This window comes from Halorussus vallis (assembly GCF_024138165.1).
Taxonomy (GTDB): domain Archaea; phylum Halobacteriota; class Halobacteria; order Halobacteriales; family Haladaptataceae; genus Halorussus; species Halorussus vallis.
The window spans coordinates 115,343-173,013 of sequence record NZ_CP100002.1; the positions used below are offsets into that span (position 1 = coordinate 115,343).

46 protein-coding genes (1 of these 46 cut by a window edge) are annotated in these 57,671 nt (G+C 66.4%); 29 read left to right on the top strand and 17 right to left on the bottom strand.

Going from position 1 to position 57,671, the window contains the following annotated elements; all coding sequences use genetic code 11:
• The 7 genes from NGM07_RS23130 to NGM07_RS23160 all read left to right on the top strand — a co-directional run.
• Window positions 1–6, top strand: the 3' portion of a protein-coding gene (locus NGM07_RS23130; RefSeq protein WP_253521600.1) for a TetR/AcrR family transcriptional regulator. 633 nt of this gene lie to the left of the window's left edge; only the last 6 of its 639 coding nucleotides appear in the window; its start codon lies beyond the left edge, outside the window; its stop codon occupies window positions 4–6.
• Between the two features lie 465 nt (window positions 7–471).
• Window positions 472–1,356, top strand: coding sequence for a fumarylacetoacetate hydrolase family protein (locus NGM07_RS23135; RefSeq protein ID WP_253521603.1), 885 nt, complete (start codon window positions 472–474; stop codon window positions 1,354–1,356).
• A gap of 95 nt (window positions 1,357–1,451) precedes the next feature.
• Complete coding sequence (locus NGM07_RS23140) at window positions 1,452–2,399, top strand: VOC family protein (protein WP_253521606.1); 948 nt, start codon at window positions 1,452–1,454, stop codon at window positions 2,397–2,399.
• 187 nt (window positions 2,400–2,586) lie between these two features.
• On the top strand, window positions 2,587–3,585 hold the full coding sequence (locus NGM07_RS23145; RefSeq protein ID WP_253521608.1) for a TatD family hydrolase: 999 nt from the start codon (window positions 2,587–2,589) through the stop codon (window positions 3,583–3,585).
• Window positions 3,586–3,679: 94 nt separating this feature from the next.
• Complete coding sequence (locus NGM07_RS23150) at window positions 3,680–4,435, top strand: DNA-directed RNA polymerase subunit epsilon (RefSeq protein WP_253521611.1); 756 nt, start codon at window positions 3,680–3,682, stop codon at window positions 4,433–4,435.
• 306 nt (window positions 4,436–4,741) lie between these two features.
• Window positions 4,742–6,472, top strand: a complete 1,731-nt coding sequence (locus tag NGM07_RS23155; RefSeq protein WP_253521216.1) for a thiamine pyrophosphate-binding protein — start codon at window positions 4,742–4,744, stop codon at window positions 6,470–6,472.
• A gap of 47 nt (window positions 6,473–6,519) precedes the next feature.
• Window positions 6,520–7,059: a nitroreductase/quinone reductase family protein gene (locus tag NGM07_RS23160; RefSeq protein WP_253521219.1), complete on the top strand. Its 540-nt coding sequence runs from the start codon at window positions 6,520–6,522 to the stop codon at window positions 7,057–7,059.
• 147 nt (window positions 7,060–7,206) lie between these two features.
• On the opposite strand, the gene NGM07_RS23165 is transcribed toward NGM07_RS23160, so the two are convergent.
• The 3 genes from NGM07_RS23165 to NGM07_RS23175 all read right to left on the bottom strand — a co-directional run bounded on the left by NGM07_RS23165 (window position 7,207) and on the right by NGM07_RS23175 (window position 10,514).
• Complete coding sequence (locus tag NGM07_RS23165; RefSeq protein ID WP_253521222.1) at window positions 7,207–8,637, bottom strand: FAD-binding oxidoreductase; 1,431 nt, start codon at window positions 8,635–8,637, stop codon at window positions 7,207–7,209.
• A gap of 74 nt (window positions 8,638–8,711) precedes the next feature.
• Window positions 8,712–9,041, bottom strand: a complete 330-nt coding sequence (locus NGM07_RS23170; protein ID WP_253521620.1) for a cupin domain-containing protein — start codon at window positions 9,039–9,041, stop codon at window positions 8,712–8,714.
• A 72-nt stretch (window positions 9,042–9,113) separates the two neighbouring features.
• Window positions 9,114–10,514, bottom strand: a complete 1,401-nt coding sequence (locus tag NGM07_RS23175) for a cytochrome P450 (protein WP_253521224.1) — start codon at window positions 10,512–10,514, stop codon at window positions 9,114–9,116.
• Between the two features lie 137 nt (window positions 10,515–10,651).
• On the opposite strand from NGM07_RS23175, the gene NGM07_RS23180 reads away from it, so the two are divergent.
• The 3 genes from NGM07_RS23180 (at window position 10,652) to NGM07_RS23190 (ending at window position 14,602) form a co-directional block, all read left to right on the top strand.
• Window positions 10,652–11,872: an RNA-guided endonuclease InsQ/TnpB family protein gene (locus tag NGM07_RS23180; RefSeq protein ID WP_253521226.1), complete on the top strand. Its 1,221-nt coding sequence runs from the start codon at window positions 10,652–10,654 to the stop codon at window positions 11,870–11,872.
• Between the two features lie 527 nt (window positions 11,873–12,399).
• Window positions 12,400–14,130, top strand: a complete 1,731-nt coding sequence (locus tag NGM07_RS23185) for an asparagine synthase-related protein (protein WP_253521227.1) — start codon at window positions 12,400–12,402, stop codon at window positions 14,128–14,130.
• 133 nt (window positions 14,131–14,263) lie between these two features.
• Complete coding sequence (locus NGM07_RS23190; RefSeq protein WP_253521229.1) at window positions 14,264–14,602, top strand: hypothetical protein; 339 nt, start codon at window positions 14,264–14,266, stop codon at window positions 14,600–14,602.
• An 87-nt stretch (window positions 14,603–14,689) separates the two neighbouring features.
• On the opposite strand, the gene NGM07_RS23195 is transcribed toward NGM07_RS23190, so the two are convergent.
• The 4 genes from NGM07_RS23195 to NGM07_RS23210 all read right to left on the bottom strand — a co-directional run bounded on the left by NGM07_RS23195 (window position 14,690) and on the right by NGM07_RS23210 (window position 20,121).
• Window positions 14,690–16,681, bottom strand: a complete 1,992-nt coding sequence (locus NGM07_RS23195) for a putative glycosyltransferase family protein (RefSeq protein ID WP_253521231.1) — start codon at window positions 16,679–16,681, stop codon at window positions 14,690–14,692.
• Window positions 16,671–17,816: a glycosyltransferase gene (locus tag NGM07_RS23200; RefSeq protein WP_368410336.1), complete on the bottom strand. Its 1,146-nt coding sequence runs from the start codon at window positions 17,814–17,816 to the stop codon at window positions 16,671–16,673. Before NGM07_RS23200 ends, NGM07_RS23195 begins: the two co-directional genes overlap by 11 nt.
• Complete coding sequence (locus NGM07_RS23205; RefSeq protein WP_253521622.1) at window positions 17,813–18,883, bottom strand: DUF354 domain-containing protein; 1,071 nt, start codon at window positions 18,881–18,883, stop codon at window positions 17,813–17,815. The genes NGM07_RS23200 and NGM07_RS23205 overlap by 4 nt, the downstream gene beginning before the upstream one ends.
• Window positions 18,884–18,948: 65 nt before the next feature.
• Complete coding sequence (locus NGM07_RS23210) at window positions 18,949–20,121, bottom strand: glycosyltransferase family 2 protein (RefSeq protein ID WP_253521232.1); 1,173 nt, start codon at window positions 20,119–20,121, stop codon at window positions 18,949–18,951.
• 793 nt (window positions 20,122–20,914) lie between these two features.
• Between NGM07_RS23210 and NGM07_RS23215 the strand changes: the two genes are divergently transcribed.
• The 5 genes from NGM07_RS23215 (at window position 20,915) to NGM07_RS23235 (ending at window position 28,915) form a co-directional block, all read left to right on the top strand.
• Window positions 20,915–21,082, top strand: a complete 168-nt coding sequence (locus NGM07_RS23215; protein ID WP_253521234.1) for a hypothetical protein — start codon at window positions 20,915–20,917, stop codon at window positions 21,080–21,082.
• On the top strand, window positions 21,079–22,404 hold the full coding sequence (locus NGM07_RS23220) for a nucleotide sugar dehydrogenase (protein WP_253521236.1): 1,326 nt from the start codon (window positions 21,079–21,081) through the stop codon (window positions 22,402–22,404). Before NGM07_RS23215 ends, NGM07_RS23220 begins: the two co-directional genes overlap by 4 nt.
• Before the next feature lie 799 nt (window positions 22,405–23,203).
• A complete protein-coding gene (locus NGM07_RS23225; RefSeq protein WP_382194764.1) occupies window positions 23,204–23,803 on the top strand; it encodes a DUF7344 domain-containing protein in 600 nt (199 codons plus the stop codon).
• Window positions 23,804–24,559: 756 nt separating this feature from the next.
• Window positions 24,560–26,398: a glutamine--fructose-6-phosphate transaminase (isomerizing) gene (glmS, locus tag NGM07_RS23230; protein WP_253521240.1), complete on the top strand. Its 1,839-nt coding sequence runs from the start codon at window positions 24,560–24,562 to the stop codon at window positions 26,396–26,398.
• A 1,326-nt stretch (window positions 26,399–27,724) separates the two neighbouring features.
• On the top strand, window positions 27,725–28,915 hold the full coding sequence (locus NGM07_RS23235; protein ID WP_253521244.1) for a Cdc6/Cdc18 family protein: 1,191 nt from the start codon (window positions 27,725–27,727) through the stop codon (window positions 28,913–28,915).
• Window positions 28,916–29,157: 242 nt separating this feature from the next.
• Here NGM07_RS23235 and NGM07_RS23240 read toward each other — a convergent pair whose 3' ends face one another.
• From NGM07_RS23240 to glmU, 3 genes are all read right to left on the bottom strand, one after another.
• The gene (locus NGM07_RS23240; protein WP_253521246.1) at window positions 29,158–30,219 is read right to left on the bottom strand and encodes a hypothetical protein; all 1,062 of its coding nucleotides are present in this window, start codon (window positions 30,217–30,219) and stop codon (window positions 29,158–29,160) included.
• Window positions 30,220–30,437: 218 nt separating this feature from the next.
• Window positions 30,438–30,959: a hypothetical protein gene (locus NGM07_RS23245; protein ID WP_253521248.1), complete on the bottom strand. Its 522-nt coding sequence runs from the start codon at window positions 30,957–30,959 to the stop codon at window positions 30,438–30,440.
• 6 nt (window positions 30,960–30,965) lie between these two features.
• Window positions 30,966–32,147 carry a bifunctional sugar-1-phosphate nucleotidylyltransferase/acetyltransferase gene (glmU, locus tag NGM07_RS23250; RefSeq protein WP_253521251.1) on the bottom strand — a complete coding sequence of 394 codons (1,182 nt, stop codon included), beginning with the start codon at window positions 32,145–32,147 and terminating at the stop codon, window positions 30,966–30,968.
• Window positions 32,148–32,298: 151 nt separating this feature from the next.
• Between glmU and NGM07_RS23255 the strand changes: the two genes are divergently transcribed.
• Window positions 32,299–32,487, top strand: coding sequence for a DUF7563 family protein (locus NGM07_RS23255; protein ID WP_253521254.1), 189 nt, complete (start codon window positions 32,299–32,301; stop codon window positions 32,485–32,487).
• Between the two features lie 179 nt (window positions 32,488–32,666).
• On the opposite strand, the gene glmM is transcribed toward NGM07_RS23255, so the two are convergent.
• The gene (glmM, locus tag NGM07_RS23260; RefSeq protein ID WP_253521257.1) at window positions 32,667–34,004 is read right to left on the bottom strand and encodes a phosphoglucosamine mutase; all 1,338 of its coding nucleotides are present in this window, start codon (window positions 34,002–34,004) and stop codon (window positions 32,667–32,669) included.
• Between the two features lie 703 nt (window positions 34,005–34,707).
• On the opposite strand from glmM, the gene NGM07_RS23265 reads away from it, so the two are divergent.
• Window positions 34,708–34,992 (top strand): PadR family transcriptional regulator, encoded by a 285-nt coding sequence (locus tag NGM07_RS23265; RefSeq protein ID WP_253521259.1) that lies wholly within the window; start codon window positions 34,708–34,710, stop codon window positions 34,990–34,992.
• A gap of 155 nt (window positions 34,993–35,147) precedes the next feature.
• Here NGM07_RS23265 and NGM07_RS23270 read toward each other — a convergent pair whose 3' ends face one another.
• The 3 genes from NGM07_RS23270 to NGM07_RS23280 form a co-directional block, all read right to left on the bottom strand.
• Complete coding sequence (locus NGM07_RS23270; RefSeq protein ID WP_253521262.1) at window positions 35,148–35,549, bottom strand: VOC family protein; 402 nt, start codon at window positions 35,547–35,549, stop codon at window positions 35,148–35,150.
• Window positions 35,550–35,707: 158 nt separating this feature from the next.
• Window positions 35,708–37,387, bottom strand: a complete 1,680-nt coding sequence (locus NGM07_RS23275) for an alkaline phosphatase family protein (RefSeq protein WP_253521265.1) — start codon at window positions 37,385–37,387, stop codon at window positions 35,708–35,710.
• Window positions 37,388–37,682: 295 nt separating this feature from the next.
• Window positions 37,683–37,955, bottom strand: coding sequence for a hypothetical protein (locus tag NGM07_RS23280; RefSeq protein ID WP_253521267.1), 273 nt, complete (start codon window positions 37,953–37,955; stop codon window positions 37,683–37,685).
• A 300-nt stretch (window positions 37,956–38,255) separates the two neighbouring features.
• Between NGM07_RS23280 and NGM07_RS23285 the strand changes: the two genes are divergently transcribed.
• The 5 genes from NGM07_RS23285 (at window position 38,256) to NGM07_RS23305 (ending at window position 44,768) form a co-directional block, all read left to right on the top strand.
• Window positions 38,256–38,459, top strand: coding sequence for a hypothetical protein (locus NGM07_RS23285; RefSeq protein ID WP_253521270.1), 204 nt, complete (start codon window positions 38,256–38,258; stop codon window positions 38,457–38,459).
• Window positions 38,460–39,093: 634 nt separating this feature from the next.
• A complete protein-coding gene (locus tag NGM07_RS23290; RefSeq protein WP_253521273.1) occupies window positions 39,094–39,360 on the top strand; it encodes a hypothetical protein in 267 nt (88 codons plus the stop codon).
• Window positions 39,361–39,494: 134 nt separating this feature from the next.
• Window positions 39,495–41,474: an asparagine synthase-related protein gene (locus NGM07_RS23295; protein ID WP_253521276.1), complete on the top strand. Its 1,980-nt coding sequence runs from the start codon at window positions 39,495–39,497 to the stop codon at window positions 41,472–41,474.
• Window positions 41,471–43,492, top strand: coding sequence for an asparagine synthase-related protein (locus tag NGM07_RS23300; RefSeq protein WP_253521278.1), 2,022 nt, complete (start codon window positions 41,471–41,473; stop codon window positions 43,490–43,492). Before NGM07_RS23295 ends, NGM07_RS23300 begins: the two co-directional genes overlap by 4 nt.
• A gap of 127 nt (window positions 43,493–43,619) precedes the next feature.
• Window positions 43,620–44,768, top strand: a complete 1,149-nt coding sequence (locus NGM07_RS23305; protein WP_253521281.1) for a sensor histidine kinase — start codon at window positions 43,620–43,622, stop codon at window positions 44,766–44,768.
• A gap of 237 nt (window positions 44,769–45,005) precedes the next feature.
• Here the strand turns inward: NGM07_RS23305 and NGM07_RS23310 are convergent, their stop codons facing one another.
• Window positions 45,006–46,484 (bottom strand): ATPase domain-containing protein, encoded by a 1,479-nt coding sequence (locus NGM07_RS23310; RefSeq protein ID WP_253521283.1) that lies wholly within the window; start codon window positions 46,482–46,484, stop codon window positions 45,006–45,008.
• A 217-nt stretch (window positions 46,485–46,701) separates the two neighbouring features.
• On the opposite strand from NGM07_RS23310, the gene NGM07_RS23315 reads away from it, so the two are divergent.
• From NGM07_RS23315 to NGM07_RS23340, 6 genes are all read left to right on the top strand, one after another.
• On the top strand, window positions 46,702–47,403 hold the full coding sequence (locus NGM07_RS23315) for a helix-turn-helix domain-containing protein (RefSeq protein WP_253521285.1): 702 nt from the start codon (window positions 46,702–46,704) through the stop codon (window positions 47,401–47,403).
• Between the two features lie 324 nt (window positions 47,404–47,727).
• Window positions 47,728–48,849 (top strand): helix-turn-helix transcriptional regulator, encoded by a 1,122-nt coding sequence (locus NGM07_RS23320; RefSeq protein ID WP_253521287.1) that lies wholly within the window; start codon window positions 47,728–47,730, stop codon window positions 48,847–48,849.
• A gap of 48 nt (window positions 48,850–48,897) precedes the next feature.
• Window positions 48,898–49,503 (top strand): response regulator, encoded by a 606-nt coding sequence (locus NGM07_RS23325; protein ID WP_253521288.1) that lies wholly within the window; start codon window positions 48,898–48,900, stop codon window positions 49,501–49,503.
• Between the two features lie 60 nt (window positions 49,504–49,563).
• Window positions 49,564–51,030: a DUF7125 family protein gene (locus NGM07_RS23330; RefSeq protein WP_253521290.1), complete on the top strand. Its 1,467-nt coding sequence runs from the start codon at window positions 49,564–49,566 to the stop codon at window positions 51,028–51,030.
• A complete protein-coding gene (locus NGM07_RS23335) occupies window positions 51,027–52,451 on the top strand; it encodes a two-component system sensor histidine kinase NtrB (RefSeq protein ID WP_253521292.1) in 1,425 nt (474 codons plus the stop codon). The genes NGM07_RS23330 and NGM07_RS23335 overlap by 4 nt, the downstream gene beginning before the upstream one ends.
• Before the next feature lie 257 nt (window positions 52,452–52,708).
• Window positions 52,709–53,308, top strand: a complete 600-nt coding sequence (locus tag NGM07_RS23340; RefSeq protein WP_253521294.1) for a DUF7344 domain-containing protein — start codon at window positions 52,709–52,711, stop codon at window positions 53,306–53,308.
• Between the two features lie 322 nt (window positions 53,309–53,630).
• Here the strand turns inward: NGM07_RS23340 and NGM07_RS23345 are convergent, their stop codons facing one another.
• On the bottom strand, window positions 53,631–54,026 hold the full coding sequence (locus NGM07_RS23345) for a hypothetical protein (RefSeq protein ID WP_253521297.1): 396 nt from the start codon (window positions 54,024–54,026) through the stop codon (window positions 53,631–53,633).
• A 153-nt stretch (window positions 54,027–54,179) separates the two neighbouring features.
• Window positions 54,180–55,016, bottom strand: a complete 837-nt coding sequence (locus NGM07_RS23350; RefSeq protein ID WP_253521299.1) for a hypothetical protein — start codon at window positions 55,014–55,016, stop codon at window positions 54,180–54,182.
• A gap of 657 nt (window positions 55,017–55,673) precedes the next feature.
• On the opposite strand from NGM07_RS23350, the gene NGM07_RS23355 reads away from it, so the two are divergent.
• Complete coding sequence (locus NGM07_RS23355; RefSeq protein ID WP_253521301.1) at window positions 55,674–57,596, top strand: transposase; 1,923 nt, start codon at window positions 55,674–55,676, stop codon at window positions 57,594–57,596.
• The last annotated feature ends 75 nt before the right edge of the window (window positions 57,597–57,671 follow it).

Here is a 57,671-nt window from a genome sequence, read left to right on the forward strand (position 1 = left end):
GCGTGAAGTCGCTCTCGGTCTGGTAGAATCACAGCGTCGCCACCGCCTTTCCCCCGCCGAACGGAATCGCGGTCGCCGGTCAGTCCGGTCGAGCGCGCTACTCGAACTTCTACGATTCGGTCGGCGTTCTTCGAGTTTCCCGGATGCTAGTGTCAGTTAGCGTTCTCCCCCCTTTTCCGCCCGAAGGCGCGCAGTATCGCCGTCGGAGGGACGGTCGAAGCCGACTCGACCGCCCGGACGAGCCGTTGACCAGGTGGTAAACACTATATACCGACCCGCGCATGTAACGTACGATGCTAACAGCTACCGGGCGAACGACTTGCACAGGGTGGGAAGGCCAATACGAGAGGGGGTCGGAGTGACGCCGGTCGCGCAGTCGCGCGGCCGCGCCGACGAACGACCGCATCGAACGCGGAAGCGACCGTATCGCACGCGGAAACGACCGAACGCGAAAACGCTACCGACGGACACATGAGACTCGGACAGTTCGAGACGGAAGAGGCGGGCGAACCGTGGGCCGGCGTCGTCCTGGAAGACGACGTCGTGCATCTAGAGCAAGCCGGAAGCGCGGCGGGAATCGAGTTACCGCGAGAACTCCGGGCGGTACTCGCGGAGTGGCGCTGGGAGGAGAAGGTCGAACTCGCCGCGTCGTACGGCCGGGAGACGGGCGTCGGGAGGTACGCCGCCGACGAAGTCGAGCGGGTCGCGCCGATCACGGACCCGCAGAAGGTCGTCGCGGTCGGACTGAACTACAGCGAGCACGCGGACGAGGGGGAGTTCGACGTTCCGGACTCGCCGGTCCTGTTCGCGAAGTTCCCCCAGTCGTTGGTCGGTCCGGACGCGACCGTCGAGTGGGACCCCGAACTGACCAGTGCGGTCGACTACGAGGGCGAACTCGTGGCCGTCGTCGGGAAGCGAGCGCGGAACGTCAGCGAGGAGGACGCGCTCGACCACGTGGCCGGGTACACGGTCGGCAACGACGTCTCGGCCCGCGACCTCCAGAACGCCGACGAGCAGTGGGTTCGGGGCAAGAGTCTCGACACGTTCGGTCCCATCGGCCCGGACCTCGTGACCCCCGACGAGATCGACGACCCCCACGACCTGGACATCTGGACCGAAGTGAACGGCGAGCGGTTGCAGGACTCCAACACCGAACACCTGATCTTCGGCATCGACGAGATACTCTCGTTCTGTAGCCGCTCGTTCACGCTGAACCCCGGCGACGTTATCTACACCGGGACGCCCGACGGCGTCGGCTTCTTCCGCGACCCCCAGGTCCTGCTCGAAGACGGCGACACCGTCACGGTGAACGTCGAAGGCGTCGGCGAACTCACGAACCACTGTCGGCAGGTGTGAGTCGCCGGTCCGGCGACCCCCACGGGTGTTGTAAGTAATCCTACGTAACGATAGATATATGTGGTTTTACCGCTTGGTCAGGAACGGAGGCTACCATGGGACAGATTAACGGTCTACATCACGTGACGGCGTTCGCGAGCGACGCACAGGCGAACCTCGACTTCTTCCGGAAGGTCCTCGGTCTGCGGTTCGTCAAGCGGACGGTGCGCTTCGACATTCCCGAGAAGATATACCACCTATACTACGGCGACGAAGCGGGGTCCGCGGGGTCGATAGTGACGTTCTTCCCCATCGAGGACATGCCGGAGGGGAACATCGGCAAGGGCGGACTCAGCGGGTGCGGACTGGTCATCCCGGAGGACTCCGTCGACTACTGGACGGACCGATTCGGCGAACACGACGTCGAGTACGAGGTCACCGAGCGGTTCGACGAGACGGCCATCGAGTTCTCCGACCCGGACGGCACGCCGTTCGAACTCGTCACGGGCGAGTCCGACATCGAGCCGTGGGACGGCGGCGACGTCCCCGCCGAACACGGCATCCGGGGACTCCACAGCGTGACGGTGCACTCGAACGACCCCGCGGGGTCGTTCCGAGCCCTGGAGACGATGGGCTGGGAGCGCGTGGGTCGGCAGGACTACCCCCAGGCGGGTGACCGCGTCCGGTTCCAGGCGCCCGGCGACGGCACGGGCGCGGAGTTCGTCGACGTTCTCATCCGACCGAACGCCCCGCAGGCGGTGATGGGAACCGGCACCTTCCTGCACATCGCGTTCGACGCGGGCGAGAAGTGGGAGCAGAAGGAGTGGAGCAACCGATTCCGCGACGAGGGCCTCATCACGACGTCCCGGAAGGACCGCGACTACTTCTGGTCGATGTACTTCACCGAACCTGGCGGATCGGTGTTCGAGTTCGCGACCACGGGGCCGGGCGTCACGCTCGACGAGGACGTCGACGAACTCGGCGAGACCCTCAAGGTCCCCGACTGGCTCGACGTCGACATCGAGTACATCGAGGAGCAACTCCCGGACATCACCGTCGACTGACCGCGACCGACGACCCGCGGTTTTCCCGTCGAGTCGAGCGCCGTGCGAGCGGCGGCCGCCGCTCGCACGGTGCTCGGACGACGGACCCGAACGTGCCGACGACGGACCCTGACGCTCGGACCGCGCGCTCGGCTTCGAGTCCGGGACAGCCGAAGAACGTTACACGACGATTCCCGAACGACACACGATGGACTCACGCTACCCGACGAAGCGACCGATAGACGCAGACCACCTCGACGAGGACGCGACTTCCGAGTTCCCGCCCGAGTTGACCAACGTCCCGTGGATAGACGTCCACAACCACGCCCACACGCTGTCGTGGAACGACCGGGAGAAGTTCGCGCTGAGCGGCTGTCAGGGCATGGTGATGATGGCGGCGGGGTACTACTGGACGCCGTACAAGCCGGTCGCGCCCGACGACGTCCGGTACCTCTGGGACGACGCGCTCAACCGACTCGACCAGATTCGACAGTCCCACGTCTTCGACGCGAAACTCGGCGTCGGCATTCACACCGGCGCGCGGGTCGACGACTACGAGGAACTGCTCTCGGTGATGCCGGAGTACTGCGCGCTGGAGGAGGTCGCCGCGGTCGGCGAAATCGGAATCACGGACTCACAGCACGTCTCGCGCTGGGACCTCGACGACCAGAAGGAGGTGACGCGACGTCAGATGGAGATCGCGGCCGACCACGACCTGCCCGCGGTCGTCCACACCCCGCCGAACCTGGAGGACGTCGACATCCCGTTCCGCGAGCGCGGCCCGATTCCGGGCTACGAACTCGACATGAGCCTCCAGCAGGACCCCGTCCTCGAAGCCGAGGACGTCAAGCGGGCGGCGACGGAACTCGACGTCGAGATGAAGGACGAAGCGGGACTGGCCGACGACAAACTAGTGCTCTCGCACGCCGACCGGAGCGTCGCGCCCTACGTCATGGAGAACACCGACTGCTACCTGAGTTTCACCGTGAGCTATCCGTGGCTGCTCGGGGTGACGCCGCGGGACGTCGCCGCGGTCATCGAGGAGTACGGTCCCGACCGCGTGCTGGTCGAAACCGACAGCGCGGGCGTGCTCCGCAGCGACATCTTCTCGTTCAAGCGGACGATTTTCGAACTCTACCGGATGGGAATCGACGTCGAAACCATCAGACAGGTCGTCTACGAGAATCCGCGGCGCCTCCTGGACTGACGTTCGACGGCCGACGCCGAGACGTATCCGCGAGTCGTTATTACCGTCGCGTCGAACACATCTTTCAACTACCTGGCCCGAATAGGGGCGAGCGATGACCCACGGCGGAACCGACCCGCAAGCGGCCTCGTGGCAACACGGGGCGATAGGCGGCGAGCCGAGCGACCGGCCACTCAGCCAACGCCCCGGCGACGGGTCGGTCGCGCGTTCGGACCTCCAGCGCGACCAGACGGTACGCCGGTGGGGACCGGTGACGCCCAGCGCGACCCAGATCGGCCGGGCGGAGTCGCCCGACGCCGACCTGAGCGAACGCATCCGGCGGATGCACGAGGAACGCCACGCCGCGATGGCGGGCCACAGCAAGCGCGTCCACCGCCTCGACAAACTCCGCATCACCCACGCCCTCTGCAACGACCTCTCGCTGACGCCCTGGCAGCGCGACCGCGTCATCGGCGTCATGCAGGACCTCGACCTCACCGCCTTCGGGAGCCAGCGAGCCATCCCGAAGGTCGCGCTGGTCGTCGTGCGCCACGTCGTCGACCGCGAGCGCGAGCACTACCTCGGCCTCCACGACACCGAGTGGATTCGGGAGTTGCCGCCCGAGCGACTCGAAGAACTCTACGACCAGTTCCGCTCCATCACCGACGAGACGCGATTCACCGACCTCGTGGAGAAACACGGCCTGGACGTGACGAGCCTCAATCGACTTCGGCGCGTCCTGCGTGAGCAGATCGAAGACCAGGGTCTCGAAAGCGCGGTCTACGGCCGGAACCCCCACCGCGACCCCAACCTCCCGACGATGACCGCCCGCCGCGACGAAGACGAAGGCGAGGACGAAATCCGGGACTGAACCGAGACGAGCGCCCGAGTCCGATAGCAGAGACGCGGCGAAAATGCGATAGCAGAAGCTGACAGCGCAAGTCGATGTGAAAAATTCTGGTGCGCCCGACGGGCCGGGCGCACTCCGTCTATATCTCTCCGTTGTCGCCAGAATCACTTAAAGGACGGTCGGCCCGTCGGCGGGACACTGCCGACGGGCCGACCACCCTCGTCGCGTCCCTCCGCGCGATTCGCCGGCGGTCACCGCCGGTGAATCGGCAATGCGGTGTGGTAACGAACATCGTTATGGCGGTCCGTTCCGAACGGGCCACACGTCATGCCAGCAGACGGTCACACCGGGGCGGACCTGTTCGTCGAAGCGCTGGAGGAGTACGGGGTCACGCACGTCTTCGGCAACCCGGGGACGACGGAGTTGCCGGTGATGCACGCGCTGGCCGACGCCGACCTGGAGTACCGACTCGGCCTCCACGAGGACGTCGCGGTCGGGATGGCCGCCGGCTACGCCAGCACCCGGCGGTACCACGCCGACCGCGAGTCACGGGGGGAGGACGGCGGCGATTCGGGAGACGGCGGATCGGTAATGCCCGTCGGCGTGGTGAACCTCCACGTCGCGCCCGGCCTCGCCCACGGACTGGGCAACCTCTACGGCGCGCGCGTGGCGGGCGCGCCGCTGGTCGTCACCGCCGGCAACCACAGCACCGACTTCCGCCACGAGGAGCCGATTCTGTCGGGCGACCTGGTCGACATGGCCGAGGAGTTCACCAAGTGGAGCGCCGAGGTTTCGGACGTCTCTGCCCTGCCAACGATGCTCCGGCGGGCGTTCCGGGTCGCGCTCACGCCGCCGACCGGCCCGGTCTTCCTCGCGCTCCCGCTCGACGTGATGACCGCCGAAACCGACGCCGAACCGGAGCGCCTCGGCCCGATTCCCGACGCCGGCCGGGGCGACCCGACGCAGGTCGAACGGGCCGCGGAGTTGGTCGGCGAGGCCGACGACGTGACCCTGGTCGTCGGCGACGGCGTGGCCCGCTCGGGCGTTGACGCGGTCGAGGCCGCGGTCGCGTTCGCCGAGGCGGCGGGCGCGCGGGTCCACGGCGAAATCCTGGCCTGCGAGGTCGACTTCCCGACCGACCACGACCAGTGGGTCTCCTACATCCCGCCGGACGAGAACCTCGCCGCGACCCTGATGGGGGCCGACACGCTCGTCTTCGTCGGCTGTTCGACCAACACCACGCTGGTCCGCCACGAGAACGACCTCGTGCCCGACGACGCAACCTGCGTTCATGTCGGCGACGACGCCTGGCAGGTCGGCAAGAACCATCCCGCTGACGCCGCGGTTGTCGGCGACCCCGGCCGCGTGCTCGCCGAACTGGCCGACCGCGTGCGCGAACGCGTCGACGATGAGACTCGCGAGTCTCGACTCGAGAACGTCGCCGCGGTCAAGGAGATGGTCGAGGCCCAGATGGCCCGGATGGGTGAAGGCGACGCGCCCGACGACCCGCGGGCGTCGAAGGCCGAACTCGTCGACGCGATTCGGACGGCCGCCCCGGACGCCTACGTCGTTGACGAGGGCGTGACCGCCAAGTACGCGATGCTCACCCGGTGGGACCTCGAACCCGAGCAGTACGTCTCGAACAAGGGCGGCGGCCTCGGCTACGGTCTGCCCGCCGCGGTCGGTGCCGCCATCGCCGAGGAGCAGACCGACAACCCGCGAGACGTCCTCGGGTTCATCGGAGACGGGTCGTACCTCTACTACCCCCAGTCGCTCTACTCGGCGGCGCGCTACGACGTCGACCTGACCGTGGTGGTGCCGGACAACCGCAACTACCGAATCCTAAAGGACAACATGCTCAACATGCTCGGCGGCGAGGAGGCCGACTACGACTTCGTGGGGATGGACTTCGACCCGCCGGTCGACGTCCCGGCCAACGCCGAGAGCCACGGCGCGCGCGGACGACTGGTCGAGGACCCCGACGAAATCGCGGACGCGGTGGCCGACGCGATGGACCGCGAGGGGCCGGACGTGCTCGACGTGCTGGTCCACGACTGAGGCGTCGGACTAACGATTAAGTCGCTCGTCGCTGTCTACGACGAACCATGGGGATGGAGGGCGTCCAACAGACACGACACCGAGGCGTACAGGACCGCGTTCGCGGGTTCAACAAGCAGATTCTCAACCCGTTCATGCTGCGCTTCGCGGGGCGACCGCTCGCGCCGTACGGGGTCGTCCGCCACGTCGGGCGACGGACGGGGACGGAGTACGACACGCCCGTGCTGGTCGGGCGGTCGGGCGACCGGTTCGTCGTTCCCCTGCCGTACGGGACCGACGCCGACTGGTACCGGAACGTCCGGGCGGCCGACGGCGCGACCGTCGTCTGGCAGGGGTCGGCCTACCAGGCGACCGAACCGCGACTGACCGACCCGTCGACGGTTCCGAAGGCGTTTCCGGAGTGGATGAATCGACTCGTCGACGCGGGCGAGGCCCAGCAGTACCTCCGACTCGAACGCGGCGAGGAGGTGCCCGAGGTGTACAGGGACGTGACCGAGACGTATCCCGCGAAACCTGCGGTCGTCGGCGTGGCGGGTGCGGCGCTGCTGGCCGGGGTGCTCTGGCGGGCCGCGAGACGACTCGGGTGAGTCGGTTCGACGCGGCGGGTCCCGGCGGCCGCCGGGACCCGCCGCGCCGACCGTCCTCACCGGTCGCGTCGACCATTCTCGCCAGGCGTGTCGACCGCCATTATCGACGATGTCGACACGCCGCTGGCAACGGCGTTGCGAGTTCACTCACTCGGTTTGGACCGAGTCGTTCGCCCGCACCCGCCCTCCCTCCGCAGTTTCGGGGAACATCTTGCCCGGGTTCAGGGTGTCGCGGGGGTCGAGCGCCCGCTTTACCGCTCGCATCGCCTCGACGGTCGCCGGACCGTGCTCGGCCTCCAGGAACTTCCGCTTGCCGAGTCCGATGCCGTGCTCGCCGGTGGCGGTACCGCCCATCTCGATGGCGCGCTCAACCACGGCGGCGTACACCTCCTCGGCGGCCGCGACCGCCTCGGGGTCGTCCTCGTCGACCAGCACCGTGTAGTGGAGGTTGCCGTCGCCCGCGTGGCCGAAGCAGGGCACCAGCAGGTCGTGCTCGTCGGCGAGGTCCTTGACGTAGCCGACGACGTCGGGGTACCGGCTGATGGGGACGGTCACGTCGCCCGGGTGGAGCGGCGAGAGGTCGGGGTCGTAGCTCTGGAGCGCGAACGCGAGTTCCCGGCGGGCGCGCCAGAGGTCGTCCATCTCGTCGCCCTCGGCCACCTCGAACCGCCGGACGCCGTGGTCCTCGAACACCGACCGGCAGAAGTCTATCTCCTCCTCGACGCCGTGGTTGGCGTGGAACTCGACGAAGACCATCGGCACGTCGGGCAGGTCGGTGCCGGTGTAGGCGTTGGCCATCAGGGCGCTGTCGCCGTCGACGAGTTCGATGGTCGCGACGTCGACGCCTGAGCGGACTGCGTCGAACACCGCGTTCGCGGCGTCGTCGAGCGTCGGGAACAGCGCGCGGCCGCCCCGAATCTGGGCGGGCCGGCCCGCGAGTTCCAGCGTCGCGCGGGTCACCACTGCGAGAGTGCCCTCGCTCCCGACGAGCAGTTCCTTGAGGTTGTACCCGCTGGAGGTCTTGGCCGCCTTGCTCCCGGCGGTGATCACCGACCCGTCGGCCAGGACGGCTTCGAGTTCGAGCACCCAGTCGCCGACCTCGCCGTACTTGACCGTCTTCATCCCCGAGGCGTCGGTGGCTATCATCCCCCCGACCGTCGAGATGTCGCCCGAAGACGGCAGCGGCGGGAAGAACAGGCCCTCCGAGGCGACCGCCTCGTCGACCCGCGAACCGAGGACGCCCGGTTCGACGTCGACCTGGAAGTCGTCGGGGCGCACGTCGAGGACGGCGTCCATCCGCGACAGGTCGAGGCTGATACCGCGGTGGGCGGGAACCGCGTTTCCCTCCAGGCCCGTGCCGGCAGCGTAGGGCGTCACCGGCACGCCGCGGTCGTTCGCGGCCGCGAGCACCGCCGACGTATCGGCGGTGCTCGCGGGCCAGACCACCGCATCAGGCGTTACCCCAAGGTCGAGTTGGTCGGCGCCGAAGTCGGTCGCGTGGGTGTCGCGGGCCGACTCGCCGAACGAGACGTCGCCCTCCAGGTTGAGGTCCGAGAGGAACGAGCAGTCGTGTGCCATACGATACCATTGTACGCTCGGCGCTTAAACGTTGGAGCCTACGAATCCCGTCGGTATCGAGCACCGGGCCGCCGTCAGTATTCCGGCGGTACGTAGAGGTTCAGCGTCTCCAGGGGTTCGTCGCCCGCGTTGGCGATCTCGTGAGTTTCGCCGCGTTCTATCAGCAGAAGGTCGCCCGCGTCGAGCGTCGCGGTTTCGCCGTCGACGGTCACTTCGCCCGCGCCCGCCACCACGTAGAGCCACTGGTCGCTGTCCGCGTGACGGTTCTCGGGGCCGCCGGTCGACTCGCCGGGCGGCAGCGTCATCGCGGCGGCCTGAGCGCGGTCGTTCTCCAGTAGCACGTCGAACCGCCCGTCACCGTCGGCGTCGGCGTCGGCGTCGGCGGTACCGAGGCCGGTGTCGATGCGTTTCACGCGCCGAGAGACGCCCCCGCCGGGCAGAAGCGTTGTGGCGGAGTTCGATGGTTGCGGCGAGACTCAGTCCTGGGCGGCCTCGCTCACCCGGCCCGAAATCGGCTCGGAGGCGGCGTCGCGCTCTCTGACGCGCATCCAGACGGGGTCGCGGGGTCGGGCGGTGATGCTCGGCCGGAGGTCGAGTTTCGGTTCCGAAACCAGTTCGAGGTGGTACCGCTGGAGCACCGTCGCCAGCACGAGGCGGGCCTCCAGCAGGGCGAAGCGGTCGCCGACGCACCGCCGCGGGCCGGCCGCGAACGGGAAGTACGCCAGCCGCGGCAGCGAATCGCGGAACTCGTCGGTCCAGCGCTCGGGCCGGAACGCCATCGGGTCGTCGTACCACCGCGGGTCGCGGTGGACGACGTGCTGGCCCATCGAAACGGTCACGCCCGCGGGAATCCGGTAGTCGCCCACCCGGTCGTCTTCGACCGGTTCGCGGACGATGCCGGGCACCGGCGGGTAGAGCCGCATCGACTCGGTGACGACCCGGTCGAGGTACGTCAGGTCGTCCAGGTCGGCCACGGTCGGCGGTTCGTCGCCGAGTTCCGCTTCGAGTTCGGCCAGCAGTTTCGCCTCGACCTCCGAGTGCTGGGCGAGCAGGAAGAAGGTGAACGTCAGCGCCAGCGCGGTCGTCTCGTGGCCGGCCAGCAGCAGCGTCATCACCTCGTCGTGGACCTGGCGCTCGCTCATGCCGACGCCCTCCTCGTCGCGGGCCGCCAGCAGTTTCGAAATCACGTCCTCGTCGGTGGGGTTCTCGCGGCGCTCGCGCACGATGGCCGCGACCACCTCGTCGAGCGTCTCGACCGCGCGGTCGAACCGGCGGTTCTCGGGCGTCGGCACCCACCGCGGAATCAGGTCGGTCAGCGAGAACTCCGAGGCGGCCATCACGACGTCGAGGGCGTCACCGACCCGGTCGGATTCGTCGCCTAAATCGAGGCCGAACAGGGTCCGACCGACGATTTCGAGCGTGAGTCCCGCCATGTCTTCGTGGACGTTCCGGCGCTGGCCGTCGCGCCACCGCCCGACGCGGCGGTCGGTCGTCTCGACCATCATCTCGCCGTAGGTGCCGATGCGGTCGGGCGAGAACGCCGGTTGGATGAGGTGGCGCTGGCGTCGCCAGAACTCGCCCTCGCTGTTGAGCAGGCCGTTGCCGGTGACCGGTCCGAGCGTCTCCTGGAACGCCTCGCCCTTGACGTAGTTCTGGTTGTTGTGGACCAGCACGCGCTCGATGTGGTCGGGGTGCGCGAGGTGGTAGACCCACCCGCCGGGGACCTTCCAGCGGACCACGTCGCCGTACTCGCGGTGCATCCGTCGCTCGAACTCGAAGGGGTCGCGGGCGTAGCCGGGGAGGTTGCCGACGACCGGGAGTCCGGACGGGCCGGGCGGCAGCGCGCCGGGGCCGCGACTCGCTTGCTCGCGGTTCATCGTTCTACAAGCGGGAAACTCCGCCGTTTACGGCGGGGAGGACCGCGACATGGTGCGAATTTACGCCACTCTCGGTTGCTGACATACTCCCCACTACGAACGGAAACGTTATAAATCTAACCAGACGCATATGAAGTATGGCGGAAGTTCGTCGCACGGTCGTCGTCAAACTCGATATGGACGACAGCGACGCAACTCTCCTCCACGAAACCGTCGAGGAGTACCTGTGGGCCTGCAACTACGTCGTCCAAGACGCATGGAAAGACGACTACAAGCCCACCTCGAAAACGAAACTCCACGACCGGACGTACTCCGACGTGCGCGAACAGACGCGCCTACAGGCAAACCTCGTTCAATCCGCACGCAACCGGGCCGCCGAAGCCATCAAGGGCGTCGTCGCCCAGTGGCAGAACGGCAAGAAGGCGTCGCAACCGCACTTCACGACGCCATCCGTCAGGTACGACAAACGGAGTGCGACATTCCACGACGACCGCGTATCTCTCTCCACGGTGAACGGACGTATCGAAGCCGAATACGTCCTCCCACCGGAGGGGGACAACCCGCACACCAAGTACCTCCGCGACGACGATTACGAGGTGACGGGTGCGACGCTTCAGTACCGCGACGCGACGGACACCTTTTTCCTCCACATCGGAACGAAGGCCGATGTGGAGTCTGAGATGCCGGACAAATCAGAAGGCGACGCCGAGAACAGTACAGTCCTCGGCGTGGACCTCGGTATCGAACAAATTGCCGTCACGTCAACCGGGATGTTCTGGAGCGGCGACTACCTCAACCACCGTCGCCGGGAGTACGAGCGCGTGCGTGGCGACCTTCAACGGACAGGCACGGAGTCAGCCCATCGAACCATCGAACGGATGGGCAACCGGGAGACGCGGTGGGTCGAAGATTACCTACACCGAATCTCGAAAGCAATCGTCCAAGAAGCCGTCGCGCACGGGTGCGACCAGATAGCGTTCGAGGAGTTGACGGACATCCGCGACCGTATGCCAGGTGCGAAAAAGTTCCATGCGTGGGCGTTCCGCCGCTTGTACGATTACACGGCGTACAAGGCTGAAGCGGAGGGTATCGAAGCCACTCAGGTAGATCCGGCGTACACGTCCAAGCGTTGCTCGAAGTGCGGGACGACGCTGGACGAGAATCGTCCGTCTCAAGCGAAGTTCTGTTGTCAGAAGTGTGATTACGAGGTCAACGCGGATTACAACGCGGCGAAGAACATCGGCTTTCGGCTACTCCGTGCAGGGCAAAAGTCTCCGCATGGAGGGGCGACACGTCACCTCGCCCTAAAGTCGGGAACGCTGAACGTGAATGGCGGCTACTCGCCTGCCAACCAATAGGGTTGGCCAGAACGGGAGTTCACCGACAAGCTCCGCCCTAAAGGGCGGAGAAGGTGACCCTCTGTCCGTTCGTGTCGGAGAGCCAAGAAGGCGATGCTAGCGAGTCGAAGATAGGAGAAGTTTAACGATTCCGGTAGCGAGAAATGCGACGCGCCCGGCACGCCGGGCGCGTCCTGCCTCGTATCTACCCGTTGTCGCCAAAACTACTTAAAGCGAGGCTCGAGGTTCGGTCGCTCCGAGTAATACTGTACGAAGTGCGAATGCGAAAGCGCGAGTGCAAGGTCCGAGAAACGAGATTCGAAGCCGCGCGACCGCTCGCGGTCGCGCGGCTCGAACGCCGGAAGAAGTCCCGGCGTCACCGCCTCGTATCTACCCGTTATCGCCAGAACCACTTAAACGAGGGTGCGCGGTCGTCGACCGACGACCGCGTCGAAGCGACCCCGACTGTCGCCCGTCACGATTCGTCCGCTTCTGCGACGACGGTCGGCAAGTTGGTTTATCACCTCCGACCGATTCAGTTTGGATAGATGCGCGGAATACTGGTCGGCGGCGCCGGCGCGGTCGAGCGGCGCCACCTCACCGAGTTCGCCCCCGAACCGTGGTACGAGACGACGACGCTCTCGTCGGCGGCGTTCGCCGCCGCGCACGTCCACCACGGCGAACGCGCGCCCGAAACCCATCGAGTTATCGAGACGGGGACAACCCGGTACCTCCGCCACGGCGTCGTCCGCCGGTCGCCCTACGAAGACGAGTCGGAACTCGCGGCGGCCTTGCTCGACGACCCGGGCACCGTCCTTCCCGAACTCGACGGAACCTTCCTCCTCTGTGCGTTCGACGACGAGGACATCGTCGTCGCGACCGACCGACTCGCGTCGAAGCGACTCTACGTGTCGCGCGACCCCTTCGTGGCCGGGTCGTCGCTCGCGGCGCTCGCTCGCCACCGGACCGACCCCGAAATCGACCCCGCGACCGTCGGCGACCTGCTGACGTTCGGCTTCGCGTGGAACGACCGCACGCTCGTGAAGGGCGTCGACGCGGCGCCGATCGCGAGCTACGTGCGAGCGTCCGACGCCGGACCGCGGCGCTACGCGTCGTTCGTCTCCGGCCCGTCCGGCGCCTCCGACGAGCGCGGCTCGGACGGCTTCGTCGACGACGTCGCCGCCGACTACCGAAGCGCGATGCGTGAGAGCGTCGAGTGCGTCGGCGACGACGCTCGGCTCGGAACGTGGCTCTCGGGCGGTTTCGACAGTCGCGTCGCCGTCAAGGAGCTTCGCGACGCCGCGGGCGACGTGCGGACGTTCACCTACGACGGCAACCCGGCGGACGGCACCAACGTCGAACCGGCGGCCGCGCTCGCCGACGCGCTCGGCGTCCGCCACGAGGTTTGCGAGTTCACGCCGGACGGCCTCGCGGCGAACCTCGACAGGGCGGCGCTGCTGACCGACGGGATGAACACCTGGCGCAACTTCCACGGCATCGACTACGTCTTCGACCGCCTGGCGGACGAGGTCGACGTGATGGTGGACGTCTCCGGGCAGGGCGAACTGTTCGGCGACGACGTGTTCGTCGAGACGCTCGACCGCGAGAGCGAGTCCGCGCTCGCCGACGCCCTGTACGAGGACTTCGCGGCGTTCGACGCCGGTGAGGTGCTCACGACCTCGTACTCCGGCCGACGGACGACCGAAGCGGCGGTTTCGCGGGCGGCGGGCGACGGCGTCTACGCAACCGGGTCCGACGTCGTCTACGCCAACTACTTCCGAAACCACTACCGCGGCGACCTCGTCGGCTCTCAGGTCGGCGTCCGCGCGCCGCTGACGAACGCCGCGCTCCTCGAACGCGCGGGGAACCTTCCCCGGCGGTACCGCCAGCGCTACTTCCGACTGACCGGCGGAATCGTTCCGCTCCCGGTTTCGCCGCTGAAACTCGAACTGGTCCGGTCGATGGGGTCGTCGGTCGACTCGGTGAAGTACGAGCGGACGAACCTGCGGCCGAAGTGGCCCCAACCCGTGCAGTTGCTCGGGGCGGCGTACGTCAAACTCCGCCACGGCCGGTACGGAACCTACTCCGAGTGGTATCGCTCGGAACCGGCGCTCCGGCGCGCCGTCGACGACAGGTTGGCGACCGTCACCGAGCTACCGTTCGTCGACGAGCGAGCGGTGGCGGACCTCCGTCGGCGAGTGCTCGACGGCGACGACGATGCGCTCCACCCGCTCGGCATCCTCTCGACGATGGAGAGCTGGCGTCGGCAGGTGCTCTGAGCGCGGCCTCTCTCAGCCCCACCGGGCGACGCGAACGCGTCGCCCGGTGCGGAAGCCGGCGCGGAGGTCGGCGAACTGGGCGAAACGCCGACGAACCGACGACGTTTTGGTCGCCGGCGGAGCCACGAATGATATGGGGTCACACGACACGCCCGGGTACAGGTCGGCGACCGCCGAGCGGGAGTCTCGCTGGGTCGAGCGACTCCGGTCGGCGGCGACGACCCAGTCGCTGAGTTGGCGACTCGGCGAACAGGTCGTCGCCGACGAGGACGTCCGGGTATCGTTCGAACTCGAACGTTCGGACCGGCGGACCAGACTGACCGCCTACGCCGCCAGTCCGGAGACGTACCTCGTCCGGTGGCAGTCGCCGGCCGGCCGGTGCACCTACTTCGAAGTGCTACGCTCGGAGTTCGACCGCGACCTCCGGCGGCGAATCCGGTACGGTCGCTGGCACGTCGTCGAGTCGGCGTGACCGGCGAAAACCGAGTAACCGGCGGGAGAAGCGAACGAGCGAACGGACGAGCGGACGAATGAATGAGTAGGCCGACGAACGACGACGCTACCCTTCGACGGTTCTGGTCGCGCTGTTGTCCACGCAGAGCTGAACGTTCCCGTTGGTGTACAGCACCGCCTGGCTCGGCCGGCACATCCGCTCGCGCTCTATCTGGGTGGTCCAGCCGATACCGGGACCGGCGTCGAACAGCGGCGCGCCGGTCGACTGGTAGCGCCGGTACACCGTGACGTTCCTGTCGACCTCCGTGCCGTTGGCCATCACCGTCGCCATGTCGGACGGATACGCCCCGCGGCGGGTGTACAGCGTCTGATAGGGCTGGTCGGTGTACAGCACCTCGCTCGGCAGGAGGTTCTCGGACTTGGGCGACCCGGTCATCCGGCCGATGGAGTCGACCGCCGCGAGTTCCGACTCCGTGTAGGAGACTCGGGTCTGGAAGTCCGGGAACGCCGGATTGTCGAGGGTGCCGTTGCTCGACATCACCATCGCGCCGGGGAACACCAGCGCGAACAGCAGGAGTCCGACCGCGAGGACCCTGGGGTTGAGTTCGGCGTCGAGGTAGCGGAAGCCGACCGCGGTCAGCACCGCCAGCGGGGCGTAGAGGAAGGCGAACCACCGCTGGGGGATGAAGTTCCGGATGCCGAACATCGGCAGGCCGAGCACGAACACCAGCATGAGCGCCGAGGCGAGCAGCAGGGTGAACACCGAGTGGCGGGCCCGCCGCCGGTGGACGACGTACAGACAGCCGACGAACGCCCCCAGCAGGAGGAGCAGGAAGCCGACGGTGTCGATGTACTTCGCGATCTGTTCGATGGTCGTGGGTTTCGGGATGGCCGCGGCCGCCGGACTGGAACTCGACGACGGCTGGGCGATGTTCATGAACCCGGCGCTCTCCTGAATCGTCTGACGGAGGTAGCTCAGCACCGTCCCCAGGAAGGTGCCCCGGTTGTAGGGGGTCAGCGACCACGTGAAGATGGCCAGCCCCACGTCGAACGTCAGCAGGCCGAAGAGGTTCGCGGGTTTCTTCGACCCGAGCGCGCCGCGGGCGTCCGGCGGGTCGAACAGCCCCAGCGTGAGCACCAGTTGGGCCACTAGCGCCGCGCCCAGGAGCACGAGCATGATGAACGACGACACCTGGTGGGTGAACACGACGGCCACCGTCAGGAACACCAGCACCGCGAAGTCCCGAAGCCGGTAGTCGGTCTGCATCACCCGCACCAGCATGTACAGCACCGCGAGGAAGAACACCAGCCCGTGGCTCGTCGGAATCAGGTGGATGCCCCACTCGATGAAGTAGTCGCCGAACGAGTACAGCAGCGCGGCCAGCACCGCCCACCGGGCGTCGACCAACTGGACCGTCGCCGCGTAGACCAGCAGGACCGACAGCGGCATCACGACCCCGACCGAGAGGTAGAGGCCGCTGCGCAGCGACACGTCGGCGAACATCGAGGTGGTGACGATGAGCAGGTGGTACAGCGGCGAGGCGTAGTGCTTGTTGCCCGAAATCGCCGACAGCGAGTTCGCCGCGTCGATGCGCGCCGCGAGGTCGGTGACGTGGGTCCAGATGTCGATGCCGACGAACCCGGGCGTCGTGTACAGCGCGGCGTATCTGACGATGAACGCGAGCGCGACGATTTCGAGGAGGTACAGCCCGGTCTGGAAGTCCTCCTCGTGGGTGAACAGCACCTGCAACAGCACGACGGTGCCCGTGATGCCCGCGAGCACGTAGAACGGTCGGGTGCGCCCGGCCGTCACCGTCGCCGTCACTATCATCAGCGCCATCCCGACGAACGCGAGGCTGGGCAACAGCCGCGAAATCGGCCGGGTCACCGTCGGCAGGCCGGTCGCGTAACTATCGGTGTAGGCCGACGCGAGGTAGAGCGCGCAGGCCAGCCCCAGCACGACAGGTACCGTCTCGATGTAGATCTGGGACGCGAGGAACCGCAGGGGGAACAGCGCGAGCGCCACGACCAGGCCGATGACCGCGGCGTCGACGTCGAAGCGGCGGTTCGCCAGCCAGCCGCCGGACCTAGTTCCCATGGCGCACCTCCCGTTCGTCGCCGACGCGCCCGCCGGCGGGCGCGTCGGCCGGACGGTCGGCCGCCGAATCGCCAAGCGTCTCGCCGTCCGCCGAATTGCCGTCCACCGGGTTGCCGTCCACCGGGTCGGCGGGCGCGCCGCCGCGGCGGCGCGTCCGCCGACCGGATTCGGAGACGCGGTCGTTCCGCTCGCGGCCGGCGCTGCGGTCGTCCCCGCGCCGGTCGAGCACGCGGTCGTACAGCCCCGCGAGTCGGTCGCCCATCGTCTCGACGCTCAGGCCGGAGACGACCTCCCGGCCGTCGGACCGACCGCCGCCGAAGGCGGCGTCGAGTCCGGCGGCCAGCGCGTCGTCGTCGTCCGAAACCGTCGAGTGGGTCACGTCGCCGACGGCGTCGGCCGCGAACCCGACGTCGGTCGAAACCACCGGGACGTTGCAGGCCGCGGCCTCCTTGACGACCATCGGGCCGCTCTCGCGCTCGGAGGTGACCAGCAGTGCGTCGGCCGCGTTGAAGTAGTAGGGCACCTCCTCGTAGTCGACGCCCGAGATCGACCGGAGTCGAGCGTCGGCGTTCGCGAGCGAGACGACGCGCTTGGCGCGCTCGTAGTCCTTCTCCGGGCGGTCGGGGTCGTAGGGGAACAGCGCCACATTTTCCTCGTCGGGCCATCCGACGCGCTCGCGGGCCTCGTCCTTGGGAATCGGCCGGAACAGGTCGGTGTCGACGCCGAACGGAACGTAGGTGTAGTCGCCGTCGAGCGCGTCGGCCATCGCCCGACTCGGCAGGATTACCGCGTCTGCCGCGCTCGCACACGCGACGCCGAGTCGCCGGAGCCACTCGGGACCCATCAGGTCGGTCCCCCAGAAGGTGACGACCAGCGGGACGTCGGCGAGTCGGGCGGCCGCGACCGCGTAGGGCGCGACCAGGCCGTAGTTGGCGTGGACGAGGTCGTACGATTCGCCCGCGCCGACCTCGCGGAGCACTCCCGGGAGGTACCGGACGTAGTCGGTCGGAACTCGGCCGTCCTCGCCCGTCCGCGGGACCGACAGGGTCGAACACTCGACGCCGCGTGCTTCGAGTGCCGCGACCTGCTGGTCGAAGAACGGCCGGGGCGTGGTGGTTAGCTGGAGCGCTCTCACGTCGGGGTCACCTCCTCGCGTCTCGTGCGGTCGTCGGGGGTCCCGGACGCCACCGCCGCGACGGCGCGCTCGACCATCCCGGGCGCGTCGGTCTTGTCGGCGAGCATCGCCTCGCGGCGCTCCGCGTACGTCTCGGGGTCGCCGTCCTCCAGTACCGCGACCGCGCGGTCGAGGCCGCGGCGGTGGCGCTCCTCACCGTCGAAGTGGTAGAGCAGGCCGTAGTCGGCGAGTTCGTCGGTGTAGCCCATCGAGAGGGTGTTGACGTACACCGCGGGCGTGCCCAGCACCGCGCTCTCGGCCGCCATCGTCGCGCCCTCGCCGACGAAGAGGTCGGCGTGAGCGAGCAGGTCGTGCATCCGCTCGGGCGCGACCGAAACCCGCCGGGATTCGAGGTCCGACGGGAGCGCGCCCTCGGCGGTGATGAGTACCTCGCCGCCGGCGGCTTCGAGGCGCTCGACCACCTCGCGGACGTCGCCGAAACCGCCGTTGCCCACGTCGTGGGACGCGCCCCAGTCGACCAGTCGCAGGACGACGAGGCGGTCGTCGGGGTCGGCGCCGAGGCCCTCTACTACCGCGGGGTCGGCGTCGAAGCGGTCCGGGTGGAGGTACGCGAGTTCGTGGTAGCCCGCGTAGCCGACGTGCGGGGCCTCGACCTCGCGGCCGAAGCAGTCGGGCGTGAAGACGGCGTCGGCGAGCGGGTACGCCAGTCTCTGGATGAGTTCGGCGTGCTCGGTGTCGTAGAAGACGACCGACTTCGCGCCGGTCGCGGCCGCCACGTGGGCGGCCGCGACCCCGCCGATGGCGGTGATGACGTCCGGATCGAGCGCGAGCGCCCGCCGGAGCAGGCGGGCCTCGTAGGTCGCCTGGACCCGAGCCAGCGAGAGCAGCGAGTCCGACGCGCCCGCCAGCACCTCGTGGTCGATGTCGTAGGCCTCCAGCAGGTCGATGGCCATCTCCTTCTCGCGGGCGAAGACGCGGACCTCGTGGCCCGCCGCCTCCCAGTTCTCGATGGCGTGCTTGAAGAAGTGGACGTGGGCGGGGTGCTGGACGGTGACGACGACGGTCATCGCGTCGCCGTCCGGCGTCGCGGTTTCTCCCGCCGCCGCGTTTCCGTTCGTCGCGCTTTCGCCCGTCATCGCTCTCCCTCCCGGTCGGCGAACTCGTGGGCCTCGCGGCCCTCGTTCGCCCGGGCGTCGAGCGCCATCCCGGCCAGCACCGCGAGCGTGCCGGCGAAGAGCGCGCCGAGCGCGTTCCTCGCGGCCGCGGAGGCAGTGTCGCCGTCGGAGTCTTCGGTGCCATCCTCCGCGGAACCCACCGCGCTCGCGGCGGCGCGCCGCGCCGCCGCGAGCGCCGACCCCGCCGCCAGCAGGCCGCCCGCCGTGCCGGCGCCGTAGGCCAGCGAGACGGGGTCGGTCGGACCGTAGCGCTCGCGGAGTCGCCAGCAGAAGTTCCGGAACAGCATGCCCGACACCTTCGGGATGTACTCGACGTAGTCGATGCTGCTCTCCTCGTCGCCGTACTTCGCGGGCATCGACACGTCGGCGACCGTCATCCCGGCGGCGTTGAGTTTCACCAGCACGTCGTTGCAGTAGCCGTAGTACTCGTACATCCCTTCGAGGTCGATGGCCCACAGCGCTTCGAGCGAGACGGCGGTGTAGCCGTTCTGCGGGTCGGACATCCGCCAGTAGCCGCTGGCGATGCGGGTCAGGTAGGTCAGAATCCAGTTGCCGACCTGCCGGAACCGCGGCATCTCCTCGCGGTAGGCGGGGTTGGCCAGCCGATTACCCTTCGTGTAATCGGCCTCGCCGGCCACGATGGGGTCGAGGAACCGGGGCATGATGCCGGGGTCCATCTGGCCGTCGGCGTCGATGGTGACGGTGACGTCAACGCCCTCCTCGCGCGCGCGGAGGTATCCGGTCTTGAGCGCGCCGCCTGCGCCCCGATTCTCCTCGTGGCGAATCGGAACCACGGTCGGCCCCGACTCGGCGACGCCGCCGTCCGAGGCGACTTCCGACCCTCGCCCCGCTTCGTTCGGTTCCCCGCCGTCTGCGGCGGTCGCGGCCCCGGCCGGCGCGTCACCCTCGGACTCGTCGGCGGGCGCGCCGTCCTCGCCGGACTGCGCTCGCTCGCCCGCGTCAGCGGTTTCTGCGTACGCGCAGATCTCGTCCCACGTGCCGTCGGTCGAGGCGTCGTCGACGACGTACACCCGGTCGACGAACGCGGGAATCTCGTCGAGGACCGCGCCGACGTGGCCCTCCTCGTTGTACGCCGGCACGACGACGCCGACGGTGTGGTCGCGGTACATCTACGCACCTCGCTCGCCCGCGACTGTACGCGTCGTTCGTGCGTCCGCGGCCGTCCGCGCCGCGGGCGTCGATACCTCGGCTATCCGGTCGCTCGTTCGCTCCGTATCGTCCTGTAGATGGATCATGAGACGGTCCTCCGACGGATTTCCGTCGTGGTGCCCGGCACGACGGGAGAGCGCCGGGCGGTCGTTCGGTTCGTTTCGCCGAACGGTCGAGCGGGGCTTTATTATAGAGCGGATAAGCGGCTCTCGCGCGCCGAACCGGCCGTCGAGCGAGGTGTGAACGGGTGACGTGCGGGGCGGGCCGTCGAGAGCGGGCGAATCGAACAGCCGTCGAACGGGAACTCGCTCGACGTCGGTCGGCGGTGAGCAGGGGTCGGTCGCCGACGGAGGGAACGTCGCGGACCGACGGGGAGTCCGTGTCGCGCGTCGGAACGCGCTCGTGCGCCGGTCTTCCGACATCGCGTTCGCGAACGCGGCCCGAGGTCCCGATAAGCGAGTCCGTCGCGCGGTCGACCGCTCGACGGACTCGCGACTGCTTCTGACGACCCGTGGCGACCGTGCGGTGAATCGGCGACAACCCGCAACGAACCGCGATGCGGTTCGTTCTATCTTCCTTCAATATCGTATTTGACTACTCGATTCGGCGTCAGTTTCGACAGTTATTCGGAGTGTAGAACGTCCGACAACGGCTTACACGGGCGTTAAGCGGATTCTTATCCCGCCTATAACCAAAGGCGGTGAGTCCGTGGGTACGACCAACGCCGCGGGGACCGCCCGCGGAGGGGCCAACATGAAACTACGACATCGACTCGCCTCGAAACCGGCCGCGCTCCTCGCGCTCGTCGTCGTCGGGCTCGTCGCCTACAGGCGTACGGGCGCGATAGACGCCGAGGGAGTGCCAGTCGCCGAGGAATCGGACCACGAAATCGACTTCGAGAACATCGAGGAGGAGCTATGAGTTCGGTCAGGGAGTTCCCCGAAACCGAACGGCCCGAAACCGCGACCGTCTGCGTCGTGGGCATGGGCTACGTCGGCCTGCCGCTGGCGGTCGCGTTCGACGACGCCGACCAGGACGTCGTCGGCTTCGACATCGACGAGCGGAAGGTTTCGGCGCTGAACGACGGCGTCGACACCACCGAGGGCGACATCGGCGACGACCGCATCGAGAACTGCGACGTGGAGTTCACCACCGAAGCCACCGCCATCGGCGACGCCGACTACGCCATCGTCGCGGTGCCGACGCCCGTCGACGACCAGGGGACGCCGAACCTCGACTTCGTCGAGAGCGCGGGCGAAACCGTCGGCGAGTACCTCGCGCCCGGCACGACCGTCGTGCTCGAATCGACCGTCTACCCCGGCGCGACCCGCGAGGTGCTCGTGCCCGCGGTCGAACGCGCCTCCGGGTTCACGGCGGGCGAAGACTTCCACGTGGGCTACTCGCCCGAGCGCGTGGTGCCGGGCACCGACCGCACCATCAGCGACGTGGTGAAGATCGTCGGCGCCGACGACGAGGACGTCCGCGACGACCTCGCCGACCTCTACGAGCGCGTGGTCGCCGCGGGCGTCTACCCCGCCCCGAGCGTCGAAGTCGCGGAGGCCGCGAAGGTGGTCGAGAACACCCAGCGCGACCTCAACATCGCGCTGATGAACGAACTGTCGGTCGCGTTCGAGCACATCGGCCTCGACACCGACGAGGTGCTGGACGCCGCCGCGACCAAGTGGAACTTCCACGACGGCTACCGGCCCGGACTGGTCGGCGGCCACTGCATCCCGGTCGACCCCAACTACCTCGCCTACCGGACCCAGCGGGAGGGCTTCACGCCCAAACTCATCGAGCAGGCCCGCGAAACCAACGAGCACATGCCGACTCACACCGCCCAGTTGACGCTGAAGGCGCTCAACGACAGCGGGAAGGTGCCCCGCGACAGCCGGCTGCTGGTGCTCGGGCTGACCTACAAGCCCAACGTCGCCGACATCCGCACCTCGGAGATCAGCGGCGTCATCGACGAACTCCGAACCTACGACGCCGAAGTCGCGGGCCACGACCCCCACGCCGACCCCGCCGCGGTGCGCGAGACGTTCGACGTCGAGGTCCAGGATGAACTCGACCTCGAAGGCTTCGACGGCCTCATCCTCGGCGTCGACCACGACGCCTACGACGACCTCTCGCTCGGCGACCTCGCCGGGGCGCTCTCCGACGACCCGGTGCTGGTCGACGTGCCGGGCCGGTTCGACGAGGCGATGGCCGAGAAGCACGGCTTCACCTACAGGCGGCTCTGACGCCGCATTCGGGTCGCCCGCCCCATCGGGGCGGGCGACCGGCGGCGCGCTCATTGGCACTCTCTTTCTCGCGGTCTTCGTTCATTTTCGCGCTCTTCGTTCGTTCTCGCGGTCTTCCTTCGTCGGATACTTCGCTCGTTCTCGCACTCTTCGCCTTCCACAGTCTCGGCTCTCGACGGTCCTCGCGTGCCGCGATTTTCTCGTTTCCGGTTCGACGGACTTCGGATTACTCGGCGGTCGAAAGCCGCCAAGTCGCGGTTCGTCGCCGAGTTCCGAACGCGGGACGCCGGCGGGGTCCCGCGATTCTCACCGCCGTCTCGGCGGGCACGGTCGCCTCGAGACGACCGGTCGCGGATGCCGACGCGGTCCGCGTCGGCATCCGTGACTTCCGCTCGGAGTGTCCTCCGACGTTCGAGAATCTCCGAGGCTACTCGGAGTCCGGACTGCGAAGAACCGTGTAGAGTCACATAGACTTGCGGAGAGTACCGTAGACTCGCCGGGAGCCGCACAGAGCCGACCGCCCCGACACCGGATTTCCGGTGTCGGGGCGGTCGGCGGTCGTTCCGGGGCGGTCGGCGTTGGTGTCCGCCGGCCGGTAGCTTTGGCACTCGCTAAACGCGATTCCCAGCGATTCGAACGCGGTTTTACACACCACAATCTGCTAAGCAACTCTGTAAGGTCCGGTTCGAGATACGTTTTGATGACTAGTAAGCTCGGCGTCTGATTTTACAACTATTCGAAATTGATGGGAGGAGCACTTCGGTTTATTGGATATTCGTGGAAAATAGTGGTAAGGATGATGAACGCAGCAGAGCACCAAACCGACGGCGCGGCCGGACTCGGTTCGACCAACGACGACGACGACATCGACGAACCGAAGGCCCTCTCGAAGGACGAAATCTTCCACCTCCTCCAGAACCAGCGCCGCCGAGACGTACTGCGATACCTCCAGGGCGTCGAGGGGCGAGTCGCGATGCGCGACTTGGCCGAGCAGGTGGCGGCGTGGGAACACGACACCACCCTCCAGGCGCTCACCTCCGACGAGTGCCAGCGCGTCTACATCGCCCTCTACCAGACCCACCTCCCCAAACTGGACGAGGAGGGCATCATCGAGTACAACCAGAGTCGCGGCATCGTCGAGCGAACGCCCCAGGCCGACCAACTCGACAAGTACCTCGAAACCGACGCCGGCGACGACGAGGACGACCGTGAGGGCGTCCCGTGGAACTCCCTCCGAATCGGCGTGTCGGCGCTCGGACTGGTGCTGTTCGTCGGGAACGCGCTCGGCCTGCCGGTGCTAGCGGCGCTCACGGGGTTCCAGGTCGGAGTGGTCGTCTTCGCGCTGTTCACCCTCGTGACCGCCGCGGAGTTCGTCACCGACGCGGGGTCCTCCGACTGACCTCGTGCCGAACCGTCGACCGCGTTCGTCGATGCGGCCGCGGCCGGGTTCGGTCCGGTCGCGGCCGAGCCACCAACTGTGAATCGCGAACCGCAGTCCGCCCACCGCCAACTGCTAACCACCAACCGCCAACCGCGATCTGTCCGCCACCAACCGCGAACCGCCCGCCGCCCTACTCTGACGTGTTCTTTCTCGACGATGCTCGCGCGGGCGCCCATGAGAGCGTCGTCGTTCTAATTCCCGCCCCTCACGTTTCCTGTCCCTCAGTTTCTCGTCCTTCTCACTTCTCGTTTCTCACGTCCTACATTGTTTCGAGTCGCGGGCGCACGCGAGCGGTGAGGACGCAGGACGGAGCGGTGAAGACGTAACACAGCGGCGGGTGCGCCGAGCGAGATGCTCGTAGACGGGAGTGAAGGAATCAGCGTTGGGCGCATCGACTCCGAAGCGAATCTGAGTCGGCGAGCAGACGACTCGTCTGCTCGCCGACTCGGGGTCGGTCCGCGTCAGACGCGCGTCAGCGGCCCTCTCAGTCTCTCACGCACTTTCGTCCGTTATCGGGGGGCTAACCGAACCATCTCACTTCGTTCGAACATTGTTCTACGACTTAGTTTAGCGGTAGAACATCCTTAGAATGCCTATAGTAAGGGACGAAGCGGCGCACACGACGAGTATGGTCAAAATCAACGTCGCGACCACGACGCGCTCCGAACCGTCTGGTCGAACCGCCCGAAGCGGCGCTCGCGGGGTGAGCCACTGATGTGCGGCATCATCGCCCGGGTCGGGCGCGGCGACTCCGTCGACACGCTGCTGACCGGCCTCGAGAACCTCGAATACCGCGGCTACGACTCGGCGGGCGTCGCGGTACAGAACGGCCACGGCATCAAGATCCACAAGCAGTCCGGCCAGGTTTCGGAGCTCAAGCACGACCTCCGTCACAAGTCCCCGAAGGGTAACGTCGGCATCGGTCACACCCGCTGGAGCACCCACGGTCCGCCGACCGACGAGAACGCCCACCCGCACACGACCTCCACGACCGACGTCGCCGTCGTCCATAACGGCGTCATCGAGAACTACGACGAACTCCGCGAGGAACTGAAGGCGAAGGGTCGGGAGTTCACCAGCGACACCGACACCGAGGTCATCCCGCACCTCGTCGAGGAGCACCTGGAGGAGGTCGGCGACAGCGAGGTCGCGTTCCGCCGCGCGGTCCGCGAACTCGAAGGGAGCTACGCCATCGCCGCGCTCGTCGACGACGAGGACGTGGTGTACGCCGCCCGGCAGGGTTCGCCGCTCGTGTTCGGCCTCGACGAGAACGACGAGGGCGACGACGAGTACTTCCTCGCCAGCGACGTCCCCGCGTTCCTCGAGTACACCGACCAGGTGATGTTCCTCGAAGACGGCGACGTCGCCGTCGTTCGCCCCGATGGCGTCGAGTTGACCGACCTCGACGGCAACGCGGTGAACCGCGAAATCGAGACGATCGACTGGGACCCCGAGGAAACCGGCAAGGGTCGCTACGACCACTACATGCTCAAGGAGATAGACACCCAGCCGACCGCGCTCTCGAACACCATCGACGGGCGCATCGACCCCGACGAGGGCGCGGTCGACCTGGAGGACTTCCCCGAGGGCACCTTCGAGGACGTGCGGGACGTCCAGTTGGTCGCCTGCGGCACCAGCTACCACGCCGCGCTGTACGGCGGTCAGCTCCTGAAGCAGGCGGGCGTCCGAACCGAAGTCCACCGGGCGAACGAGTACGAACTCTCCTCCGGCCCGGTCGACGACGGTACGCTTGTCATCGCGGTCACCCAGAGCGGCGAAACCGCGGACACTCTCGCGGCGCTCCGACGCGCCAAGCGCAAGGGTGCCAAGACCGTCACGGTGACCAACGTGGTCGGGTCGACCGCGGCCCGCGAGGCCGACGAGGCGCTGTTCATCCGCGCCGGCCCCGAAATCGGCGTGGCCGCGACCAAGACGTTCTCCTCGCAGGCGGTGTCGCTGTCGCTGCTCGCCCAGCGACTCGCCGACGACGTTCCGACCGCGCAACCCCGAGATGACGCCGCCGAGTTCCTCTCGGAGCTACGCGCGCTGCCCGACGGCATCCGAACGGTCCTCGACCGGCACGGAGCCGACGACCTCGCCCGGCGCTACCGCGACAGCGATGCCTACTTCTTCATCGGCCGGGGGCTCGGTAACTCGGTCGCCAAGGAGGGCGCGCTCAAGTTCAAGGAGATCACCTACGAGCACGCCGAGGGCTTCGCGTCGGGCGAACTCAAACACGGTCCGCTCGCGCTGGTTACGCCCGATACCCCCGTGTTCGCCGTCTTCACGGGCGACGAGGAGCAGGACAGGAAGACCCGCAAGAACGCCGAGGAGGCCCAGGCGCGCGGCGCGCCGCTGGTGGTCGTCGCACCCGAGGACCACGACGCCGCGAAAATCGCCGACGACCACCTCGTGGTGCCGGAAACCCACCCCGTCTGGGCGGGGCTGCTGGCGAACGTCCAGCTCCAACTCGTCGCCTACTACGCGGCCGACCAACTGAGTCGGCCCATCGACAAACCGCGGAACCTCGCGAAGAGCGTGACGGTCGAGTAGCGGAACTCCGCGGGGCGATGCGGATCGAACGTCCACGTTCGGGTGCTGCCTGAATCGCGGACGTTCGCTCGCGTAAATCGCAGATGTCCGGTCGCGTGCCAATCGCTGTGCCATTCTCACTTTCTCGGTTCTCTTTCCGCTTCTCCGACGTTCTCGTGTCGTTCCTCCGTCGGTTTCGTATCGTTCTTGCGTCTTCCTGCGTGCTTGCGTTTCTCGGCGTGTCACCTCTCTTCCTGTCATCATCGGTGGAGACATAGAGAGCCTCGTACGGCTATTAGAGACACCTACGGCCTTACGGACACACACCGGGTTTCCAGTGAAATGCGGTCGAGTGGAGTCGGAGGAAATTGGTCGAACTGGGACGTGGACACACACCGGGTTTCCAGTGAAACGTGGTGTGAAGGTGGGTAGAGTCCGGGAGATCCGGCAGTTTTTGCCGGTAAGGCGTGGATGACAAGTCGCAGTTTTCGAGGGTGTCGTTACCTCGCCCACCATACTTTTATGTAGTATGGTTACGTAAAAGTCCATTAAGTTAGTAAAAAGCAAGAAAGAAAGCCGTGACTTGTCACGGCTGATTCCACGAGAAGCCGTGGCTCGTCCGTCCGGCGACGGCTCTTCGGCATGCTTCTAGTACGTGGTTGCTTCGTGCGAACTGACTTCGTTCGAATACGACCTTAACTAACTGCACTCTCGTTTCTCCTTCGCGGAACCCTCCCTACCTTCGAAACCGATTTCACTGGAAACCCGGTGTGTGTGTCTCGCTCTGAGTCGAACTGCACCATCGACACAGTTCACCGGAAACGTACTGCGATTTTACGATCTCGTTCACTGGAAATCCGGTGTGCCAAACCGTCCAAAACATCCGTGTGAGTACCGCTACTGCTCAAAACGGCGAAACGGCTCTTATTCGGGAATGTGGGCTCAGGAACCGGGTCAGTTCGAGGAACTCCACTTTCGGCTCGCAGGGCAGCGCCTCGCACACCGGGTTTCCAGTGAAACGTCTGCGTCCCTGAACGACACGGTGACTCCATCGCCGAGTGATTGGTGGAAGTATTGGATAACAGATGACGGCGCCGTACCCGCCTTCGAGCGTGTCGGACTGCGACCATCCACCGTTTTTCCGTGCGTCGAAGCGATGCGTCGAATCGTTTCGCGGGACGCTAAATCGTTTCTCCGGACGCCGAATCGCCGACACCGACCGCCTTTCCGATGCGGCGAACCCTCGTTTCAACTGCACCGCCACACCCTCTCGCGACCGCTTTCACTGGAAACCCGGTGTGTCTGTCTTCCCCAACACTAAAGCCATTTCACTGGAAACGTGGTGTCATGGCCGACTCCAGCGAACTTTTCTCCCGGGAGGACCCCATCTTCGCCGACAAGGAGTTACTCGAAATCAACCACCTGCCCGACGACGGCCGCATCGTCGGGCGCGACGAGGAACTGCAGTCGCTGGCGAGCGCGCTCAATCCGGCGCTGTTCGGCCAGAGTCCGAGCAACGTCCTGGTCTACGGCAAGACCGGGACCGGAAAGTCCCTCTGCGCCAAGCACGTCTCGCGCCAGCTCGTCACCGAAGCCGAGAAGGAGGGCGTCACCGTCGGCATCGCCTACGTCGACTGCGCCCAGGACGACACCGAGACGCAGACGGTCCAGACCATCGCGAGCGCGCTGAACACGCCCGAAACCGACGTGAGCGTCCCCGACAAGGGCATCTCGACGTCGACGTACTACAAGCGGCTCTGGCGCATCCTCGACGCCGAGTACGCCGTCGTGGTGGTCATCCTGGACGAGATCGACAAACTCGAAGACGACGCCATCCTGATGCAACTCTCGCGGGCGGGCGAGGCCGGGAAACTCCAGAACTGCAAGCTCGGCACCATCGGCATCAGCAACAAGATAAAGTACAAAGACCGGATGGACGAGCGCGTCAAGTCGAGCCTTTGCGAGCGCGAGTTCGTCTTCCCGCCGTACGACGCCAATCAGCTCCGGGCCATCATGGACGCCCGCAGTGACGCCTTCAAAGAGGGCGTGCTGGAGGACGGCACGATTCCCAAGGCGGCCGCGCTCGCGGCGCGCGAGCACGGCGACGCCCGCAAGGCCATCGACATCCTGCGGTACGCCGGCGAGATCGCCCAGTCGCGCGAGGAGAACCTCGTCCGCGAAGACTACGTCGAGCAGGCCCGCGACCGGGCGGAGAACGACCGCTTCCGGGAACTCATCCGCGGCGCGACGCCCCACTCGAAGCACGCCCTGCGCGCGCTGGCGGTGCTCTCGCTCAACCACGACGGCGAGCAGGCGTTCCGGACGACGGCCATCTACGAGACATACGAGGTCATCTGCGACCGCGAGGGCGTCGACCCGCTGTCGACCCGCCGGGTGCGAGACCTCCTGCGCGAGCACGCCTTCCTCGACGTCATCGAGCAGGCCCGCCAGAGCGGCGGGAGCGCCGAGGGGAGCTACACCGAACACCGACTGCTGGAGGACCCCGCGGTCGTGAAGAACGTCCTCACCGAGGAGTGACGACCCCTCGACTTCACTGGAAACGCGGTGTGGTTTCGCCGTCCCGTTCACTGGAAACCCGGTGTCCTTTCAGGACCGTTTGCCGCCGGAGTTTCCGGCGAACGCGCCCGACACGTCTACGACTGTAAGGTGTAGGCGTAAGGCGCCAACCTGCCGGCCGAGGCGACGGTCCCGTCTTCGTCCGACCTGCGGAGCGAGCGTTGCGAAAAGAAGCACTCGTTCTCCACCGATTCCGTTCGTTCCTACGAACCTGCGTCGCTCTCGGCCGCGATTCGGACGTGGTCGCCGTCCTTCAGCAGGTACTCGCCGGGGTCGACCGGTTCGCCGTTGACCAGTATCTTCACCGTCGTCCCCGCCTCGTCGTCGGCGTAGGTCGTCCCGTTGTAGGTCACCGTTCCATCGCTGACGTTGATTCCCTGAAGGGTCGACATCGCGTACTTCAGCGTCACCGACCACGAATGGGCGTGCCAGGGGTCGGCGTGGCCGCCCTCGAAGTGGAAGTATCGGCTGTGGCTGTCGACCTGGTACCTGTCCCTGCTGAAGTCGACCTCGTGGCCGTTCACGACGAAGTCGATGGTGCCGTGGACGTGGGAGTTGTCGTGGTGGATGTGGTCGCCGGGCACCGAGACGTTCATCCCGGGCGTCTCGACGGTGACCCACACCTCGTCGCCGCTCCGGAGGACGTACTCGGTCGGCTTCACTGGTTCGCCGTTCACCCGGTAGTTCAGCGAGACGCCCGAATCGCTTTCGGCGTACGTCTCGCCCCCGTAGCGCAGTGACTCCGCGGTGGCCTCGACGCCGAACGCCGAAAGAGCCCGCGCGAGCGTTGGTCGCTCGCCCTCGGCGGCGTGCCAGACCTTGTACTCGCTCCCGCTCTCATCGCCGAACCAGAAACCCGCCGACTGCGAGCCGACACCCTCGGCCGAGAGCTGCGTCCCGGCGACCACGACGGTCATCTCGCCCTCCAGCGCGGCGTCCGACGAGTTCGAACCACCCGCTGAGTCGGTCGATTCACCGTGGCTGTGGTCGTGGCCGTGACCGTCGGACGTCGTGGTCGTTCCGTTCGTCGTCGCTGTCGAGGTTGCGGTCGGAGTACCGTCGATGCCGCTCGTCTCCGCCCCGGCGCCGTCGTCGGGCGTCGAACTCGACGGTGCGGTCCGGACGCTCCCGCCGAGCCCCGAACAGCCGGCGGCGGCGACGAGCAGACCGACGAGGACCAGCGCGGCCGCGCGCCGCCACCGACCGGTCGCGGTCGCACTCGGGGCCTTCGACGCTCTCGGCGCTCCGTCTGATGTGTCGTTCATCTCGGCCCGAGGTTCGGCCGGCGAGTCCTTTATTATCGATTCCCAAATGTGTCTCCTCGGTCGACTTACGCCGGAGATAAGCCCAGAATCGGCGGACGCCGACCGCCATCCTGGACGCGTACCGCCGACCGCAGTCGGCGGTACGCGTCCAGGATGACCGTGTGCCGCCGATGTCCACCGACCGAAAATCCCGGTATCTGCGTCCTCGCGGCAGGCGACTAGAACGCGATGCCGTCAGTCGTCGTAGTCGTGCTGTTCGTCGTAGTCGTCTCAGTGGTGGTCGTCTCCGTCGTGGTTGTCTCCGTCGTGGTTGTCTCCGTCGTGGTCGTCGCAGTCGTCGAGGTGGTAGTCGTCGTGGTCGTGTTCGCGGTGGTCGTCTCCGTCTCGTCCGACGGGTCGTCGTCAAACGGTTCGTCGTCGGCCGTGGTGGTTTCGTTCGTCGTAGTGGTTTCGTTCGTCGTCGTCGTCCCGTTCGCCATGGTCGTTCCACCGGTGGAGTTGTTCGTCGCCGCGGTCGTCTTCGCGGGCGTGGTGGTCGGGACGGTCGTGGGTTCCTCGGTGGTTTCGGCCGTGGTCGCCGTCTCCGGCGGCGTCTCGGTCGTGGCGGCGCTCGTGGTCGTCTCGTCGGTCATCGGGACGGAGGTCGGACTGAGTCCGGCGCCGAGGAACGACACCGCTAGCCCCGTCGCGAGCAGACCGATTCCGGCGAGCGCGAGTACCGCGTGCATCCTTTGGCTCACGGGTCATCACCTGTCCCGCGTGACGGCCTCGCCGGGCCCCGTCCTCGCGCCGGCCGAGAGTTTGACACCGGCGTTCAGGCTGGTGTTGATACCGGTCTTCGCGCCGTCGCCCGCGACCACGCCGAACTTCCGGCGGCCGGTCGAGACGCGCTCGCCCTTTACCGTGAACTTCACCGCCTCGTCGTCGTGGCGGAGGTTCGCGACGTTCGTACCCGCCCCGAAGTTGACCTCGCGGCCCAGCACGCTGTCGCCGACGTAGCTCAGGTGGGCGACGTGGGTCCCTTCGCCGAGTACGCTGTTCTTGACCTCGACGCCGTGGCCGACCTTCGCGTCTTCGCCGACGAGCGTGGCGCCGCGAACGTAGGCGTTCGGCCCGACGTTCGCACCCGACCGAATCAGCGCGGGGCCTTCGACCACCACGCCGGCATCGACGCTGGCGCCCTCCTCGACGACGACGGGTCCGCGCAACTCGGCGTCTTCGTGGACCTCGCCGCGAATCTCGCGGTCGAGTTCGCCCAACTTCCACTCGTTGGCCTCCAGCAGTTCCCACGGCCGGCCCACGTCGAGCCACTGGTCCATCTCGGCGAAACTCACGTCGTACTCGTCGACGACGCGCGCGAGCACGTCGGTAATCTCGTACTCGCCGCGCTCGCTCTCGGCGACGTCGAGCCACTCGCGGGCTTCCGCTGGGAAGGCGTAGGCGCCCGCGTTGGCCAGGTTCGTCGGCGGGTCGGCGGGTTTCTCGACGATGTCGGTGACGACGTCGCCGTCGGTCGAGAGCACGCCGTAGTTCGACGGCGCCTCGACCCGGACCGCGCCGATGGCGGGGCCGTCGGCGAACAGGTCGGCGACCGCTTCGGGTTCGTAGAGGTTGTCGCCGTTGAGCACGGCGAACGCGCCGTCGAGGTGTTCGCGGGCGGCCCGAACCGCGTCGGCGGTGCCGGCCTGCCGCTCCTGGACCGCGTACTCGACTGGAATGCCGGCGTACTCCGCGCCGAAGAACTCGCGCACCGCGTCGGCCTCGTAGCCGACGACCAGCACCAGTTCGTCGGCGCCCGCCGCCACCGCGGCGTCGGCGGTGTGGGCGGCCAGCGGTCGGTCGGCGACCGGGAGCATCGGCTTGGGGAGCGACCCGGACAGGGGACGGATTCGGGTCCCTTCACCCGCGGCGAGAATCACTGCTTGCATGAGCGGCAGTTCGTATTGCAACTGTTTTATTATCTCGGGGTTAAGCCGGTTCCACTCGGTCCCACGCTCGCCCTACCGTCTCCCAAAACGACCCTGTAGACCGTTACGTGGTTAATAGTAAACCGTGAACGCCACGATAGCTATCGACGTAATGAGCGGAACGCAGAACGTCTGGACGCCGACGGAGACCCAGAAGACGACGAGACGCTGCACGAACTGCGGCGAACACGTCACGCGGCAGTTCGCCCGCGTGTTCGGCGACAACGCCGATACGGTGAAGGCGTGTCCCAACTGCGCGACCTACCGCGAACTCGACAGCGCCGACCACCACACCGGATAGCGCCGCTCGGCCGCCGGTAGTTTCTCGCTTTTCTCTCTCGCCGGGAGTCGCGTCGTTCCCCGCAGCCCGCCGTTTTCGCGGTGCCCGTCTCCGTCGCGCCCGCAGTAGACATGGGTGGAATCCCGTGGATCTGCGCTCGGTCGGTTTGCGCTTGGTCGGTTCGCACCCTGGCGCGCCGCTCAGTCGTTCGACGCGGCCGCGTTCGCGGCCGCGTCCTCGACGATGTCGGTCGCCTCCTCGAACAGTTCGGCCGCGCGCGCCTCGCTGCGAGCCTCGGCGGTCACGCGCACCAGCGGCTGGGTACCGCTGGCGCGCACGAGCAGCCAACCGTCGTCGGTTTCGACCCGGACGCCGTCGTCGGTCGTCACGTCGCGGTAGCGGTCGGCGACCTCGGCCGCCACTCGCTCCATCACCGCCGCCTTCTCGTCGGTCCGGACGCTCGTGCGCTCGATGGGGTAGCTGGGCACTTCCGCCACGAGGTCGGCGAGCGGGCCGCGGTCGGCGACCAGTTCCGCGAGCCGACACGCCGCCAGCGGGCCGTCGGGACAGAGGACCTGGCTCGGCCAGATCCACGCGCCGCTCTCCTCGCCGCCGAAGGCGACGTCGGGTTCGGCGGCCCGCTCGGCGACGTACACGTCGCCAACGCGGGTCCGTGTCAGCGACGCGCCCACCTCCGCGAGCGCGTCGTCGACCGCGAGGCTGACGTTCAGCGGCGCGGCGACGGCGTCGCCGTCGCCCGCCGCCTCCCGGCCGAACAGCGCGAGGAGCGCGTCGCCGGGGACGAACTCGCCGTCGGCGGTCACCGCCTGCATCCTGTCGGTGTCGCCGTCGTGGGCGATACCGAGGTCGGCGTCGGTCGCCGCGACGGTCTGGCAGAGTCGCTCGCAGGCCTCCGGGGTCGGCTCGCTCGGTCGCGCGGGGAACCGGCCGTCTGGCTGGGCGTTCAGCGTCGTCACCGTACAGCCGAGTCGCTGGAGCGCCTCGGCGGTCACGCCGCCGGCGCCGTTGCCCACGTCGACGACTACGGTGAGGTCGCCGTCGACGTCCACCGCGTCCGCCAGCGCCGCGGCGTGGCGGTCGGCGGCGTCCTCCCACCGGCGCTGGCTTCCGAGTTCGTCCCACGCGCGCAGGTCGAAATCCTCCTGGCGGATTCGGTCGGCGATGGCCTCGCGCTGGCTCTCGTCGAACGCCTGGCCCGAGGGGTTCCAGAGTTTGAGTCCGTTGTCCTTCGCGGGGTTGTGGCTCGCGGTGACCGCCACCCCGGCGTCGGCGTCGCGCCAACTCACGCTCCGGGCGACGGTGGGGGTCGCCGCCATCCCGAGGCGGACGACGTCGGCGCCCGACTCGCGCAGGCCGGCCGACACCGCGTCGGCGAGCATCTCGCCGCTCTCACGGGGGTCGCGGCCGACGACCACGCGGTCGTACCCCTCGGCGGCGAGCGCGCGTCCCGCCGCGAGCGCGAGGTCGCAGGTGACGTCCGTCCCCACCTCTCCGCGGATACCGCTCGTTCCGAACATGCTAGAATTATGGACTACCAACGCCGTTACTATGGAGGTGCTAACATCCTTTGCCGGTACTTGCGTCGGGGGGTTTCGCCTCGGCGCCGGCCGGAGGTGAACCGACTGGAATCGAGCCGGCCGAAATCGAGCCGGTCGGAGTCAGCCGGCCAGAAGCGAACCCGCTCGGAGGAGAGCCGACGTCGACTCGGTCGGCGTCGACGTGACGCTTGCGTCGGAGCGGGACTGAGTCGAGGTCGCAGCGATTCTCTGCGACCTCGACTCGCAGTACTCCGCCGTCGGCTGGACGACCTCGGCCAAGGAACGTCGACCTGGAACCACTCTCGCTGTCTCCTCCTATCACGGGCTGTCGTACGCGATGACGATGACGACGGCCGAGCGCGGCGGTCGAAACCGCCGCGCTCGGCCGTCTCGATGGCGGATGCTCGTCGATTCGGCGGAACGCAGAAGTCCGGGTGTGTCGCCACCGAACTGGGTTGGCAGGTGGGTGGGATATGGGGGAATTAGTCGGACGGCGACACGGGTACTGCTACGCTCGCCAGCCACGTTATTATGAGCCATTTAAGCCCGGCAGCGCCGCCGAAATCTGGAGGTTGACGGGTGAATAACTGCTCGCCCCGTCGACTTACAGAAGTACTATCTTCTACAACGGTCGTCGGGTGATTTATACGGGTCCGTACATGGTGGCGGTAGAGGGGTTCCGATGCACGACTACACAGGCTTCCAACGCGACCTCCTGTTCGTTCTCAACGGACTCGAGGCGCCGAACGGACAGGACATCAAACACGAACTCGAACAGTCGCAGGGCCGGAGCGTCCAGCACGGCCGACTGTACACGAATCTCAACACGCTGGTCGAGGAGGGGTTCGTCGAGAAGGGCAAGCACGACGGCCGGACGAACCGCTACACGCTGACCGAGAAGGGTCGAGAGGTGCTGCGCGACCGCTGGCAGTGGCAGAGCGAGTACATGCCCAAAGAGCGGGTCTGATCGGCCGAGCGGCTACCGACGAGTACCGGTCGCGCGTACTGACCGCGAACCGCCGCACCGACCGGCGGGCGGAGGCGATTCTCGAACCGACGAGCGGACGCCGAGCTAACGGTACGTCTCTCGTTTCTCCGGTCCGTCGTCGGAGAGCACCGACGTCACTCGTCGTCCAGTTCCGGATACGCCACCTCCCAGAGGTGACCGTCCGGGTCGGCGAAGTACCCCGAGTACCCGCCCCAGAACGTGTCCTGAGCCGGCTTGACGACGCGACCGCCGGCGGCTTCCGCCTGTTCGAGGACCGCATCGACTTCGTCTTCGCGCGGGACGTTGTGCGCCAAGGTGATGCCCGAAAAGCCGGTCCCGTCGTCGGGGACCGTAGCGTCTTCGGCGAGAAAGTCTCTCGGATAGAGCGAGAGCCACGTCCCTTCGAGGGTGAAGAAGGCGACGTCACTGTCCTCCTCGCGGTCGCGCATCGGAAACTTCAGGCCGTCCCGGTAGAATCGCACCGATTCGTCCACGTCGTCGACGCCGAGGGTCACGAGCGTGATTCTGGGGTCCATCGGGCGAAAGAAGACGCGTTGAACGATAAGTTCCGGCGCTGTATCCTGTCTTCTCCTGTCCTATCCTATCTTCTCCTATTCCGTCTCTCGGTCGGACTGCGGAATCGGAACGCAGCACAAACTCGCGGCGGCATCAGCCGCCGAGTCTGCGACGGCGCTCAGTCGAGGTAGCCCAGGTCGGCCAATCTATCTTCGACGCCCTGTCCGGCCTCGGTTTCGACCGTCGAACTCGCACCGTCGAGGTACTCGCGGTAGGCCTGCGCGCCCGCGTCCCTGACGATAGGCAGCGGCTCGCCGTCGGTGCGGTCGCTGTAGGGGACGCCCATCGCCGACAGCACCGTCGGCGCGACGTCGAAGATGTGGGGGTGGTCGGGCATCGCGTCGACGTCGACCGCTCGGCCGGTCGCGGCGAACACGCCGTCGCGCTTGTGGTTCCAGACGTCGGTCCTGACGAACTGCTCGCCCCGTAGCTGGTCGGAGAGGAAGTGTCGGAAGTCGTTCGGAACTAGGACGATGTCCGGGGCGTCCTCCTCGTGGGGACCGTGGAAGTACTCCTCGCGGGGCGCGACCGTCTCGAACAGCGGTTCGCCGTCGGGGGTCTCGACCGCGCGGAGCTTCTCGATGAGTTCGGCGCGTACGTCGTCGTACGCGCTCGGGAGAACGACGCCGTTCGGCTCGCGGTCTTCGAGGTTGATGCGGACGCCGAGTTCGGTCCGCGAGCGCAGGTACGCCATCGAGTTCTCGAAGTCGACCTGCTTGTTGCCGGTCCTGGTGACGTTCTTGGGCGCGTACTGCTTGGCGACGTCGGCGAGGTTCACCGCCTCGAGCGCCCGCCGGACTCGGCTGGCGGTGACGCCGAACTCGGCGGCCTTCGCGGCGAGTCGCTCGGCGACGTTCGGCTCCCAGGACTCGACGTCCTCGCCCTCCTTCAGGTCGTCGCGGATGGGCGCCCAGCCGGGCATCCCCTTGCCGCCCATCGTGGTTTCGACGTACCCCTCGTCGGCGAGGAACTCGTTGACCCGGAACTCGTACTCGTCGTAGTGGCCCATGCCGTGGTCGCTGACGAGGAAGACGGTGTCGGGGTCGCAGTGCTCCAGGACCGCGCCGATCTGGCGGTCGGTTTCGTCGTAGACCGCCTCGACCATCTCGGGGTCGCCGTTGAACTCGTGGAAGACGGTGTCGGTCCGCTGGAACTGGAGGAACCCGAAGTCGGGGTCGTGGACGTCGCAGAGGTAGCGGAACGCCTCGCCGCGCATCCGGGCGAGGGTGCGGTACTCCCGGCGCTTCTCGGCGGGGGTCGCGTCGTCGCCGTCGCGGGTGTAGTTGGGGTACACCCGGTACTCGCCGATGGCGTCTCGAATTTCTTCGAGGGTGCCCGGCGGGTGACAGGCAGGGTCCTCCGGGCCGATGAAGCCGGGGACGATGGCGCCGTCGATCTCGTCGGGCGGGTGGGTGACCGGCGCGTTCACGACGACGCTGGTGTAGCCCCGCTCGTCCAGGATGTTCCAGATGGCGTGTTCGGTCACGTCGTTGGCCGTGACGACCGACCAGTCGTAGCCGTCGAACTCCACGAAGCCGGTCGCGCCGTGCTTGCCGGGGTTGACCCCGGTGTAGATGGATGGCCACGCGCTCGGCGTCCACGGCGGAATCTGGGACTGGAGCGGCGCGGCCGCGCCCTCGGCCGGTACCGCGGGTTCGGCGTCGGCGGCGTCCGCGCCGCCGCCCGCGCCCCGGATGGCGTCGATGTTCGGGATGGCGCCCTTCTCGGAGAGTCGCTCGAACACCGGCAGACAGCCGGCGTCGATACCCACGACCAGGACGTCCATGCCGTCGCTCATGACCACTCACCTCGCGCTCGGGCGGTCGCTTCCGAGTCGTCGCTCACGTTACTCGTATCCATTAGTTTGAGCAAGGGAGTCGATTCATTTGTTTATGATTCGGATAAACGTCGTCTCCCCGCCTCGAACGCGAGGCGGAGGCGACCGACCGCGCTGGTCGGTGTCACGTCGCACGGTTCGAAGACTGCGGGAGAACGGTCGGTTCGAAATTGGGTCGGAAAGGATTCGAAGGGCCGGCCGAGCCCAACTTCGGGTCGGTCGACCGGTCGACCGCCACGCTCGAACGCGACTCCGGTCAGACCGCCGATTCGGTCGTGGTCGCGTTGGTGGTGGTCGCGTTCGTCGTCTCGGCGGCCGTCGTGGTCATCTGGCCGGTGGTCGTCGCACCGGTCGTCGTGGCCATGCCGCCCTCGGCGGTCGTGGTCATCCCGCCTTCGGCCGTCGTGGTCGCGTCTTCGGTCGTCTCGATGCTGCTCGTCGTTCCGTCGCCGCTACCACCGGGGCCCGAACAGCCGGCGAACACCAGCAACAGGGCCATCGCGGCGGCGGCTACCTTGAGTCGAGTCATGGTCGTCTCCGAATCGGGCGTAGCACGAATCGCGGTATAAATCGGGACGCCCGTTCTCACGGTTCAGCGACCTTAGCATCCCTCAAAGGTGCTCTCGTTCGACCCCCGACTCGGGGAATCGCCCGCGCTCGACCGCGAAGCGCGTCGACGCGCCGGTCTCCGCACCGGCGTCGGCGACCGGCCGCGGTCGCCGATTCTCGCACCGTTTACGCGAATTCGCGCGTGCAACGGACGGAACGGTCGGGAAGGGCGACGCCATTTTTCTACCGTGGCGCTCTTTCGGTCAATCGAGTAACCAGAATGAGTCTCGCCGACAGCATCTCCGAGGAAGTGACCGCCGAGGGATACCAGCCGAACACCGACGACTTCGAGGCCGCGCTCGAACAACTCCTGCGGGCCGCCGACGCCAACGACGTCGACATCGAGCGGCCGTGGGACTTCCGCGCCGACGGCGACGCGCCCGACCTCACGGTCGAGATCTCTCGGCTCCGCAAGCGTCGATAGCGCCGCGGCCCCATCCCGGTCGGACCGGGCGACCTCGGCGTCTCCGCGCGTCCCGGTCGCTCGGAGTGAACGCTCCCCGCCGTGTTTCTGGACGGACCCTCTTTCGAGGTTGACCCTCCTTCGGCGCGAACGTCCTTTCGACGTCGACCATCCTTCGGAGCGTCAATGCTCCTCGGGCGCGCGCCGTGGTCGTCGCCCGCGGGCGACGACCACGGCGCGCGCCCGTGACCACCGAGTCGACGCCGACCGCCGGACGGCCGTCTCTCACCCTCTCCGTGTCAGATTTCTGGGACCGCGCGGAAGCTCTCGCGCGCTCGATGCGTCTCCGTCAACGCGGGCGCGTCGTCCGGCGGTCGGCGACCGCCGGACGACGCGCCCGCGTCCGAGCGTTTCTCCGTCACGGCGGCCGACGTCGCGCGCCCGGTCGTCGAACGTGCCGCCGAAATGGCCGACAGTATTTAATAACTGGATATAGGAAAGGAAAAGCTTTGCCGGGGATGGTTCGATGTTCCGGCATGGTCCGGACGCGACGACGCCCGAGCGGTCGGCGAGACGCCGGCACGGCCGACCGGAACGCGAGTGGCGTCGCACGGCGCGAGTATCGAGAACGTAGAGACGCGCAGGCGGCCTGACGATGGACGAGAGCGACGAACGGGTCGGCGACGACGACCAGTCCGGCGGAACAGAGACGGATGCGGCGGAAACGGACGCGGCGGAAAGCGACGAGCAGTCCGACGAGGCGCTGCGAGCGGAGGAGTTCCGCGCTCGCCTGGCGGAACTCCTCCGGCGGGCCCACCGCGGCGAGGTGACCTTCGACCGGGCGTGGACCTTCCGCGACCGGGACGGCGATTCCCCCGATTTGATGGTCGAGATAACCGAACTGCGAAAACCCGACGACTGACGGCTCCCGGTCGGGATTCCGCCGCGAGCGATTCTCCCCGGAGACGGCGGCCTACGCCCCGGCGAACCGAGGTCCGCGGTCGGTTATCCACTCGATAATAAAGGGTCGGGTCGCCGTCGTGACCAACAGTATCCATGGTTGGCATCAGCGGCGTCGTCGGCGCTCGGGACGGTCCCTCCGACCGAGTGGCCGAGGCGCTGGTCCACCGAGACGCGGAAGTGCAGACGAGGTACGCCGACGACCGGTTCGGCTTCGTCGGGTCGTTCCACCGACTGCTCGCGGGCGACCAGCCGATGGAGGTCGACGGCGGCGACGCGCTCCTGTGGGTCTGGGGCGACGTCTACGGCGAGGGACCGACCGACGACTACTCGCCCCGCGAGGGTCCGCCCGACGGGAGCGCCCGCTACTGCGCCGAGCGCTACGAGGCCGAGGGGATGGAGTTCGTGACCCACCTCAACGGCGACTTCGCGGCGGTGGTGTACGACCGGGACGCGGGCACCGTCTCGTTCGCGACGAACCGGGTCGCGAGCAAACCGATATTCTACGCCCGCGCGACCGACGGGTCGCTGGTCTTCGCCTCGAACGTCCAGGCGCTGGTCCGCCACCCCCGAATCGAGGTCGGCTTCGAGAAACCCTACCTCTACGAGTACCTCCAACTCCGCCGAGTGTTCGGGGTCAAGACTCCGATCGTAGGCGTCGAGGAGATGCAACCGGCCGCGGTGACCACCGTGGACGTCGACGACTTCGACGCCGAGGCCGGCCGCGGCCGAGTCCGGACCGCCGACGGCGTCCCCGCCGACTTAACGAGGGTCGAACGCTACTGGACGCCGACCTACCGGCCAGTCGACGAATCGGCGTCGCACTACGTGGACCGACTCGCAGACACCGTCCAGCGGGTGCTCGGCGAGTGGACCCGGCCGGACCTCGACTACGGCCTGTTCCTGTCGGGCGGGAGTGACTCGCGGTTCGTCCAGGCCGCGATGGACGTGCCGGTCGAGACGTTCCACGTCACCGACTGGCGGAGCCGCGAAACCAGAATCGCAGAACAGGTCGCCGAGACCGCCGGCGACGAGTTCCACATGCTCGAACGCGGCGGCGACTACGACGACCACCTGCTGTCGCGCACGCCCGAACTGTCGAACTTCAGCGGCTGGTTCGACCAGGCGTACTTCGACGGCTTCGCCGACGAGATCTCGGCCGAGGCCGACGTGCTGGTGTCGGGGCTGTACGCCGACATGCTGTTCGCCGGCGGTCCGCTCCGCAAGCGCTCGCTCGACCTCGGGCCGCTCGGCAAACTCTCGCTGCCGGTCCAGGACCCCATCGAGTCGCTGGACGAATACGTCGCCCACCAGACCACCGAGGCGGTCGAACCGCTAACCTACGCGCCCGACGCGCCCCACATCGACGCGGTGGTCCGGGACAACCTCCGACTGGAGGACGACGGGAGCGTCGTCAGCCACGGCGTGCGCTTCGAGTCGCTGACCGACTTGGTGATGTACGGCGACTACTTCCCGATGGGCGGGGACACCGACGCGCTGTTCTCCCGGAGTCTGGCCCGGACCCTGCCGTACCGGACGCCGTTCCTCGACAACCGGGTCATCGACCTCCACCGGGAGGTGCCGATACGTCACTTCTTCCGGTGCAACCTGGTCAACCGGGCGCTCGACCACATCGCGCCCGAACTCGCGGCGATTCCCCACGCCGCCACCGGCGTCCCGCTGGAGTACCCGTTCCCCGTCGAGTTCGTCGGGGGTAACTTGAACGCCTTCCGGTGGAAGCACTTCGGCGAGGAGGACCCGCCAGAGCCGTACTACGACCACCGGCCGTGGCCCGACCGGCGGGCGCTCCTGCGGGTCAAGGAGTTCGCCCCGAAGACGCTGGCGGCCCGCGAGGACCGCCTGGAGGCGCTCCCGGTCGTGGACCGCGACGGCGCCTTCGAGTGCTACCGCGACCACTGCGAGGGCGAGGACAACATGACGGCGCTGTACTCGCTTCTGACCCTGCTGGAGATGCCGGTCGTCGAGCGGCTCGGGGAGACCGACGCCGAGGGCCGAACCGCCGACGACGGTCGCCGGAAACCCTACGCGGCCGACGGTTTGGGGGGAGCCGAATGAGTCAGGGCGACGCCCCCGAGTCGACCGCCGACAGCGGCGGCCGGGGGAGTCGCGGGGGTCGCGGGAGTCGCGGCGACCCCGACGGCGAGGGCGGCGTCGAGCGAGACGCCGCGTCCGACCTCGAATCGGGCGGCGCCCGCGACGGGACGGGTCGCCGCGACTCGCGCGTCCGGTTCGACCCGACCGACCGAATCGGACGCGGCGGCGACGGCGGCGCCGTCGGCGACGACGCGACCGGTGCTGGCGAGGTCGCTTCCGGGGACCTCGCCGGCGAGACGGTCGCGGGGACGATGAACAAGGAGCTGTTCGGGGTCTTCGGCGACTCGCCCGACGTGACCGAGTTCCGCGCCGCGGAGACGTTCGACGCGGTGGTGTCGGGCGAGTCGCTGTCGGTCGGCGTCCGCGACTCGGCGCTCGGCATCGCGGGGCGGACGTCGACCTACGAGGACGAGCGTGGCTGCTGCGTCGTCTGGGGTGAGGCGTTCCCCGCCGCGAACGCCGACGACTCGGACGCGAGCGACGGACCGTCCTCGGCGTCGGCCGGCGGTTCGACGGCCGAGGCGACCGGCGACACCGCCCGGTGGCTGTTCGAGCGCGTCGCGGCCGTCGGCCGCGACGCGTTCGCCGACCTCAACGGGTCGTACCTGGCGGCGGTCGACTACGAGGGCGAGGCGATGGTCGCGACCGACCCCATCCGGTCGTGGGAGTGCTTCTACACCGACGCGCCGGGCGTCCGGGCGTTCGGCTCGGACGTCGGGTCGCTCGCCGCGCTGGTCGAGGAACCGACCGTCCGCCGGGACGCGCTGTTGGAGTTCCTCCACCTCGGCACCGTGCTCGGCGAGAAGACGCCGTTCCAGGAGGTGCGCCGGGCGCCGTTCGACGGCTTCCTCGAAGCCGACGACGCCGGGGAGTTCGACCGGTTCGTCTACTCGCCGCGGTCGTTCGACCACGTCGGCGCGCTCGCGGCCCGACTCCGGCGCGCCATCGACCGCCGCGCCCACTACCCCGGTTCGAAGGGCCTGCTACTGTCGGCCGGCCAGGACTCCCGGACCATCCTCTCGGAGGTGCCCGACGTCCGGACGTGCTACACGGTCGGCCGGCCGGGGTCCCAGGAGGTCGCGGTCGCCCGGAAGATCGCCGCCCAGTACGGCGCCGACCACCGGACCCTGAAACCGCGGGGCGACTACTTGCTGGCCGACGGCGAGAAGATCCGCTACTCCCAGGCCATCAAGGAGTCGCTGCACGTCCACCACGCCGCTCACGCCGACGACATCGGCGCCGACACGATGTACCACGGTCTGCTGTACGACACCCTGTTCAAGGGCTACTTCCTCGAACGCGACGGCGTGGAGGTCCTCGGCAAGGACATCCCCTTCGAGGGGCTGGCCGCCGACCCTCAGCCAGTCGAGACGCTGCTCGACACCCTCGGATTCCTCCCGCGGGGGAGCGAGCGCCTCGCCGACCGGGTCGGGGACTCGCTCGGTGACCTCGACTTTGACCTCGACGTGTCCGACCCCGAGCAGTTCCTGCGCGAGCAGTTGCACGCCGAACTCGAGAAGTGCTGGCCCCGGACCGACTCGCTCCACAACGCGACCGACCTACTGGTCATCCGTAACCAGCCGGCCCTGCCGTTCCGGACCCACCTGGCCGACAACTACGTCGAGGCGTTCGTCACCGTCGACGCCGAACTGCTGGAGTGGCACCTCCGGACGCCGCCGAGCGAGCGCAACCGCGAGACGGTGCGGGCAGCCATCCGGCGGCTCGACGACGACATCCTGCGCCACCGGCCGCCGGACAAACCCCACGATTCGCACCACCTGAACCAGGTCGAACGGTTTGCCCGCCGGAAGCTCCCCTTCGTGGAGGGCTTCGAACCGGCGTGGCCCGACCGCCGGGAACTCTACCGCGACAACGACGTGGCCCGGCGGCTGTTCCCCGACGACCCGGGCGTCCGCGACCTCCCCCCGCGGTACCAGCTTCGGGTCAACGACGCGCGGTGGTGGCTCGACGAGTCCTGAACCCGGTCGGCGACCGTCGGACTCCGACGGTCGCCGACCGTTCTCGTCCGGCACTCGCCCGCTCCCTCTTAAGGTCCCTAATCTGTCCCGCCGTGGCTTTTTGTCGTCGGACTGAGTACGTAATTCCATGCACGACGTGGGTGTCGAGGACCGGGAGCTTCGCGCAACGGCCCTCGACTCGCTGTTGACGACCGTCGCCGTTCTCGACGGCGACGGCACCATCCTGACGACGAACGAGGCGTGGCGGGAGTTCGGTCGCACCGCCGAGCGCGCGACCGAACTCCCCGCGCCGGTCGGCGACGTCGGCGAGAACTACCTCGAGGCCTGCGACGCCGCCGACGGGTACGCCGGCCGGGCGGCCGACGGGATTCGCTCGGTCCTCGACGGCGACCGCGACCGGTTCGCCCTGGAGGTTCCGGCCCACTCTCCGCGCCGGAAGCGGTGGCTCGCGTTCCAGGTTCGACCGCTCGACGGCGGGCGGGACGAGGACGACGCGGGCGGCCCCGACGGAACCGCCGACGCTCGCGCGGTCGTCTCGTTCGACGACGTCACCGAGCGCAAACTCGCCGAACGCGAGGTCGAGGAGCAGGCCGCGGAACTCGACGAGAAACGCCGAAACCTCACGATGCTGAATCAGGTCGTCCGCCACGACATCAGAAATGAGATGAACGTCGTCCTGACGTGGGCGAAGATGCTCGACGACCACGTCGACGAGGCGGGCCGCGAGGGCGTCGACTACGTCCTCGACGCCGGCGAGAACGTGGTGGACCTGACCCAGACCATCGGCGACCTCACCGAGATGCTCGCGGAGGGCGAGGACATCCCGCTGGAACCGGTGGCGCTCGCGCCGGCGCTCCGCTCGGAGATCGAAACCCTCCGGGCGAAGGACGCCGCCCGCGAGTCGGCGGTCACCGTGACCGGCGACGAGGACCTCCCGGAGGTGTCGGTGCTGGCCGACGAGATGCTCTCGTCGGTGCTGGTCAACCTCCTGAACAACGCGGCGCTGCACAGCGACGCCGAGAACCCCCGCGTCGACGTCTCGGTGACCGTCACCGACGAGTCGGCGGTGGTCGAAATCGCCGACGACGGGCCGGGTATCCCCGACGAGCGCAAGGAGTCGGTGTTCGAACGGGGCGAGCGGGGTGCGGACAGCGACGGCACGGGCCTCGGCCTCTACCTCGTCGAGAAGACCGTCGACCGCTACGGCGGCGACGTTCGGGTCGAGGACAACGACCCGCGAGGTGCGGTGTTCCGGGTCGAACTGCCGCGGGCGTGAGCGACCGAGGCGAAACTCGTTCCGTGCGGTCGAGGCGTCCCGGAGGTTTCCGGTCGACCGGGTGCGCCGCGACTCCGATTCCTCAGGGTAACTCCGATTTTTCGGGTCCCGTCACGCGCAGACGCGACGCGTTTGCGTCGCGTCTGCGCACAGAAACAAAATCCATCTCATCGAGTTCCTCTCGCCGAATCCTCTCGAATTCCTTCCGCCGAACTCCTCGTGGTCGCCGAGCGCCCCTCAGTCGCCGAACGTCTCGCGCTCCTCGTCGTCGCCGACCCACTCGGGGGTCCCGCTGAGGATGCCCCGAAGTTCGGTCAGCGGTTCGCCGACCCGGACGCCGTGGCTCGTGATGTCGAACTTCCGGAGCGTCCGCTCGAAGTCGCTGGTCCGCTTCTTGATGACGCCGACGGCCTTGTGGAGTTCGCCCTGGACCTCGACGTGCTGGAAGACGACGATGTTGTCGGCCAGGTAGCTGATGTCGGACTCGGTGGCCTGGAACTCCCCGGTGACTCCCGACACCTCGTCGACGAACACGACCGTGACGCCCATGTTCTTGAGGTAGCGCCCGAGCATGTGGAGTTTGCGCACGAGGTCGTCCTCGCTCCCACGGAGCGCGAGTTTGTACCCCTGGATGCCGTCGAGCATCACGATGGAGGCGTCGCGCTCTTCGACCTCCGTCCGGACCTTGTCGGCGAACTCCTCGGCGGAGTGGTTCAGGGGTTCGACCTGCTCGACGTTCAGCGCCTCCTGGTCGAGCATCGCCTCGACGGGGACGTCGATGGCCTCGCTCCGCTCAAGCAGCGTCTTCTTCGACTCCTCGAACAGGTACAGCACCGAGCGCTCGCCCCGGCCCGCCGCCTCCTTGATGAACTGCGTGCCGACGGTGGTCTTGCCGACGCCGGTCGGACCGCTGATTATCGTGACCGTCCCGCGTTCGATGCCGCCGTGGAGCAGTTCGTCGAACTGGGGCACGCCCGACGAGAGCGGTTCGGAGACGTACTCGCGGTCGTGGTCGTCCGGGCGGAGTTCCGGGTACACCGACAGTCCGTCCGAGGAGATGCGCACCGCGTGAGTACCCTGCTGGACGTCCGACCCGCGGAACTTCGGGACCGAGAGCGTTCGACCGCCCTCGCCGCGGGCGAGTTCGATGGTGCCGTCGCTCAGGAACTGGAGGTCCTCGTCCGGGGAGTCGGCGGTGTCCTGGGAGGTGAAGAGCACCGTCGCGTCCCGTTCGCGGAGGTACCGCATGAACGAGACGACCTGCTTGCGGAACTGGTACTCGTCGCCGGTCAGGTACCGGAGTTTCGTCAGGGGGTCGATGAACACCCGGTCGGGTTCGAGTTCCTCGACGCGGTCGGTTATCTCGCCGGCCAGCGGGTCCTGTTCGACCTCGTCGGGGGCGAAGATGTCGTAGGACTGGTCCTCGGCGAACACGCTCGACTCCGGCGAGAGGTCGAGAAACGACACGTCGCCCAGGTCGATGCCGACCGACCGGGCGTTCATCCGGATGTCGTCCTCGGCCTCCTCCAGGTTGATGTACAGCGCGGTCTCGTCGTTCTCGACGCCCTCGGTCAGAAACGTCATCCCGAGGATGGTCTTGCCGGTGCCGGGGTCACCCCGTACCAGGTAGCTCCGATTCCGAACGAGTCCGCCGTACAGAATCTCGTCGAGTCCCGCCGTACCCGTCGAGATTCGGGGTGGAGAGCGTTTGGTCATGCTACGAAGCGTATCCGGTTGGACTTGTTCAGGTCCGAGTAATAAATCCCCTCGTCTCGGTTGCTGTCACTTTTATCCCGTATCTATTCGGAACAGGTCGCCGTCGGGAGCAATCGGGTTCGTCGGCCTAGGCGGTTTCTAATCTCGAAATCGTCGAGAACGGAGCGCGAATGGTCCCGTCGTTTATTCTATCGTCGCGTCGTACCGCCGAGCGCACATGAGCATCCTCGCGGAGTTCACCGTCTCGGTCGAGGAGTTCCTCCTCGGGGACGCGCTTGGACGCGTCCCCGAAGTCGGCGTCGTGATTGAACGCGTGGTCGCCGAGGACCGCCGGGTGACCCCGTACTTCTGGGCCGACGGCGAGCGCTTCGAGGCGTTCGAGGCGGCGATGGAGTCCGACCCGACGGTCGACGACGTCCGGACGCTCGAAACCCACGACCGCAAGCGCTTCTACCGCGCGTCGTGGAGCGACAAGAACGAGGGCATCGCCTACGCCGTCTCGGAAACCGACGCGACGGTCCTCCGGGCAGAGGGGACCGCTTCGGGGTGGAGCCTGCGGGCGCTGTTCCCCGAGGAGGGGTCGCTCTCTTCGTTCCACGAGTTCTGCTCGTCGCACGGCCTCGACTTCGAACTCTCCCGACTCTACGAGTCGCGCAACCCCGAGGCGCTGGGCAAGTACGACGTGACCGAAAAACAACGCGAGGCGCTGACCGCCGCCGTCGAGTCGGAGTACTTCTCGGTTCCTCGCGGCGTCACGCTGAAGGAACTCGCGGGGGACCTCGACATCTCGCCGAACGCGCTCTCGACCCGCCTGCGGCGCGGTCATCAGAATCTCATCACCAACACGCTCTGCCACGACGCGAAACGGGGCGGGGAGGCCGTCTCCGACCGCGAGACGGCGACGCCGACTCGCCGCTGATGCGGCGACTACTTAATAGTCGTGATTACTACTGCCGCGCCTTTATAAGCACACGGTTGCTTCTTCGTAGTGAAAGCAACGTGGAGGGTGAGGGGTGACGGTCCGAAGGCAGGAACGCCGCCGCAGACGTCCCGCTTCTTCCGCAGACGGGACGAGACGTCCCACATCGTCCGGTCGTCTCCTCCGATACGGACGAGACGGGCCGACTTTCCGAACAACAATAGATTAATACGTCCGATGACTACATATCGTAACACACGACGGAAATTTCGGTATCACGTCACAGAGACGGGGAACGAACCCACGAAACATGTACGATAACGAATGAATATCGACACATCGGACAGGAGGCAGCTCGAGCGAGCCTCGAACGTCCTCCTGCTGGCGCCGCTGACGCCCACCGGCAACCGGGCGTGTCTGGAGTTGCTGACCGCGACGTCGTCGCCGGAGAACACGAACGTCGCGGCGGTGACCTACACGCCTCCCCCGGAAACGTGGGTTTCCGACTGGAAGTCCCACATTCGAACGCTCCCGGCCGAACTCGCGTTCATCCACGCCAACCAGGTCGAGACGAACGCGGAACCGGGCGACGAATCGGGGATTCCGAGCGGAACCACCGTCGCACGGGTCGATCCCAACCAGCCGATGGACATCGTCGCGCCGCTGAGCGAACAGCTCACGCGGTGGGAGAACAACGGGAACCAGACGGTCATCTCGGTCCAGACGCTGACCATCCTGCTGGAGTACGTCGACTTCGACACGGCGTTCCGCTACCTGCACATCCTGACTCACCGCGTGCAGGCGGCCGACGCCATCGGCTACTACCACATGGACCCCGACATCCACGACGAGGAGACGGTCAACACGCTGAAGACCCTCTTCGACGCGGTCGTGGAGGTTTCGACCGACGGCGACGAGTGGTCGGTCGCCGAAACCTACGGCGACCGCACCGCCACCAGCGACCACTCCCAGACCCACGATACCGACGTCTCGGTGGACGAGTCGGACGGCGGCCTCTTCTCCGCGGTCCGAAACTCCCTGTCGGGGCTGTTTTCGGATTCGGACGGCGGGCCGAACGGTTCGACCCCCGAACCGGAGTCGCCGGATCCGACCGCGGCGACTGGAACCGGCGACGGCGCCGCACCCCGGGACGGCGACGTGGCCAGCACCGGTACCGGCGGCGGTGTGGGCGATTTCCCCGAGGACGCGATGCTCACCGACGAGGACCGCATCAGGGAACTGCTCACCCAGTACGGCGGCCGGATGAAGCAGACCGACGTGACCGAGGAGACGGACTGGTCGAAGTCGACGGTGAGCCGCAAGCTCTCGAAGATGGAGGAGAAGGGTCTCATCACCCGCGTGCAGGTCGGTCGCGGCAATCTCGTCTTCTTGAGCGGCTACGAACCGGAGTCGACCAAATCCCCTTTCGAGAAGGAGTCGGACTGACGATGACGGTGACCGAATCCAACGACCCGCGACGGGACAAGTTCCAGCATGAGTGAATCAGTTCAAAGCGATAGCGAAATCGGAGCGACGCCCGACGATGCGACGGTGTTGATCGTCGACGACGAACAGCCCATCACCGACGCGTATGCACAGTGGTTAGAGAACGACTACGAGGTTCGGACCGCCTACAGCGGTTCGGAGGCCCTCGAGGAACTCGACGAGGCCGTCGACGTGGTCCTGCTCGACCGCCGGATGCCCGACCTCTCGGGCGAGGACGTCCTCGCGGAGATTCACGAGCAGGGACTCACCTGTCGCGTCGCGCTCGTGTCGGCGGTCGAACCCGACTTCGACATCCTCGAACTCGGCTTCGACGCCTACCTCGAGAAGCCGGTTTCTGAGGCCAGGGAACTGCGCGAAACCGTCGAGACGCTACTTCGGCGCTCGACGTACGACGCCCAGATGCAGCAGTTCCTCTCGCTGGCGACCAAGAAGGCCGCCCTCGAGTCGAAGAAGAGCCAGGAGGATCTCGAGGCCAACGACGAGTACGCGGCGATGCAGTCGAAACTCGCCGACCTCCGCGAACAACTGTCGACCACCGCGACCCAGATGGACGACGAGGACCTCCGCGCGGAGTTCTACGACCCCGACGAGTAACTCGTCCCGAACCGCTCCCCCGAACGCCTCACCTGATACGAACCAAGGAAATCCACGACGATGCAAGAAGGTTCGCCGACGCGAATATCGGCTGGCACAGACGGACTCGACGACGTTCTCCGCGGCGGACTCATCCCCGGGAGAGGCTATCTCGTCCGCGGGGCACCGGGAACCGGAAAGACGCTGCTGGGCATCAATTACCTGCTCGCCGGCGTCGAGAACGACGAGACGGTGTTGTACGTCAATCTGGAAGAGAGCGCGGAGGAGATTCGCCGCAACGCCCGGTCGGTCGGCGTCGACCTCTCGGGCGTCGACTTTCTCGACCTGAGCCCGAACTCCGACGCGTTCGCCGAGGGCCAGACGTACGACATCTTCGCCCCCGACGAGGTCGAGGGCGAACCCATCACCGAAGAGATCACCGCCCGGGTCGAGGAGTTGAATCCCGACCGGGTGTTCATCGACCCGGTGACTCAGCTCCGTCATCTCACGGCCGACGAGTACCAGTTCCGCAAGCAGGTCATCTCGCTCGTCCGCTACCTCCGCGAGCAGGGCGCGACGGTGCTCTTCACCTCCCAGGACATGGAGGACGCCCCCGACGAGGACCTCCAGTTCCTGAGCGACGGCACCATCGAACTCGCCCGCGACGAGGACGGCCGGACGCTCTCGGTCCCGAAGTTCCGCGGGTCGGGCGCCCGCGAAGGCACCCACGCGGTGAGCATCACCGACGAGGGAATCCAGGTGTATCCGTCGCTCTCGCTCGACGGGGACGGCGGCGACTTCGAACTGGAGACCATCTCCTCGGGCGTGCCGGCGGTCGACGCGCTGTTGGGCGGCGGCTTAGAACGCGGCACGGTCACGGTCATCAGCGGCCCGACCGGCGTCGGGAAGACGACGGCGGGTACCCAGTTCATCAAGGAGGCGGCGGGTCGGGGCGAGCGCTCGGTCATGTACATGTTCGAGGAGTCGAAGACCACGTTTCTCGAACGGAGTTCGGCAGTCAACATCCCCGTCGAGGCGATGCTCGACCACGACGCGCTCGCGGTCGAGGAGATAGAGCCGCTCAACCACTCCGCCCAGGAGTTCGCCAACCGGGTGAAGGAGGAAGTCGAGGAGCGCAACGCCTCCATCGTGATGCTCGACGGCATCAACGGCTACCAGCTCTCGTTGCCGGGCGACAACGAGGGTCTCGTGCACCAGCTTCACACCCTGTGTCGGTATCTCAAGGACCGGGGCGTGACCGTCATCCTCATCGAGGAGGTCGGCGGCGTCACCGGCGACTTCCAGGCGACCGACGTCGGCATCAGCTACCTGGCCGACAACATCGTCTTCCTGCGCCACCTCGAACTCGACGGCGAGATGCGCAAGGCCATCGGCGTCCTCAAAAAACGGACGAGCGACTTCGAGCGGATGCTTCGAGAGTTCCGCATCACCGAACACGGACTCCGGGTGGGCGAACCACTCGAAGGACTCAAGGGAATCATGAGCGGCCAGCCGGAAGTCCAAAGACGTGACGTCGACGAACGATGACCGTCGGTCCGGCGCCACTCGGTAACGGTGCGTCCGGAGAATCGGCCGACCGAATCCTCCTGCTCGTGGACCACGACCAGAACCGGCGGTTGCTGGCGAACTGGCTCGCGCCGACCTACTCGGTGCTGACGCCCGACCCGGACGGGGAACCGCTCGCGAACGATTTCGACCTCTGTCTCGTCGACGAGTCGTCGTTCAGCCGGCACGTCGACGCCCTCCAGGAGCGGAAGGCGTCGGCGAGCCCCCGATTTCTCCCCTACTTGCTGGTCACGCAGGCGCCCTCGCCGGCGCGCAACCCCGAGATGTGGGAGTACGTCGACGAGGTCATCACCAGCCCGGTCGAGAAGGCGATCCTCCGGGCGCGCATCGACGGCCTCCTCGAACGCCGTCGGCTCTCGCTCGAACTCTACCGCGAGAAAGAACAGAGCGAAGAGCGGTTTCGGACGCTGTTCGACACCGCTCCCGACCCCGTCTTCGTCTTCGACGCCGACGGTCGGATTCGGTCGGTCAACGACGCGTTCCGACGCCTGACCGGGGTCGACGACGTCGACATCCACGGTCGGCCGATCTCGGAGGTGGAGGTGTTCTCCGAGAGCGCGGTCAAGGCGCTGACCGCCGACCTCCACGCCAGGACCGACGCCGAGGCCGCGGTCGACGAGACGTACACGGTCACCTACACCACCCAAGACGGCGAGACGCGTCACGCGGAGGTCAACACGGCGTCGGTGCCGGGCGACGGCGCGACCGAGATCGTCGGCGTGCTCCGGGACGTGACCGAGCGCAAGGAGCGCGAGGACGAACTCGAACGGAAGAACGAACGCCTCGACGAGTTCGCCAGCATGCTCGCCCACGAACTCCGCAACCCGCTCGGCATCGCCCAGGTCTACCTCGGCATGGCGGAGGAGGGCGACGACGACTCGTTCGGCCAGATAAACGACGCGCTCCAGCGGATGGACCGGATGATAGACCGCCTGCTCGGACTCGCCCGCCGGGGCGAAACCGTCGGCGAGTCCGAGTCCGTCGAACTGTCGTCCGTGGCCGCCGACGCGTGGTCGCAGGTCGTCGCGCCCGAGGCGACGCTCACCATCGAGTCGGACGCGACGGTCCGGGCCGACCCCGAGCGCCTCCTGGAGGTGTTCGAGAACCTCTTTCAGAACGCGGTCGAACACGGCGGCGACGACGTGTCGGTCCGAGTTCGGACCGACGACGACTCCATCTACGTCGAGGACGACGGCCCGGGCATCCCCGAGGAGAAGCGCGCGGCCATCTTCGAACGGGGGTACAGCGCGGCCGAGAGCGGCGTCGGCCTCGGCCTGACCATCGTCAAGCGCGTGGTCGAGGCCCACGGCTGGGAGGTGGCGGTGCCCGAGGCCGACGGGGTCGGCGCCCGCTTCGAGATTTCGAACGTCGAGTTCGAGTGAACGAGTCGAACACGCCCAAATTTGAACCGTTACAAACGGTTTAAACGGAGCGAAAACTGTTCTGAACGGAGTCCGCAACGCTTTGGGACTGCGTAATCCCGAGATACTGTTAGCTGGGTTACTCTAAAATGGTGTATTATGGGCTTTGAGGCCTCCTACCGTCGAAATCCGGCAGTTCGGGTCCTCGAAACGATGTGCAATTCTCGAGACGGCGTTACGGCTTTATTACTTTCAGGTGGATAGACTATCTCAGGCCAATGAGCACGACTGAAACTCCCCAGACCCCGGCGACGACCGAACTCGCCGGACAGGACGACGACGAACGCGACGCGGAAGCCGAACCGCTGGAGAAGGACGACATCTTCCACCTCCTCCAGAACCAGCGCCGGCGCGACTCGCTGCGCTACCTCAAGACCGCGGACGACCCCGTACGCATGCGCGACCTGGCCGAGCAGGTCGCGGCGTGGGAACACGACACCACCCTCCAGGCGCTCACCTCCGACCAGCGCCAGCGCGTCTACATCGCCCTTTACCAGTCTCACCTCCCCAAACTGGACGAGGAGGGCATCATCGAGTACAACCAGAGTCGCGGCATCGTCGAGCGCACCGCGCGCGCGAGTCAACTCGACCCGTACCTCGAAACCGACGACGGCGACGAGGACGACCGGACCGAGTCCCGCGACGTCTTCGACAAGCGCGGGGGTTACTACGGCGGCGTCCTCGGACTCACCACGCTGCTGCTGGGCGGCACCGCGCTCAACCTCTCGCTCGCGTCGCTGCTGACCGTCGTCGCGGTCGGCGTCGTCGCCCTGACCGCGTTCACCCTGCTGGCGATGGACCTCGGCTCCGACGAGTAATCCCGCGAACTCCCGCAAACTCCCCCGAATCGGCGGAAACGAACGACCGGCGCCGTCGTCTGGTCTGTCCCGAACACCTACGTGACCGACGCGAACGACGGCTAGTCGGAAACCGAGTCTCTCAGACGATGAGACTATCGAGCAGTTATGCACGAATTGCAAGTAGAGTTTAGTGCGATAGAAAACTCATTTGTCTTCTGCCGGAATACCTTCGACATTCCACGTCTCTCCGTCGCGGAGTCCTCGGCGATGGCGAAGAGTTGAGTATGGGGTTCGAGAGCGACCGCGTTGTCTTGACCGCGAGGTCCTAACGGTCTTGACTTTAATCGCTTGAGCGTGTTGTCACCCCTGCGCTAGCATTACCACCAGAGCCGCTCTTAGTGGAGTTCACTGTCGCAACGACTGTCCCGTTGTGCTTGATTTCTATTGCTGATATTTCGGAGTCTGTATCTGGAATTTTGATCACTGCCGTGTAGGCAACCTCGGTTCGACAGCTTTCGTTGATTGCGGCCGTATTTGAGATTTCGAGACTCAAATTCCCGCCACTTCTGGTGAGCGTTCTTGTCAGCGAGACGTTTCGAGATTCCGTGATGAAACTTTCACTGATTGTTATTTTCCTCCCTTCCGCAGTCCTCTCGTTGGTGATATTCGCCGGGTTATTCTCCATCTCGGGGTTGTAACAGCCGACCACAGTACTGTCGAACGAAGCCAGCGTCACGTTCGCTTCATTGGTTTGGTCAGGGTTAGATTGCATTACTCCTGAGAGACATCCACTAGTCAGGAGTATCCCGACAAATGCCAATGACAACCCAATTCGTCTCATATTCATGCTGTATCTAATCACGGTATTGAAAAACAAAAAGGGAATGGCTCAGCAGTTGTAACCGAAGTGAGCGGCCTGCCACAGATAGTGGTTTTTGAGGTTGATATCCTCAAAGTGCCCCGTCGATTTGACACGACAGACCGAATGAACACCGTCGGTACAGGTACTCGACGTGTCATCCATCTGTGCGCGACTACCAGGCTTCATCGAGATCGTATTTTGGCGTCGATTTGCATTGCCAAAGATGCAGTTCATGTCCCAGTGGACAGAGGGGTCTGCTGAGTTGTAGTAGGGTTCGATACATCCTGCGTTCTCGAAACTCCATGACAGGCCTCCTCCCGAGGGGTAACCAACCGAGACACCGACATCTGAGCTATCGGTCGGCGATGAAGGGTCCCACGTTTCAACTTTTGGATTCGAGTAGTCGCGGTTCCAGAATGTGTCCGCTTCCAACCACTCATTGTGCCACTGACTGTCGAAAATCTTCGTTCCCGGAGTCATTGCGGCATGGGTCTGGACGGAATGAATCATGCGGCCGCTAGGCTCCTCAGCCGAATTGAGACGCCACCAGACGTAACTCACGAATGCCTCGCCGTACGGGTCCTTTCGATATGTGTAGGAATTCGAGAGAACTCGATTCCAATCACTGCTGACCGACGCTTGAGTGGTGAAATCGCCGCCAGCACTTTGCGTGCTAAGGTTGTCGTCAGAACCAGTCGTTTTCAACTGGGATTCTAGCTCCGACATCTGTTCTCGTCCCCGTTCGAGAGACACCGATGAGTTGTCCCCTGCTAAATCGACGTGTTCGACAGGATGACCGTTTGGACCGATTGTGACGATGTAGTCTATGATCCGTGCATCATCAGGAACACTGAACTCAGACACGGGGGTCCGTCCGTCTGAGGTCGTTTTGTTCCTAGCCTGCCCCGAAACACGTTGCTTGAGTGACTGAATCTCATCCATTGAGACTGGGTTCTTGTATGTCCCAGTAAGCCGCTTCACTGGAACACTTGGGTTCGCAGTGGCCTGTCCTAAAAGAGTGGGCGCACCGCCAAGAGTAAGCCCTGCCGCTCCAAGGGCTTTGAGTGTTTTTCGACGACTTATTCCCGACTCTGCATTATTTGTGGAGGTATTATCTTCCATTTATTTTCAACCGTATTACAACCTCAACACCGCTACAACTTATATTTTTCTAACAATAATAAAAATTGAAATATACTGGGTCTGGGAGATCCTATTAGAAGCGTATTGAGTAGAATCCACCCAAGACATACTCGCTGATGAACGCGAAGTCAGCCGCTCGTACTGGCTGTCGCAGGCTACTCGGTCGCAGGTCACTCTCTTTGATTGGGAAGTAGACAAGCTAAACGAGGAATGGCATGCAAACGCGCTGGTCCTTGTTTCACGACAATCTCTACGACCTCAAGAGATGGACCAAGCGCAAGAAGATGAGTAGGCACGTTTTCTTACTCAGTTGTATTTAACTGTTATCCGCGAACGTTTATATACGAACACTGGGATAAACAACCATGAACCTACGCAGTGCCGTCGAAACCTCCCACCGACGCGGATTCGCTCGCATCAATAGCGAGCGACGGCACTAACTCGGTATCTCTCCTCCCCGAACTCTACCGCGCGTCAGCTCGCACGACTCTCGATACTGAAGGCGACGTGGGTGTCGGCGAGGTCGTCGCGGCTCTTCCAGTTCCTACTGGTCTCGAAGACCGCTATCCGCAGTGGCATTCGTCCTACGATTTCGAGTCCATCCTTCGAGCGGTCATGCTGAAGCACGTCCTCGGACTCGACTCGGTTTCGACGCTCCGCCGACGGCTACGCTCCGACCCCTATCTACTGGGTCGGCTTGGATTCAATAGCGTCCCCAACCAGTCTACTCTGTGGCGCGCTCAGAATCGTCGATTCTCCAGCGAGCTACGAGAGTCGCTTCGGGACGCGTCCCGCGAAATTTCTGACGTTGCTCGAACGCACGGCCTCGATGCGCCCGGTCCGGTCGGACACGACGACCGCGACGACGGCGACTGCCGCGACGGGCGGCTCGCAGAACAGTCTCCCGTCACGGGAGAGGCCGAGAAGGTTGCTACTGAAGCGAAGCGTCTTGTGTATCCGAACCTCTCGCTGGACCGCGCGCCGAACCACTGCATCCCCGAATCTGCGTTCTGGAGCCTGCAAACCTTCTGCGGGCTTCGAGAGAACTTGCACGTCAACGAGGGCGCACGCGCGTTCGCAGTAGAGACGACGAGAGACGTGACGCCGGGCGGCCACAACCACCGCGAACAGCTACGCTCGTTCGATACCGAGCGAGTTCGTGAGATGTTCCAGTCGGCAGTGGCGGAGTTGGTCGCAGAAGCGAAGACCAGCAGGGAACTCGACAGAAAGGTTTCTGTGGGCATAGACCTGACGACTAAAGCTTTCCTCGGTCAGACGGACGACCTCGAAGCCGACGTGTTCGGCGCGAAGGACGCTGAAGCCGCCTACCATTACGCAACTGTGCAGGTCATCGACGGCGGGCCGCCGCTCGTCCTCGATGCTCGTCCAGTGAGGAAAGGGGAGTCGCGGGCCGAAATCGTCGCCGACTTGCTCGATAACGCACTCCGACACGTCGGTATCGAGATGGTGCAGATGGACCGCGAGTTCGATTCTGGCGGCGTCAAGACCGCCTGCGAGACGCGCGGCTTGACGTACCTAAATCCGAAACGAAAGTTCGCGTCGGAGAAGGCGACGTGTCGGCGGCTCTCGCGGAGCGGCAAGACCGTCCACGTCGAAGAGCAACAGACCGTGACCGGAGGACCATCGCGCAAGAAACTCTACGTCCCAAGTCGTCGCGGTGGCCGCCGCGACGACCACGACGGGGACGTGGACGACGACCGCCGCGAGTACCGACAACAGCTCTGGGACGACCTCGCTGACGAACTGGGCCTCGAACTCGCGGAAGATAGCGAGGACCGAATGTTCTCCGGTGTCGGTAGCTGGTTCTCGTCTTCCCCGATTCTGACGAGTCGCCGCAGTACGTCGTCTTCGAGACGAACGCGAGTATCGACTGCTCGGAGAGTGGAAGCGAACTGCTCCACGAAGTCGCGTCCGTCGTCAGACAGTATCGTGACCGCTGGACGGTGGAGAACTCGTTCAAATCCATCAAGCAGTTCACGGTTCCCACGACGAGTCGGTCGCCAACGCTCCGGTTCTTCAACTTCGCATTCGCCTGCTTACTCTTCGACGTGTGGCGAATCGTGGACTTGCTCGTTCGGCAGGTTCTTGGCGTCAAGGACGGGCCGGTCGTGCCGTTCTCTCGCGTTCTCCAGTTCGTGCGCCGCGAGAGCGGCATCGGATAGTCTCTCCTTCAGAGCCGACCGAGACAGCCGTTCGGTAGCCGCATCTCTTTTTCGACCCCGGACTTCCAACGTTCTCGCTCACTTCTGGTGGCTATTCCACGTCCGAAGTGAAATCTAATCCCCGGATTTCTCGGTCGAAACAGTCCGAAACGTCGGTTCATCTCATTCAAAGTTTCATCACCAGAGAGTCTCT

What these genes read in the sequence shown, in the direction of transcription:
- NGM07_RS23135 (WP_253521603.1), top strand. Translation starts at nt 472, where the DNA reads ATGAGACTCGGACAGTTCGAGACGGAAGAGGCGGGCGAACCGTGGGCC.
- NGM07_RS23140 (WP_253521606.1), top strand. Translation starts at nt 1,452, where the DNA reads ATGGGACAGATTAACGGTCTACATCACGTGACGGCGTTCGCGAGCGAC.
- NGM07_RS23145 (WP_253521608.1), top strand. Translation starts at nt 2,587, where the DNA reads ATGGACTCACGCTACCCGACGAAGCGACCGATAGACGCAGACCACCTC.
- NGM07_RS23150 (WP_253521611.1), top strand. Translation starts at nt 3,680, where the DNA reads ATGACCCACGGCGGAACCGACCCGCAAGCGGCCTCGTGGCAACACGGG.
- NGM07_RS23155 (WP_253521216.1), top strand. Translation starts at nt 4,742, where the DNA reads ATGCCAGCAGACGGTCACACCGGGGCGGACCTGTTCGTCGAAGCGCTG.
- NGM07_RS23160 (WP_253521219.1), top strand. Translation starts at nt 6,520, where the DNA reads ATGGGGATGGAGGGCGTCCAACAGACACGACACCGAGGCGTACAGGAC.
- NGM07_RS23165 (WP_253521222.1), bottom strand. Translation starts at nt 8,637, where the DNA reads ATGGCACACGACTGCTCGTTCCTCTCGGACCTCAACCTGGAGGGCGAC.
- NGM07_RS23175 (WP_253521224.1), bottom strand. Translation starts at nt 10,514, where the DNA reads ATGAACCGCGAGCAAGCGAGTCGCGGCCCCGGCGCGCTGCCGCCCGGC.
- NGM07_RS23180 (WP_253521226.1), top strand. Translation starts at nt 10,652, where the DNA reads ATGGCGGAAGTTCGTCGCACGGTCGTCGTCAAACTCGATATGGACGAC.
- NGM07_RS23185 (WP_253521227.1), top strand. Translation starts at nt 12,400, where the DNA reads ATGCGCGGAATACTGGTCGGCGGCGCCGGCGCGGTCGAGCGGCGCCAC.
- NGM07_RS23190 (WP_253521229.1), top strand. Translation starts at nt 14,264, where the DNA reads ATGGGGTCACACGACACGCCCGGGTACAGGTCGGCGACCGCCGAGCGG.
- NGM07_RS23195 (WP_253521231.1), bottom strand. Translation starts at nt 16,681, where the DNA reads ATGGGAACTAGGTCCGGCGGCTGGCTGGCGAACCGCCGCTTCGACGTC.
- NGM07_RS23205 (WP_253521622.1), bottom strand. Translation starts at nt 18,883, where the DNA reads ATGACCGTCGTCGTCACCGTCCAGCACCCCGCCCACGTCCACTTCTTC.
- NGM07_RS23210 (WP_253521232.1), bottom strand. Translation starts at nt 20,121, where the DNA reads ATGTACCGCGACCACACCGTCGGCGTCGTCGTGCCGGCGTACAACGAG.
- NGM07_RS23215 (WP_253521234.1), top strand. Translation starts at nt 20,915, where the DNA reads ATGAAACTACGACATCGACTCGCCTCGAAACCGGCCGCGCTCCTCGCG.
- NGM07_RS23220 (WP_253521236.1), top strand. Translation starts at nt 21,079, where the DNA reads ATGAGTTCGGTCAGGGAGTTCCCCGAAACCGAACGGCCCGAAACCGCG.
- NGM07_RS23225 (WP_382194764.1), top strand. Translation starts at nt 23,204, where the DNA reads ATGAACGCAGCAGAGCACCAAACCGACGGCGCGGCCGGACTCGGTTCG.
- glmS (WP_253521240.1), top strand. Translation starts at nt 24,560, where the DNA reads ATGTGCGGCATCATCGCCCGGGTCGGGCGCGGCGACTCCGTCGACACG.
- NGM07_RS23235 (WP_253521244.1), top strand. Translation starts at nt 27,725, where the DNA reads ATGGCCGACTCCAGCGAACTTTTCTCCCGGGAGGACCCCATCTTCGCC.
- NGM07_RS23240 (WP_253521246.1), bottom strand. Translation starts at nt 30,219, where the DNA reads ATGAACGACACATCAGACGGAGCGCCGAGAGCGTCGAAGGCCCCGAGT.
- glmU (WP_253521251.1), bottom strand. Translation starts at nt 32,147, where the DNA reads ATGCAAGCAGTGATTCTCGCCGCGGGTGAAGGGACCCGAATCCGTCCC.
- NGM07_RS23255 (WP_253521254.1), top strand. Translation starts at nt 32,299, where the DNA reads ATGAGCGGAACGCAGAACGTCTGGACGCCGACGGAGACCCAGAAGACG.
- glmM (WP_253521257.1), bottom strand. Translation starts at nt 34,004, where the DNA reads ATGTTCGGAACGAGCGGTATCCGCGGAGAGGTGGGGACGGACGTCACC.
- NGM07_RS23265 (WP_253521259.1), top strand. Translation starts at nt 34,708, where the DNA reads ATGCACGACTACACAGGCTTCCAACGCGACCTCCTGTTCGTTCTCAAC.
- NGM07_RS23270 (WP_253521262.1), bottom strand. Translation starts at nt 35,549, where the DNA reads ATGGACCCCAGAATCACGCTCGTGACCCTCGGCGTCGACGACGTGGAC.
- NGM07_RS23275 (WP_253521265.1), bottom strand. Translation starts at nt 37,387, where the DNA reads ATGAGCGACGGCATGGACGTCCTGGTCGTGGGTATCGACGCCGGCTGT.
- NGM07_RS23280 (WP_253521267.1), bottom strand. Translation starts at nt 37,955, where the DNA reads ATGACTCGACTCAAGGTAGCCGCCGCCGCGATGGCCCTGTTGCTGGTG.
- NGM07_RS23285 (WP_253521270.1), top strand. Translation starts at nt 38,256, where the DNA reads ATGAGTCTCGCCGACAGCATCTCCGAGGAAGTGACCGCCGAGGGATAC.
- NGM07_RS23290 (WP_253521273.1), top strand. Translation starts at nt 39,094, where the DNA reads ATGGACGAGAGCGACGAACGGGTCGGCGACGACGACCAGTCCGGCGGA.
- NGM07_RS23295 (WP_253521276.1), top strand. Translation starts at nt 39,495, where the DNA reads ATGGTTGGCATCAGCGGCGTCGTCGGCGCTCGGGACGGTCCCTCCGAC.
- NGM07_RS23300 (WP_253521278.1), top strand. Translation starts at nt 41,471, where the DNA reads ATGAGTCAGGGCGACGCCCCCGAGTCGACCGCCGACAGCGGCGGCCGG.
- NGM07_RS23305 (WP_253521281.1), top strand. Translation starts at nt 43,620, where the DNA reads ATGCACGACGTGGGTGTCGAGGACCGGGAGCTTCGCGCAACGGCCCTC.
- NGM07_RS23310 (WP_253521283.1), bottom strand. Translation starts at nt 46,484, where the DNA reads ATGACCAAACGCTCTCCACCCCGAATCTCGACGGGTACGGCGGGACTC.
- NGM07_RS23315 (WP_253521285.1), top strand. Translation starts at nt 46,702, where the DNA reads ATGAGCATCCTCGCGGAGTTCACCGTCTCGGTCGAGGAGTTCCTCCTC.
- NGM07_RS23320 (WP_253521287.1), top strand. Translation starts at nt 47,728, where the DNA reads ATGAATATCGACACATCGGACAGGAGGCAGCTCGAGCGAGCCTCGAAC.
- NGM07_RS23325 (WP_253521288.1), top strand. Translation starts at nt 48,898, where the DNA reads ATGAGTGAATCAGTTCAAAGCGATAGCGAAATCGGAGCGACGCCCGAC.
- NGM07_RS23330 (WP_253521290.1), top strand. Translation starts at nt 49,564, where the DNA reads ATGCAAGAAGGTTCGCCGACGCGAATATCGGCTGGCACAGACGGACTC.
- NGM07_RS23335 (WP_253521292.1), top strand. Translation starts at nt 51,027, where the DNA reads ATGACCGTCGGTCCGGCGCCACTCGGTAACGGTGCGTCCGGAGAATCG.
- NGM07_RS23340 (WP_253521294.1), top strand. Translation starts at nt 52,709, where the DNA reads ATGAGCACGACTGAAACTCCCCAGACCCCGGCGACGACCGAACTCGCC.